At 60.3% G+C, this 57671-nt stretch carries 41 protein-coding genes and 3 pseudogenes (1 of these 44 only partly in view); 33 read left to right on the forward strand and 11 right to left on the reverse strand.

Features of this window, described 5'->3' with window-relative positions; genetic code table 11:
- Window positions 1-1477: 1477 nt before the first annotated feature.
- The 6 genes and pseudogenes from AC1RQC_RS27865 to traD form a co-directional block, all read right to left on the reverse strand.
- Window positions 1478-3205 carry an ATP-dependent helicase gene (locus AC1RQC_RS27865; protein WP_492885200.1) on the reverse strand — a complete coding sequence of 576 codons (1728 nt, stop codon included), beginning with the start codon at window positions 3203-3205 and terminating at the stop codon, window positions 1478-1480.
- A 9-nt stretch (window positions 3206-3214) separates the two neighbouring features.
- On the reverse strand, window positions 3215-4078 hold the full coding sequence (locus AC1RQC_RS27870; protein ID WP_492885202.1) for an ATPase: 864 nt from the start codon (window positions 4076-4078) through the stop codon (window positions 3215-3217).
- A gap of 61 nt (window positions 4079-4139) precedes the next feature.
- The gene (locus AC1RQC_RS27875; RefSeq protein ID WP_492812119.1) at window positions 4140-4757 is read right to left on the reverse strand and encodes an IncC plasmid conjugative DNA transfer DtrJ family protein; all 618 of its coding nucleotides are present in this window, start codon (window positions 4755-4757) and stop codon (window positions 4140-4142) included.
- Window positions 4757-5041, reverse strand: coding sequence for a hypothetical protein (locus AC1RQC_RS27880; RefSeq protein ID WP_492812121.1), 285 nt, complete (start codon window positions 5039-5041; stop codon window positions 4757-4759). Before AC1RQC_RS27880 ends, AC1RQC_RS27875 begins: the two co-directional genes overlap by 1 nt.
- A 7-nt stretch (window positions 5042-5048) precedes the next feature.
- Complete coding sequence (locus tag AC1RQC_RS27885) at window positions 5049-5555, reverse strand: hypothetical protein (protein ID WP_150984873.1); 507 nt, start codon at window positions 5553-5555, stop codon at window positions 5049-5051.
- A 9-nt stretch (window positions 5556-5564) separates the two neighbouring features.
- Window positions 5565-6791: pseudogene (traD, locus tag AC1RQC_RS27890) on the reverse strand (conjugative transfer system coupling protein TraD); the annotation flags it as partial.
- Window positions 6792-7739: 948 nt separating this feature from the next.
- Between traD and AC1RQC_RS27895 the strand changes: the two are divergent.
- The 5 genes and pseudogenes from AC1RQC_RS27895 to AC1RQC_RS27915 all read left to right on the forward strand — a co-directional run.
- Window positions 7740-7958, forward strand: a pseudogene (locus AC1RQC_RS27895) (DUF7696 family protein); the annotation flags it as partial.
- Window positions 7910-9196: a recombination directionality factor gene (locus AC1RQC_RS27900; protein ID WP_492885204.1), complete on the forward strand. Its 1287-nt coding sequence runs from the start codon at window positions 7910-7912 to the stop codon at window positions 9194-9196. The pseudogene AC1RQC_RS27895 and the gene AC1RQC_RS27900, both read left to right, overlap by 49 nt.
- Window positions 9197-9290: 94 nt before the next feature.
- Window positions 9291-10661 carry a metallophosphoesterase family protein gene (locus AC1RQC_RS27905; protein ID WP_492885206.1) on the forward strand — a complete coding sequence of 457 codons (1371 nt, stop codon included), beginning with the start codon at window positions 9291-9293 and terminating at the stop codon, window positions 10659-10661.
- A 161-nt stretch (window positions 10662-10822) separates the two neighbouring features.
- On the forward strand, window positions 10823-11350 hold the full coding sequence (locus tag AC1RQC_RS27910) for a hypothetical protein (protein ID WP_492809346.1): 528 nt from the start codon (window positions 10823-10825) through the stop codon (window positions 11348-11350).
- Window positions 11338-13659 (forward strand): AAA family ATPase, encoded by a 2322-nt coding sequence (locus tag AC1RQC_RS27915; RefSeq protein ID WP_492809347.1) that lies wholly within the window; start codon window positions 11338-11340, stop codon window positions 13657-13659. The genes AC1RQC_RS27910 and AC1RQC_RS27915 overlap by 13 nt, the downstream gene beginning before the upstream one ends.
- Before the next feature lie 1078 nt (window positions 13660-14737).
- Here AC1RQC_RS27915 and hisC read toward each other — a convergent pair.
- On the reverse strand, window positions 14738-15886 hold the full coding sequence (gene hisC / locus AC1RQC_RS27920; RefSeq protein ID WP_492885208.1) for a histidinol-phosphate transaminase: 1149 nt from the start codon (window positions 15884-15886) through the stop codon (window positions 14738-14740).
- Between the two features lie 221 nt (window positions 15887-16107).
- Between hisC and AC1RQC_RS27925 the strand changes: the two genes are divergently transcribed.
- Window positions 16108-17031, forward strand: coding sequence for a LysR family transcriptional regulator (locus tag AC1RQC_RS27925; RefSeq protein ID WP_458766323.1), 924 nt, complete (start codon window positions 16108-16110; stop codon window positions 17029-17031).
- A 23-nt stretch (window positions 17032-17054) separates the two neighbouring features.
- Here the strand turns inward: AC1RQC_RS27925 and AC1RQC_RS27930 are convergent, their stop codons facing one another.
- Entirely contained in the window at window positions 17055-17834 is a 780-nt protein-coding gene (locus AC1RQC_RS27930) for an IclR family transcriptional regulator (protein ID WP_492809348.1), read from the reverse strand.
- A 402-nt stretch (window positions 17835-18236) separates the two neighbouring features.
- Here AC1RQC_RS27930 and AC1RQC_RS27935 point away from each other — a divergent pair, with 402 nt between their 5' ends.
- From AC1RQC_RS27935 to AC1RQC_RS28030, 20 genes are all read left to right on the forward strand, one after another.
- Window positions 18237-19214, forward strand: coding sequence for a Bug family tripartite tricarboxylate transporter substrate binding protein (locus AC1RQC_RS27935; protein WP_492809349.1), 978 nt, complete (start codon window positions 18237-18239; stop codon window positions 19212-19214).
- 25 nt (window positions 19215-19239) lie between these two features.
- Window positions 19240-20238: a 2Fe-2S iron-sulfur cluster-binding protein gene (locus AC1RQC_RS27940; protein WP_492809350.1), complete on the forward strand. Its 999-nt coding sequence runs from the start codon at window positions 19240-19242 to the stop codon at window positions 20236-20238.
- Between the two features lie 56 nt (window positions 20239-20294).
- Window positions 20295-21620 carry an aromatic ring-hydroxylating oxygenase subunit alpha gene (locus AC1RQC_RS27945; RefSeq protein WP_492885210.1) on the forward strand — a complete coding sequence of 442 codons (1326 nt, stop codon included), beginning with the start codon at window positions 20295-20297 and terminating at the stop codon, window positions 21618-21620.
- A gap of 13 nt (window positions 21621-21633) precedes the next feature.
- Complete coding sequence (locus AC1RQC_RS27950) at window positions 21634-22428, forward strand: SDR family NAD(P)-dependent oxidoreductase (protein WP_492809352.1); 795 nt, start codon at window positions 21634-21636, stop codon at window positions 22426-22428.
- A 19-nt stretch (window positions 22429-22447) separates the two neighbouring features.
- Window positions 22448-23041 (forward strand): 3-phenylpropionate/cinnamic acid dioxygenase subunit beta, encoded by a 594-nt coding sequence (locus tag AC1RQC_RS27955; protein WP_458766314.1) that lies wholly within the window; start codon window positions 22448-22450, stop codon window positions 23039-23041.
- Between the two features lie 11 nt (window positions 23042-23052).
- Entirely contained in the window at window positions 23053-23244 is a 192-nt protein-coding gene (locus tag AC1RQC_RS27960) for a hypothetical protein (protein ID WP_458766313.1), read from the forward strand.
- Between the two features lie 126 nt (window positions 23245-23370).
- On the forward strand, window positions 23371-24039 hold the full coding sequence (locus AC1RQC_RS27965; protein ID WP_492809353.1) for a fumarylacetoacetate hydrolase family protein: 669 nt from the start codon (window positions 23371-23373) through the stop codon (window positions 24037-24039).
- Entirely contained in the window at window positions 24036-24803 is a 768-nt protein-coding gene (locus AC1RQC_RS27970) for a fumarylacetoacetate hydrolase family protein (protein WP_492809354.1), read from the forward strand. Before AC1RQC_RS27965 ends, AC1RQC_RS27970 begins: the two co-directional genes overlap by 4 nt.
- A gap of 9 nt (window positions 24804-24812) precedes the next feature.
- Entirely contained in the window at window positions 24813-26282 is a 1470-nt protein-coding gene (gene hpaE, locus AC1RQC_RS27975) for a 5-carboxymethyl-2-hydroxymuconate semialdehyde dehydrogenase (protein WP_492809355.1), read from the forward strand.
- Window positions 26283-26284: 2 nt separating this feature from the next.
- Complete coding sequence (hpaD, locus tag AC1RQC_RS27980) at window positions 26285-27148, forward strand: 3,4-dihydroxyphenylacetate 2,3-dioxygenase (protein ID WP_492809356.1); 864 nt, start codon at window positions 26285-26287, stop codon at window positions 27146-27148.
- 1 nt (window position 27149) lies between these two features.
- Entirely contained in the window at window positions 27150-27584 is a 435-nt protein-coding gene (locus AC1RQC_RS27985; protein WP_492809357.1) for a 5-carboxymethyl-2-hydroxymuconate isomerase, read from the forward strand.
- The gene (gene hpaH, locus AC1RQC_RS27990) at window positions 27584-28399 is read left to right on the forward strand and encodes a 2-oxo-hept-4-ene-1,7-dioate hydratase (RefSeq protein WP_492809358.1); all 816 of its coding nucleotides are present in this window, start codon (window positions 27584-27586) and stop codon (window positions 28397-28399) included. Before AC1RQC_RS27985 ends, hpaH begins: the two co-directional genes overlap by 1 nt.
- Window positions 28400-28411: 12 nt before the next feature.
- A complete protein-coding gene (hpaI, locus tag AC1RQC_RS27995) occupies window positions 28412-29218 on the forward strand; it encodes a 4-hydroxy-2-oxoheptanedioate aldolase (protein ID WP_492809359.1) in 807 nt (268 codons plus the stop codon).
- 21 nt (window positions 29219-29239) lie between these two features.
- Window positions 29240-30691 carry an NAD-dependent succinate-semialdehyde dehydrogenase gene (locus AC1RQC_RS28000; RefSeq protein WP_492809360.1) on the forward strand — a complete coding sequence of 484 codons (1452 nt, stop codon included), beginning with the start codon at window positions 29240-29242 and terminating at the stop codon, window positions 30689-30691.
- Window positions 30692-30841: 150 nt separating this feature from the next.
- Window positions 30842-32065, forward strand: a complete 1224-nt coding sequence (locus AC1RQC_RS28005; RefSeq protein WP_492809361.1) for an MFS transporter — start codon at window positions 30842-30844, stop codon at window positions 32063-32065.
- A 211-nt stretch (window positions 32066-32276) separates the two neighbouring features.
- Window positions 32277-33251, forward strand: coding sequence for a Bug family tripartite tricarboxylate transporter substrate binding protein (locus AC1RQC_RS28010; RefSeq protein WP_492809362.1), 975 nt, complete (start codon window positions 32277-32279; stop codon window positions 33249-33251).
- Between the two features lie 97 nt (window positions 33252-33348).
- Window positions 33349-34686 carry an FAD-binding oxidoreductase gene (locus tag AC1RQC_RS28015; RefSeq protein WP_492885212.1) on the forward strand — a complete coding sequence of 446 codons (1338 nt, stop codon included), beginning with the start codon at window positions 33349-33351 and terminating at the stop codon, window positions 34684-34686.
- A 33-nt stretch (window positions 34687-34719) separates the two neighbouring features.
- Window positions 34720-35691, forward strand: coding sequence for a Bug family tripartite tricarboxylate transporter substrate binding protein (locus AC1RQC_RS28020; RefSeq protein WP_492809364.1), 972 nt, complete (start codon window positions 34720-34722; stop codon window positions 35689-35691).
- A gap of 35 nt (window positions 35692-35726) precedes the next feature.
- Window positions 35727-37406 (forward strand): thiamine pyrophosphate-dependent enzyme, encoded by a 1680-nt coding sequence (locus tag AC1RQC_RS28025; RefSeq protein WP_492809365.1) that lies wholly within the window; start codon window positions 35727-35729, stop codon window positions 37404-37406.
- On the forward strand, window positions 37406-38824 hold the full coding sequence (locus AC1RQC_RS28030; protein WP_492809366.1) for an aldehyde dehydrogenase family protein: 1419 nt from the start codon (window positions 37406-37408) through the stop codon (window positions 38822-38824). The genes AC1RQC_RS28025 and AC1RQC_RS28030 overlap by 1 nt, the downstream gene beginning before the upstream one ends.
- 325 nt (window positions 38825-39149) lie before the next feature.
- On the opposite strand, the gene AC1RQC_RS28035 is transcribed toward AC1RQC_RS28030, so the two are convergent.
- On the reverse strand, window positions 39150-40226 hold the full coding sequence (locus AC1RQC_RS28035) for a porin (RefSeq protein ID WP_492809525.1): 1077 nt from the start codon (window positions 40224-40226) through the stop codon (window positions 39150-39152).
- Between the two features lie 67 nt (window positions 40227-40293).
- Window positions 40294-41271: a Bug family tripartite tricarboxylate transporter substrate binding protein gene (locus tag AC1RQC_RS28040; RefSeq protein ID WP_492809367.1), complete on the reverse strand. Its 978-nt coding sequence runs from the start codon at window positions 41269-41271 to the stop codon at window positions 40294-40296.
- Between the two features lie 863 nt (window positions 41272-42134).
- On the opposite strand from AC1RQC_RS28040, the gene AC1RQC_RS28045 reads away from it, so the two are divergent.
- Window positions 42135-43433 carry an MFS transporter gene (locus AC1RQC_RS28045; protein WP_492809368.1) on the forward strand — a complete coding sequence of 433 codons (1299 nt, stop codon included), beginning with the start codon at window positions 42135-42137 and terminating at the stop codon, window positions 43431-43433.
- 297 nt (window positions 43434-43730) lie between these two features.
- Window positions 43731-44369: pseudogene (locus tag AC1RQC_RS28050) on the forward strand (IS3 family transposase); the annotation flags it as partial.
- Window positions 44370-44664: 295 nt separating this feature from the next.
- Here the strand turns inward: AC1RQC_RS28050 and AC1RQC_RS28055 are convergent.
- A complete protein-coding gene (locus tag AC1RQC_RS28055; protein ID WP_492809369.1) occupies window positions 44665-45084 on the reverse strand; it encodes an HU family DNA-binding protein in 420 nt (139 codons plus the stop codon).
- 1914 nt (window positions 45085-46998) lie between these two features.
- Here AC1RQC_RS28055 and AC1RQC_RS28060 point away from each other — a divergent pair.
- From AC1RQC_RS28060 to AC1RQC_RS28080, 5 genes are all read left to right on the forward strand, one after another.
- A complete protein-coding gene (locus tag AC1RQC_RS28060) occupies window positions 46999-47745 on the forward strand; it encodes a TonB family protein (protein ID WP_492885214.1) in 747 nt (248 codons plus the stop codon).
- 2 nt (window positions 47746-47747) lie between these two features.
- Window positions 47748-48263, forward strand: coding sequence for an RNA polymerase sigma factor (locus AC1RQC_RS28065; RefSeq protein ID WP_492809371.1), 516 nt, complete (start codon window positions 47748-47750; stop codon window positions 48261-48263).
- Between the two features lie 112 nt (window positions 48264-48375).
- A complete protein-coding gene (locus AC1RQC_RS28070) occupies window positions 48376-49377 on the forward strand; it encodes a FecR family protein (RefSeq protein WP_492809372.1) in 1002 nt (333 codons plus the stop codon).
- 353 nt (window positions 49378-49730) lie between these two features.
- Window positions 49731-51785: a two-partner secretion domain-containing protein gene (locus tag AC1RQC_RS28075; RefSeq protein WP_492885216.1), complete on the forward strand. Its 2055-nt coding sequence runs from the start codon at window positions 49731-49733 to the stop codon at window positions 51783-51785.
- Between the two features lie 886 nt (window positions 51786-52671).
- Window positions 52672-57671 carry the 5' portion of a filamentous hemagglutinin family protein gene (locus tag AC1RQC_RS28080; protein WP_492885218.1) on the forward strand. Its footprint extends 4366 nt past the window's final position, so the window shows 5000 of its 9366 coding nt (coding positions 1-5000); the start codon lies at window positions 52672-52674; its stop codon lies off the right edge, out of view.

A 57671-nucleotide genomic window follows, 5' to 3' on the forward strand; every position in this document is an offset into this window, starting at 1 on the left:
CGTGGCCTGCTGCCGGGCTCTCCCGCGTATGCGGCACTTATTGTTCAACGGTGTAGCGAATTGGCCCGCAAAAAATGCCGCATCATCACCACTTCCGCGAAAGCGCAATCTATTGGTCCGCAAGGAATCGACGCGGAGAACGGCTGAGCCCACCGAAGCTTCTTTCCGGCATCCAGGATCGAAAGGTGTATCCCCTTGGTCCGCAAAGCTATCCGAATTTCCAAAACACAATGGATATGTCGATAGGAAGCGCTCACTTTTTTGAGTTGCGGGTCAAAAGCGGCCCAAAACGATGCACCTTTCTCCGGCCAACTTTAATTTGCGGCCCAATCCGTTGCACCAAGCAAGCGCAATACAAAACTGCGGCCCAACTCGTTACACCACCGGGTTGTGCAGGTGCCCTTGAGCCTAACTGCGAGCTAAGGGTATTGACGGTCACTTAGGACACTGCAGAATCAATCTCGCCGGCATGTCTGGCTGGGTGTAGCTTGAGGCCCGCCCTAAGACGTCAGGAAGCGAATGGGAGGTGCTGTACAGCTCTTCCACTTTGACCTGGCCTAGGCAACCCTGCATCGTCTTCGACGGTCAGAGATCATAGAAAGGACAATCGGACTCTGTCCGGGAGCCTTAACTTGGCACTGGAGTTGCATCCGGCGCTCGCGGCGCGGTGCCACTTACCCCTGGCCGGGTGCCATGCCTGCCCCGGCGTACCAAGTCCAGGAGGGCAACGTCTGGGCATGAGCGCGCGGTGCCTCGCTCCGCTTCCTGGCGTGATCTACGACTTCTGTCCAAATCGCGCGCCGCAAGAGCCGATTGCCTTCATGGGAATAGGCAGCGAATACGGCGACGTGAGACACCGGAAGGACGCTGTGCGGCGGAGTGCATACGCCACCAATCACAGTGTGCTGCATGCCACCAGAGCCCGTGGTCGCGGGATACTTGCTCATGACGGACACAAGTTCGACGAATCGTCACGGAATCTGCCGCGTCGTGTTGCGCAGATCACTCGCCTGGAACGAGCGTTGGTCGGGAGACCCAGGGACGCGTAACCACTGTACAGACGGCCTGCATGGCCGAGACAGGAGCGCTCGCTCGTCTCCACGGGACGTGTCACGGCCAAGGGCACTAACCGCCACCCAATGCGCAGGCGGCCCCATCCAAATCGGCCCGTCGCGTAACGACATATAGACAGACGGCGCCGTCCGATATGATTTGGTTGGAGGCGATAGCGACCGGCTCGCTGAGCCAGTTGGTCATTTGGGCGAGCTTGCTGCTGGATGTTTGCTTAATGACGTCCAGTGGCGCACCGCCGCAACTCAGGGTGGAGTGGCTTTGGCTCCGGGCCACTGGCTGTCGTGGCGTGCCAAGTGTTCCTTAGACTGGTTTCTCAGCCGGCGGCTAGTGCCTGTCCTTAGGGCATTCACGAAGTCAGCCATCCCGACGGTACGCGGTTGCTCTACTAGGAGCTGTCAGACAACTAGGTTTGGAGCAACCCAGCTTCAAAGACGAAGCGTGAGGTGGGGTTCTTCTTTGCCGTGCTGATGAAGAGCGAGTCGCGTGCCCTTGTCATACCAACATAAAAGAGCCTTCTCTCTTCAGCTTCGGAAGTCCCTTTCTCGTCAGGTAGCACGGTCTCCTCAACCCGAATTAGAACCACTGCGTCCCATTCCAAGCCCTTCGCAGAGTGAAGGGTGGTAAGGACAATGGCATCGTTACAAGGCTCATTGTTCTTCCGCCGTAGGAACTCTAGTCGGTCCGAGAATGGACCGTTCAACCTAGAAAGTACGTCGTACGTTGTTCGGATAGCGCGTTTTGCCGCGTCGGCCTTCGCGTGGCGCAACATCCAATCGCTGACGCCCTCGAGGACCAGCGAGAAAAACTGCCGCTCGCACAAGGCTCGCCACTCGGAGAGCCGCTTCGAGAAATCTCTAAACGTATCGACCGAGCTATCGCTGAGGGCAAGTCCAGCGAGCTCTTTTACCTGGCGGAACTGTAGGCCCGGACCGATCTTCTCGTGGAGAGAACGAAGCTCGTGCACGCTGAGGCCGGCGAAGCCCAAGAGCGTGTCCATGCCACCGGATCGAACCCGCTGCACAAGTTCCAAAAGGCTTCCCATTAGGGCCGCCTCCGGACGATTGAGAATCGAGGTTCCGGATGCGCGGTAGTACTTGAGTCCGTGGGATCTGCATACTGCTTCGACCGGGTCCAGAATCCGGTTGGTTCGAGCCAGAATCGCCCCACTCCTACCGTCGCTGAGAAAGGGCGACAGCGCTTCTACAGCTGCTACCGCCTCGTCATATTCATCGCCGAACCGGCTAAACCCGATAGTCCCTCCCGGTCCCCGTTCTGCCGCAAGCGTCTTGGGAATCCGATCGCGATTGTTGACGATCACTCGATCCGCAGCGGCTAGGATCTCCGCGCGACACCGATAATTGCTTCCGAGTATTACCGGTTGAGCGTCGAATTGTCTGATGAAGGACTCCATGCCGCGGAAGCCGAGCGCCGAGCGAAAGCCATAGATACTCTGGTCATCGTCCCCGACAAGCGTGATCGTGGCACCGTGTAGGGCATGCTCGCACACCCATTGATACTGAAGTGGGTCAGTATCCTGAAACTCGTCCACGAGAAGATGATGAAAAGGATAGGGCTTGAGTGACCCGGATTGCATCCCACTTACGCTATGACGCAGCATGTCATGGAAGTCGAGCGCCCCATTTCGTTCAAGGGAGTCTTGATAGGCAGCCAGAAGCCGTCCTTCAGGGGTTTCTGTCGGCACGATGGCTAGGGCAGTCTTGAGGTTCACAATGACTCTTATGGCATCGTCAAGCTTCCAATCGAGCTCCGCCGCTTGCAAGGCCTGATCGACTAATGCGAGACGCTCGCCATCCATCAGGATCGTTTGGCCCTTCGATCCTTTCACGCGGATTTGCTTATAGGCCAAGGAGTGGAACGTCCCCGCAATGAGCCGCCTCTTAGCAGTTTCCCCTGCAAGCGCGAGAATGCGCTCGCGCAGTTCCACCGCCGCATCCTTGCTGAAGGTGACGGCCCCCACAACGACCTCAGGATCCGACAGCAAGTGCGCTGCCTTCGTGGCCATAGTGGAGGTCTTACCCGCACCAGGGCATGCGACCGCAACGCAGTGGCTACGCAGCAGCACGACCTCCCGTTGGGCGGCGTTGAGTTTATCGAGAGACGGGGCGGGCATCGACGAGCTCTAGATCCCGCGGATCGTCGTCATCAACTTCAAGTGCGTAGTGTAGCTACGCAACGCCAGCGGCTGGAACTTGCGCAGGAAGCTGTTCACCTGGTCATTGACGTCGGACTGATCACGGATGCCGTTCCACACCATAAAATCAAACTCGTCCATCGTCTTGTCGAAATTGACCAGAACCTGCAGCCCGCGCAGCGAGAAGCGTGAGTACGCTTGGATCTCCATCTCCAGCGATGGCCGGGTAACCGTGGGCCTGAAGATGATGTCGTTCTTTGCCTTCATTTCCGCCTCCCGCATCTCGCAGTAGGCCTTCGCCACGCGCAACTGCTCGTCGACGTAGTCCTCAAGTTTGGCCAGCTCACGTTCGAGGAAGTCGTTGACGGTAGCCAGCTCGCTTCGGCTGAACGTCTCGGCACCGAAGCGCTGCAGGTTCAGGCTCATCCGGTTCAGGTAGGGCCACGACTGGAGGAACAGCGGGCGGAGCCGCGTGTGGTTCAGCTTCAGGCCGACTGCCACCACCGCGGCACCGGCTAGCTCGCGGTTCAGGATCTGCAGACCCAGGTCGCGGCGACGCTTGACGATGGCCGCGCGTTGCTCGGGCGGCAGCTCGCGGAACAGCTTGCGAGTCTTCTCCACTTCGGCCTTCTTCTTCTCGGCGTCAGCGGCGGTGATCACACCGTCCTTGCGTAGGGAGTCCGCCGCATCGACCATCTCTTGAAGCTCATGCTCGACCGAACCCGGCTCAAGCGGGCCCGCATCAGTAAACCCCGAAGTTCCGGCTGTGGAGGGATGGTCGCCGGAGAGGGCGACCTCGGCCGGTAGGGTCATTGCATCGTCGATCATGTCGATATGTTCTGCGGTGCTCATGTAGGTTCTCCGTTGGTGCGGTATAGGGTCCGCGAATTGAATGCAAAAAATGCGAAGCAAGCTAGCGATTGACGTGGAATGAGGCTGCAAGACGCCAGCCAAGCACCCCGACCAGAAGTGCCGCAGCCGACCAGCAGTAAGCAAGCAGCGGCACGGGAACCAGAAGCGCCGACGCCCCGATGCCGAACGTAACCAGCAAGCCGTGCGCGGCGAGGTGAAAGGAGAGTGGACTCGCAAATCCGGCGGCAGAAGCTTTGATGCGCCTGGCAACGGCGCCATCGTTGAGCATCGCGATCAGAAAGACGATGGCGCCGAATGCCCAGGTGTGTGCGACGGCTGCCCGATACAGCGCGCGATAGATGGTCATCCAGAAATTGCGCACCCACCGTCTCCCGAGGTCTGACGCCCCAGCGTCCGAGAGGGCGGAGCTGGATGCTGAACCGGATAGCGAGGAGCGCAACAGCCCAGAGTCAACGAACCACGCACGAAACCGCTCATTCGCGGCACCTGTGGCGCCAGAGGCGCGCATTTCGCCCAGGACTGCCTCGACAGAGGTTTGCTCGTCGGCGCCAATCTCGAAGCGCTCGCTCTCCGGCAGCATGGGTGCGAGCACGCAGAGCATCAGCGGTGCGGCGAGCAACCAGACGCGGATATGCCCGGCAAATCGGCTTCCTGCCATCACAGCACCCACTGACGAAGAAGGAGAATGGGCAGAACGGCCAACGAACCAACGGCACCCCAAAAATGCCTGGGCTTCACGAGCGAAAGGCGTATGAGCGAAAAGCAGAATGCTGCGCGGCCGTAGCGGAACTCTTCCGGAATGGCGCCACGCTTCTCGGCCGCCATGTCCTGACGAATCCACGCTTGCATGCCTGCAGCGTCGTCCCACGCCACGCCGGACAAGCGGCCTGCGAGCTTGACCGGGAACATCCGGACGCTCTCCACGGCGTAGCGGATGGACACACCCATCTCACTGAGCATAGAACTTTGCGACATCGTATTCCTCGAAGTAGCGGCGGAAGGTGTGACCAGTCAGCACGCGGGCGGCGAGCTGAAAGGCAGCGCTGCGCTGCGTCACGACGCCCGGGCAGGGTTCGTCGACAACGCGGCATACATAGCCTGGTTCCTGCCTTGCCTCGAACACAGGGATCGGTTCGTTGTACGGATACCAGACGTTGTACTTCTCACCTTTGAAGGCGGCGTATCGCTTCTCGTAGAGCTCGTGCGAGCGCGAAAACAGTCCTTGCATGAAGGCGATGTTCGCGTCGCCGGCCTTACGCGCGGCCCGGTACGACTGGATGGCATCGACCAGCATTTCCTTGACCAACGGCTCTTCCCGGATGCAGAAGTTGAGGCCGATGTAGTCGACAACACGGCTGCACGCGTCGATCAGTTCGGGGGACACCGTGAACGCCGGCGAGAGCTTCGGCGACAGCTTGTATTGCTTGACCACTGCGCGGAACAGACTTGATTGCATGTCGGCGTACTATCCTTCGATGATGGGAATCCGGCCTTGGTAGACGGATCCACCAGAGATGCGCAGAAAATATTGCAGGTTGGGCAGCATAGTGATCAGCTGAGTCGGGATAAGCGGCGCCTTTTCCAGTTGCGTCGACCGCGAAACCGACCCGTTGAACTCGCCGATATGTGCCTCGGATCCAGTGCTCGTGCTGCTGGTGGTGGTGATGTTCTGAATCGCCGTTTCCCCAACTTTGTCCGAGAACCACTGGGCCGTGTCCGTGTCTTCCAATCGTAAGATGATCTGGTTGTTGAGATTCCCCAAAACCTGCATCATTTTTGCTGCGTCTCCCAGTTTCGCCTCCAAATCGGAGCGGCTTTGGAAGGCGACCAGGGCATTGAAGCCCGCGCCGCGGCCCTTGTTGAGGATCTGGATCACCTGCTCATTGATCGCTTCTGCCACCTCATCGATGACCAGCACAACCTTAGGCGGCTTCGCGTAGAAGTTGTAGATGGCCCCAGCCACCGACGCGACGTCGGACAGGATCATCGAGGCGATGGCCTTCGCGACGATGCTGCTGGAGAGGGAGTCCAGGCCGACGAACAGCACGGCCTTTTGCTTGATCACCTTGTCGATGTCCCAAATCTCGCGGTCATCGGTGAAATCGTCCGCCTTGGGGGCGAGCATGAGCCCCGTCTCCCCAGTGGCAAGCATCTGCAAGAGCGGAAGGACTGAGGCGATGATCCGCATGTAATGGTCGCGGTCATGGACAAAGGTGCCGACCAGGCCGTCGATGGATTCGTGGCCGCGGCCGACGTTGAAGTACCGCTCGGTGTACAAACGAACCATGGCCTCGATCAGCGTCCCGCCAGGCCGCTGCCCGACCTGCTGCATGTACGATCCCGCCTCGTCCTCCCAGGCGGTGAAGCCCATTTCCGCGAAGAAGCGCCGCAGAGCGCGGTCCAGCAGGTTGTTGATGCCGCTCTGCGCGTAATTCAGGATGGAACGCAGGTTCGGCTTGTCACCGACGTAAAGCTCGCCCTTGACGGCACGGTCAATGAAGAGGAATGCGAAGTCCCGGAACGGACCCTCTTCTAGCAGTTGCGCAATTCGGCTGGCGATTTCCGACGGCTGCGACCAGTTTTCTAGCGGGTTGAGGCGGATCGACTCGGATGGCGCCGCCTGCTTCCAATACAGGAACTTTCGGCCGGCGCGGGCGCATTCGCGTTCGACGCGCTCCTTCCATTCGCGCGGAGCAGAAGGAATAGTCCGCCCGAACGAAGTCCCGCACGAACGTGGTGGAGAACGACAACTGCATGGTTGTCTGGGTCTCCGGCACAATGCGGGACAGGCGATCCTCGCTGATCAATCGCTTGATCGGCTTCAACCCAGAATCGGGTTGCTGGCCTGCGGCCTGCGTTATTCTGATGGTGGCATCGGTGGCGATGTCTTCCGGTTCGGCTTCCATATTCATGTCTCGGCGTATCTCTCTCGCCTGCCATTGTCGGGCCGCGGGATTCGCAGTGTTCGGAGAAAGCGATGTGATATTCGCGAGCTTTCCACTTTTCGCATTTGCGATAGTTGTGACAGAATTCAATTACACCTCGCGTCACCGACGCATCGACCTCCGACTCCCTAGCGAGTCCATCTCTTCGTACCAAGTCGTGCCTTGCGCATGCTCCGACCAGTTGGCTACTGGTGTGGAATCTCTTTCTGAATCGTGTTTTCGCCGAGCACTTCCCATGTCAGCTTGTAAAACGCGCCTCGCAGCGTGCCACTTCAGTGTGCACAGCGGGCACCGTTCGAGCCTGGGACCATGTGGCGTCTCTCTCCAGGCCCCTCCTAGGCAGAACGGCCGTCGTAGGCTGATCCGTGAACCTGCGGTGGACTATGTCCGAAATGGGTATTTGTGCAGCGTGACCCTGCTGCACGAGGACGGCTTCACGTCCTCGCATCGAGCTGCGCGCATCCGCGCGTCTGCTCCCTGTAAGCCACGCTCCCGGAAGGGGCGTGGCTGCAGGTTTCTCGCAAGCAAGCTCGCTTCCGCATGTCGGAGCGAGCTTTTTTTGTTTGTGAGACACCTTCGAACGGGAGCCCATGATGACGATCAATTCCGAAGTTGATTTCAAGATTCCTGCCGCAATCGCGGCAACGCTGGCTCGCCGGCGGTCCCAGTACACGGACTAGCCGCAAGCATGGCGCACCCTTTGTGAGGCGGCATTTGTCGCCGGACTTCCCGAACCCGCTCGCGCGGCGTTCCTTTCCAACGTAACGACCCAGCGCGGGGCCGACATAGCCCTGCGCCTTCGGGAGCATGCTGCGTCGATCCGCGCCGCCGTCGTTCAGCACCTTGAGCGAAGGAGTACCAATCCATGCATGCACCCATCACCTACAGCGAGTTCGGGGCAGTCCGAAGCCTGATCGAGGAGCGGCCCGCGCGGCCGCCCATCATCGGCAAGATTCGCCCAGGCATCAAAGTCCTGACGAAGAAGGCCCGCGAGAGTGAACGCGCGGTCAAGCTCCACGATTCGCTGCTCGCCCAGGGCAAATCCTTCGAGACGATCGAGAAAGAAATAGAGCGCGCGACGGGCATCCGGAATTCAATGGCCCCCAAGAATGTCGGCTGGTTCACGTGCCGGCGTTCCGACTTCACCAATCCGGCCATTGCCGACGAGATCCTGGCGCGGCACGGCGAGGATCGCGGGGATGGCCTGAAACTCTGGCGCTTCCCTGTGCTATTCGCCTTCGACGACTGGCTGAGCAATATGCCCAACCAGCTCGCCGCGTGGGGAGCCAGCGGTCGCCAGTTCTTCTCCGAATACGGACCTGACGGACGGCGCTACTGCAAGACCTATGCGCCACCGGAGAAAGACCCCCGCGCCAGCCGCGTCAAGCGCAATTTTGGTGGCAGGACGATCATCCTGCGTCAGGACGACGATATCCCGGATGGCATCTGCGACCCCGCGCAATGCCCGCAGTACCAGGCTCGGACATGCAACATGTCCGCATCGCTGTTCTTCAGCATCGTCGGTATCAAAGGGCTTGGTTTGATTGAGCTGCCGACCAACTCCATTTATGTTCTCCAGAAGGCCTATGCTGCCATGCAGACCGTCTCGCTCGCGCGAGGTGGGCGGCTGGTGGGTGTGCACTTCTGGCTGAGCAAGCTGGAGGCCGAGATCAGTCGTATCGATGAGAACGGCCGCCCTGTTCGACAAAACCAGATGCTCACCATGCTAGATGCCGAAATCGACCTCGGTGCCCTGCTGGACGGCGGAGATCAGGTGCCCCACGCCATTGAGACGGCTAGGCAGGTTGTCGGTGCATTGGAGGCGTCGCCCGCGGCGGCTTCAGAGGCTGTCGATACTGCAGGTGATTCCAACTCGCCGCAAGCACCTTCTTCCGGCCCTGGCCCTGTCGAAGGGGATCCCGAAGACAAGGCGCATCAGTTGGAGGATTTGATTGCGCGCTTGGGTCTTGCGAGTGGTGAGGATCGGCAAGACCTCAGGGTCTACGCGCACATTCACTATGGCAAGGGTTGGTTCAAGCGTGCCAACGATCTGAGCAGCTTGATCGAAGTGATGCGGGCTTCTCTGGCCGATCCGGCATCGTTCCGGGCACGTGTGCATGCCGCAGCCAGTGAGGCGCGTGCCGCCGCCTGATTGATGTTGCTGCCCTTTCATGGTCACCCCGTTGGGGTGGCCATTTTCTATTTGGTGCCCGCGCGGCGCCACTTCCCATTCCTGGAGGTCTCTCATGCAACACGAAGGCGCGCGCCTGCGCATGGCGCATTTCTCTGATCTGCACTACTCGCCCGGGCACTTAGCCGAGGCGGAACGTTGTTTTGGCTTTGCCGTGGAGGACGCCATCGCAGCGGAGTGTGGCGTGGGGGTGGTGTCGGGAGATTCGACCGACCACCGCCTGGACGCGCACACGCCCGCACTGGGTGCGTTAGCCCGCCGCATTCACCAACTCTCGGCGAACATGCCACTCCTGATGTTGCAGGGCACGTTCAGCCATGAGCCAGCCGGTACACTAGACCTGTTTCGCCTAATCGGGGCGCGGTATCCGGTCTACGTCGCGGATCGCATCCACCAGGTCGCGCTGCGAGCGGGCGTCTTCATTCCGTCCGAGGGGCCACTGTTCACCCGGCCCGAACTGGACCGGCTGGTGGCCGGCGGACTGCCGGATGTGGTCTTTACCTGCGTGCCGACGGTCAACAAAGCCGTGCTGGCGTCAGTGGCCGGTGTGGCCGCGGCCGCTACGGCGCTTGGGGACCACCTGTCTACGTTCCTGGTCGCCGCCGGCGCCGTAAATCAACAGCTGCGGGGCTTCAGCGTCCGGACTGTCGGTGTTTCCCATGGCACGGTGAATGGCTGTCTCACTGAGCACGGCGTGCCAATGGCGGGCTTCGATCACGAGTTCACGATCGGGGCGCTGTTCGCTGCGCAGTGCGATGCCTTCATGCTTGGCCACATCCACCGCTGCCAGCAATGGGAGCGGGACGGGCGAGTCGTCGCGTATCCGGGATCGATCGGACGCTTTCACTACGGAGAGGAAGGCGAGAAGTCCTACCTCCAATGGTCGGTGGCACCAGGCAACGCGGTGGCCACGCCGGTCGTGACGCCAGCTCGGGAAACCGTCTGCATCGACTTCAACGGTCCCCCCGATATGGATCAGCTTGCCTTGGCGGCTGCAACTGCCAACGACAAGTTCTTCCGCATCCGATGGACGATCGATGAAGAGCACCGCCAACTGGTGGATCGTGACGCAATCTGCGCGCTGTTTGGTGCAGCCGCCGAGCTGAAGCTGGAAGGCCGGGTCTTGCCGGCGGTGCGAAGCCGTGCCGAGGGCATCAGCCGGGCCGCGACGCTGGCCGAGAAGGTGGAACGCTGGGGCGAGCTCGCCGCGGTCGATACCTTCCGTCTGGTGGAGTATCTGCCTGTGCTGGAGAGCCTGGACGCACAGGCCATTGTCGATCTCGAGCTTGCCGAACTGGTTGACGCTGTTGTGCCTGTGGTGAGCGCATTGCCTCCTCCCGCCGCGCTAGCGCCAGCACCTACGCCTGCTACCGCGCCAGCGCTGGATTGGCTAACCGATGATCTGTTTGCTGGCGAGACGGCCTAACTCTTGAGCATGCGAGCCATGTTCCGATAGCCCCATGGGGGTTATCGAAACCAGGTTTTCCCCGCGTCTTTGACGCATCGACCCGCTGTATCCATCTTCTTCCCTTGACCCTGACGGGTGCTTCCCGTCCGGGGCGCACTCCGTCCCATTTGGAGTGCATCATGATTCTCTATCCTGCCGGCCCGGAATGGACCCATACGTTTGACGCAGCCATGGCCGCGTCGGAAATGGCCGCGCGTGTCACAAACGGCCACGGCTTCACACGCAGCACGCTGTTCCAGCCTTTCGGCGCGGGACGGGGTGCCGTGATTGCGCAGCGGGACCACATCCTGCTCATGGCATTGCATACTGAGGGTGGCCACGGCTGGTTCTCTGTGGCACCGTCACTGGCGCTGCAGCAGCTGCTCTGGTCCCTGTCCAACGGGCTGACAAGCCAGTGGAGCGAGCGCGAGCTGAAGATCCTGACCGGCTGCCGCACGTGGCCGGAAGTAGCCAACCTGGCCGGCAAGCAGTACGCCGCTGCGGTACGTTCGGTTGAGCGTGCATTGCAGGGGCTGCCGGAAGCGGAAACGCCCCCGCTGTCCGTTCTGTTTCCGGAAATGCCCGTGGATGAGTCCGGGTTGCTGGAATTGCCTGGCAACTACATGTCCTACATGCAGACCGATGAGGAGCTGTCATGCGCCCGCTGAAGTTGACCCTCTCGGGATTCCATGGGGTGCGTGACGGCATGCGCCGCGAAAGCGTTACCCTGGACCTCAGTGACTTGCCAACCGGCTTGATCGCGTTGGTGGGCCCGAACGGGGCCGGCAAGACGACGCTGATGGACAACCTCCATCCGTACCCGATCATGCCTAGCCATGCCGCCAAGATGTCTGCGGATGCGTTTTCCTACTGGGACCATCTCTGCGCCCCGCGCGCTGAGAAGGAACTGGTCTGGGAACACGGAGGCAAGACTTACCGGTCTGCATTCTCTTTCCGCAATTCCGGCAAGACGCGCAAGGCTGAGTACTACCTGTTCGAGCGCGACGCTGCAGGCAACGATGTGCCGCTCCGCTTGCCGGACGGGACTGTCTCCGATGGGAAGGCCGATACCTACAACCGTTGTCTGGAAGGGGTCATGGGTTCGCCCGAAGCGTTCTTCACGAGCGTGTTTTCTGCGCAGAACCGGCGTCCGCTGGCCAGCTACCAGACTGGCGAGATCAAGAAGCTGCTGGCCGAGTTGCTGGGCATCGAGCACCTTCGGGAGCTGTCGGCGAAAGCCGGCGAGGTGGCCAAGCTGCTCGGCCGCAATCTCGATGCGCTGCATGGCGATGTGGTTGCCCTCATGGGCAAGCGCGATCGCGGTTCCGTGCTGGCCGGCGAGATTCGGCAGATCAGCGAACGGCTGGGTGCTGAGCGGGAAGCGCGGGAGAGCGAGACTGCCAACGGCGCCAAGTTGCTGCAGGAGCGGGCCACGCTGGCGGCCAAGCAGTCCGCCGGCGCCGCTGTGGAAGCCCGCCTGCGGGAGTTGACTCAGCGCCAAAGCGAACTGACGTCGCGTAGCCGCCAGCTGGTGGCCGATGACAAGGCTGCCGGCAGTCGCGCAGCCCTGCGCCGGCGCGAGCTGGAGAGCCAACTCGGCGCCCGCAAGGCGACGCTTGCCGATGGCGATGCGATCACTGCGGCGGTAGCGCAGCGCGATGCCGTGCAGATGGAGATCGGCCGCAGTCAGGCCGAACTCGCGAAACTGCACAAGTCGGTCACGGAGCTGGAAGCCGTGCGACTGGCGCATGCATCCCTTACCACTGAGTTGGCTGGCCTGGAAGCCCGCGGCGCCACCGAGGCGCAGCTGGCGAAGGGCCTCAAGGGGCAAGCTGATGTCATTGAGACCGTACCGTGTGCGGACCATCCCATGCATGCAGCTTGCCCATTGCTGGGCCAGGCCCGCGACGCGAAAGCGAAGCTGGACCGTCAGGTGGTGCTGGTCACTGACCTTCGGGGCAGCTACCGCACCAAGCTGGAGGTTAAGAAGCCAATGGATCTTGCGTTGGCCACCCTGGCTAGCGCCCGTGCTGCCCACACCACGCTGCAGGCCGGCCTGGTGCAACAGGAGCGAGAGCTGCAGCGCCTGACGGCGCTGGCCGCCAAACTGCCATTGCTGGAGGCCGCCCGGGAGGGCTCGGCCCAGGCCACACGTGAGTCTGCGACGCTGGCTGAAGAGGAAGCGGCGCGCCAGACCCGGCATGCCCGGGATCTGGCCGACGCGGAATCGCAGTCCACTGCCGTGCAGCGGGAGTTGGCGACGCTGGCCACGGAAGACGTGACCGGCAAGATGGCCCAGTTGGATCGCCAGGTGACTGCCAGCCGGGAGACTGTTGCGGCCCTGGACGCCCGTATCGAGGCGCTCATCCGCCAGCAAAGTACGCTGGCGGCGGAAGTGGAGCGGCTTGAGGCGGAGTTGGCAGGTCTGCCGGCGGCGCAGGGCAGGGCGCAAGCGCTGTCCGATCGCATTTCCGTATGGAAGCTGTTGGCGAAAGCCCTCGGCAATGATGGCGTCATCGCGCTATCCATCGATGACGCGGGTCCCGAGCTGACACGGACCGTGAATGACCTGTTGCTGGCTTGTTACGGACCGCGATTCACCATCGCGATCCAGACACAGACAGCGCTAGCCAATGGCGAGAAGCGCGAGGGGTTCGAGATCGCTGTGCAGGATGGCGATAGCGGCGAATCGAAGAGCTTCACGGTCATGTCTGGCGGTCAAAAGATCTGGATCAACGAGTGCCTGACCCGCGGCATCGCGCTCTACCGAGCGCGAGACACGGGGCAGGCCTTCCAGACCCTTTTTACCGACGAGGCAGACGGGCCGTTGGACCCGGATCGTAAGCGCGCCTTTATGCAGATGAAGCGCGAAGTGCTTCGCCAGGGTGGGTATGAGCGTGAGTTCTTTATCTCGCACACCCCCAACTCGGTCGACGAGGCCGATGCAGTCATCGACGTGGCGGCCCTTGCGGCCTAAGCGATTGTTTAACCCGATGGGGCATGCCCCATCGGGGCTGCGCTGTCCTCTCCTTCTTCTCATGAAATTCCCGATCCTTCTTCTTGTGTTTTTCATTGCCCTGCGAGCGGCTGCAGCAGTGTTTCCGCCGATGCACGCGAGACCGGCCAAGTCACTCAAGTCCTCGTCCGCGCGTCTGGTTGTTGAGTGCCACACGAAACAGCCGACAGCACCCAGCCTGCTTTAGGCTCGATCCCGTTCAACCGCATGGCGCTCTTTCGGGGGCGCCTTTTTTTTGCCCAATTTCCATATGAATCGCGACCTTTCTCCTACCTTTCAGGACCCTCAGCCACGCTCTCGCCCGATGTGCGCAGCGGTGCCACTTGCCATGCTGAACGCCGCGGCACTGGTGGCTGATCTAGACGCCGCCTTGCGGCCGCTGATGGCTGCGGCCGGCGTCACCGATGGCGCCTTCGGCCCGGATGCCTGATCCAGGCTTGCGCTTCGCTTGCGTGGGCCCTGCGCCAACTGCGGCCGGGGTTGGCTGTCCAGCCGTTTTCTTTCGCTCATCACCTCGTCCGCGACTGTTGCCCGCAGCCGTGCGCCGTCAACGCGTGCCGGGCCGTGTCCTCGGCTGCGCCTGCGGGACGCACCAACCCGGCGCTAGTTTCCTTGACGGCGCACGCCCGCAGGCTCCTGTCCGAGCCGACATGGGGCGACTTGTGGCCCTCACACAAGACGCGGATCGACCGTCTTCCGCTGGCGATCGGGTGATGCGCGTGTCCAGTGGGGACGCCATGCGCGTAACTTGGTAGTCGTCCACCGGACTCCAACTGCAGTCAGCCGCCCCTTATGGGGGCGGCATTGTTCATCGCCGAATTGCGGGACGGGAGAGCCGAGGCGGGGTGGGTACAGTTCATGAATCGGCCCGACGGCTGAGTTCGGCTGTGGAATCAACCGTTCGATGCAACATACTAGGAGCTGCGCGAGCAGTGAAAAGTGTTGCATGGACCGGTTGATTCGCACTCCAGCCTCTGCACGATTAGCGCATAGCGGTGCCGGTACCTGGTCTTGTTCCTTCCGGGGAAACGCGCATCAACTACGCCAGCTCTTTCCCTAAGGCTGCAATCACCTGCTCATTCTCAGAGGATGAGCCGACTGAGATGCGAAGCCATTCAGTCAAGCCATAGGACTTCAGGGGGCGTACGATGACACCGCGGCGATTGAGACGCTGGCTCATCTTGACTCCATCCCCCACCTTCACGAGTACGAAGTTCGCGTGAGACCGGATGTACTCGAGGCCCAGCTTGTCCAACGATTCATACAGGTACGTGAGCCCTGTGGCGTTGCATCCGGCCGTCTTGCCAAGGAACTCGGTGTCGTTGAGCGCTGCCACCGCAGCAATCTGAGCCATGCAGGTCACAGAAAACGGCGCTCGTACCCGCCTGAGCATGTCCGCCACCTTCGGTTGTGCGATGCCGTAGCCAACGCGAAGACCTGCCAGCCCATAGGCTTTGGAGAACGTGCGGGTGAGAAGGAGATTGGGATAGTCTCGCACCCACTCCACTGAACGCGAGCGCTCGTGTTCAGGCAGGTATTCGTAGTAAGCCTCATCAAGCAGGACCACTACGTTCTTCGGAACGTGCTTCAGAAAGCCTTCAATTTTCTCGTTTTCGATATACGTGCCCGTGGGATTCCCAGGGTTGGCGATATAGACGAGGGCAGTATGTTCATTAATCTTGCCTAGCAGACCGTCCAGGTCGACGCGGAAGTCTGGCGACGGCACGACAACGGCAGTCGCACCGACACGCTGTGCCGCGCTTGCGAATGCCTGAAAGGAGTACTGCGAGTACACGGTCTGGCGGCCGTGCGTGAGAAGCGACACCGCGGCCATGCTCAGCACTGCTTCAGAACCGCTGCCTACTACAATCCACTCAGGTGGCACGTTGTGGAAAGTTGCAATCGCGGCAGTGAGTTCCACAGAGTCGTTGTCCGGGTAGAGCGCGATTTCCGGTGGCGTCTCAGCGAGAGCCATCTTGGCCAGCACGCTAGGACCCAGTGGGTTCTCATTGGAAGCGACCTTGACAATATCGTCAGGACTGATGCCCAATTCACTCGCTAGCGCGTTGATGGCGAGTCCTGGTACATATGGTTGCAGTTTTTGAATGTGTTCCGGGAAATCAGGCATATGGTAAAGGATGGCGTCGAGTTTGTCGGTGGCACGTCTGCAACCTGTTGTTGCACGCAATGGCGGTGTCCATGGACGCATCCATGGAGGTCGGTGCCAGTTGCAACAATGTTGGTGCCAATGCCGCATATCTGCCATCGTTTGAGGTACATCGCGATTCCGGATTGGAATCACAAGGAGACAACCCCCCTTGTTGCAACAACGGGGGTGCACAAGAAGCGAGCCATATCTCGAGCACGAACCTTGCTAGGAGATAGGTCGTCGCATAGGGTCCTAAAGTCATGACAATTCAACAGCTCCGAGCACTGGTCGCAGTAGTAGCTCACGGCGGATTTCGTGCTGCTGCACGGGCACTCAATGTTTCTCAAGGGGGACTGACCAAGAACATCTCGGCACTTGAGGAAGAATACGGAATCACATTCATTGACCGGAGTGCCAAGGGAGTGCTTCTCAGCCCCCAAGGGGAAGCGTTCCTGCACTTTGCAAAGTCCATCTTGGAGGAAGCGGACCGGGCGGAAGACTGGCTGAAGAAGGTTTCCGAGAACGCCTCGACCAGCGTATCCCTCGGCGTTTCGGTGGAACCGTCGATACGGCTGGTGCCGGCGGTGCTCCAAGATTTCAGGCGGACTCTGCCGAACGTCATGATTCGCCTAACGCAAAGCGTCTCCCTTGAATTGCTGAGAGCCTTACGAGAGAACCGGATTGAACTGGCAGTGATGCGGCTGCCACGAAATTTCGATGCAAGCGACCTGAGAGTGGAGCGCCTGTATCAGTCGGAGCCAGTGATTGTCGGGAGGGCAGGTCACCCGTGTGCAAGCGGCGCGACGATTCGTGACCTTGTTAAGTACGATTGGGTGGTCATTGGGGACACCTCGCAATCTGGTGCCGAAGCCGATGACAGTACTTGGGAGCTTTTTGACCAAAGCGGCGAGAGCAGACCTCGTTTCGCCGCCGTGTGCAATTCCGTTTTCAGTCTTCTATCGATGCTGTTGGAATCGGACGCACTAGCGCGTGTACCACGCTCGGTTCTTGAACACCCACTGGTGAGCCGCCGCGTGGTCGCGATTCCGACAACTCTGCCCAAGCATCCATATTGGGTTGCAGTGGTGTCGAAATCATCCCGGCGGCTCTCACCCGAGGCGCAGACGCTGAGCGCGATGCTCACTTCTTATGCGCGCATCACTACCGCAATGGGCAGAGAGTAGTGCTCAGCAGGCGGTCGCGAACGTCAGGCTTGGCGGTGGCTCGAAGTGCTGCCAAGGAGCGCCGATAGACTTGCGGTGTGCTCTCGGAGCGTTGCGGCGAGTTCCTTGATGCGGTCGTTGTCGAGGCGGACGCTCGGCCCAAAAATGGCAACTGACCCTGCCAAGCTTTCCTTCTGGTCAAAGAACGGAGCAGCGATTGCGACTGCTCCAGCGATAAGCTCATCATGACTCTCCGCGTAGCCATCCTTGCGTACAGCATCGAGTTGACTGCGGAGCTCTGAAAGGTCGAGCTTCATCCCATCACTGTATTTGCGCAGTTGCTCGGCAGACGGGTCCATCCAGGCAAGCAAAGCGCGTCCGCTCGCGCCGCGGAAAATCTTCTCGCTGTAGCCAACACCCCGCTTGAAACTAAGCGGTTGTGGACTGGGAATCTCAGCGATGCAGAGTCGAGTCGCGCCATGTGGCACAAAGAGTGCCACCGTTTCCCCAGTCTCTTCCCACAATTTGCGCATGACTGGTTGAGCGATTTCCGCCAAGTCGAAGCTAGAGGTCCATGCCCAGGCCAAGCGGCCGACGGATGGGCCAAGACGAAAGCGCTGAGGGTCTCCGCTAGCCGTCAAAAAACCATTCTGCTCGAGCGTGTAGAGCAGCCGGTAAAGCGTCGGACGGCTTAAGTCGACACGTTTGAGCAGTTCAGCAACTGTGAGTTCACGGTCGCCGGCACCAAAGGCGAGCAGGATGTCTAGTGCACGGTCTACTGCGCGAACACCTTCGCCGCCCTTCTCTTTCTCAACCTCTGCCATTGCTCTCTCGTAAGCCTTCATGTTTGCGACCCGCGCGCCCTCGTCACTACCGGAACGTGGGGCTCTCGGGAGCTGGTTGTTGGGAATTCTACATGGAGTTTGCACCCTGACCTCGCCCCGCACGGACGCGGACCGGTGCCCACAAGTTGCGTTTACTTCTAGCATCCATGCCACTTGTCGATACCCCGGCGGCTACATGGACTGGGTCCGGTCGCCGTTCGAGTCACCCCAAAAAGGCGTCGTCGTGAGTGGCCGGTCATCGCCCACACACTGATCTCCCCGCCTTGACAATCTCTCGCTAGTTCGTACAATGGACTCAAATATCACTAGACGGACAGAATAACTCAACCCGCAACACGGAGACAAATAAGTATGTTCCCCCGCATATTGGCCAATTGGTCCATGTCCACTCGTCTTTGGGGCGCTGCATTAGGCGCATTTCTCTGCGCTGCGACTGTCCCGAGCTATGCCCAGAGCACAGAGCGGTATCCAGAGCGACCGGTCAAAATCGTGGTCGGATTTGCTCCTGGTGGCACCAATGACATCCTTGCGCGAGTGTTGTCCCAGAAGCTTCAGCAGCGCCTGAAGCAGGCATTCGTGGTGGAAAACAAGCCGGGTGCGAACTCCGCGATTGGCACCGATTTCGTGGCAAAGGCGCCGGCTGACGGTTACACGCTTCTCGTTTCGTCTAGCGGCGGCTTGACGACCAATCCCGTCACGATGGCGAATCTGGCCTACGACCCGGTCAAGGACTTCGAGCCCGTTGCGTTGCTCGGCTCATACCCTCTTGTCGTTGCGGTGAACGCTGCGCTGCCGGTCAAGACCTTCCCAGAACTAGTCTCCTTCGCGAAAACACGCCCAGACGACACTCTGAATCACGGCGCAATCTCTTCATCGTTCCAACTGGCGTCTGAGCTTCTCGCAAGCAAGTCCGGATTCAAGTTCAACCAGGTCAACTACCGCGGGTCGGGCCCAGCACTGGTTGCATTGATGGCGGGCGAGGTGGATGTCGAGTGTGTGGATAGCGCCGCCATCCTGCCGCAAATTAAGTCCGGAAGAATCCGTGCTCTCGCCGTCACAACCGCCAAGCGGTCGGCGGCATGGCCGGGCGTACCCACCGTCGCGGAATCGGGCGTACCAGGGTTCGATGTCCCCATTTGGACCGCCCTGATGGCACCGAAAGGAACCCCGAAGCCCATTCTCGAAAAACTGCGCATCAGTCTGAAAGAAATCCTGGCTGAGAAGGATACGGTCGACCGGTTCGTCGCGCTCGGTATGGAGCCCGGAAATACCGATGTGCAGTCCCTGACCGAACGCATCAGCACAGATATCAAGCGTTGGGCCGCTGTCGCCAAGGCGGCCAACATCAAGCCCCAGTAACTGAATCACTTGCAGGACCACAAGCATGGAAACGATTCCGGTAACTCTTCTGTTCGCTGATGGCGTTACACACCATCTCCAAGCGAAGAAGGGCGAAAAACTTCTCGATGTTGCAGCAGGCGCCGGATTGACGCTCCTCACCGACTGTTCGAATGGGCAGTGCGGTACATGCGCGGCGAACTGCGTGTCCGGTTCCCTCGAACTGGACGACTACGACCCGAGCGTCTTGCCTGACGACGAGCGGGAAGACGGTGCAGTGCTGTGCTGTGTGTCCCGCGTGCTGGAACCAGCGGTGATTGAGTTGCCCTACGACTCCAGTGAAGCGAGTGCAGAAGAAGCACCGACCCAGCGCGGCCGTGTGAACGCAATCGAACGCATTGCTGAAGAGACCGTTCGACTCGAGGTCGATGTGGCCGAGCCGGTGCACTTCTTGCCAGGTCAGTACGTGCGCATGCTTCTTCCGGGGCAGACGCAATGGCGCTCGTACTCGATGGCCAATGAGTCGGGACAAACGCGGCTGGTGTTCTACGTGCGCATTGTGCCGGGCGGCATGTTCTCGAACTGGCTCACAAGTGAAGCCGCTCCTGGGGCAGAGATTGAGGTAAGCGCTCCGCGTGGAAGTTTCTTTCTTCGCAATGACGACCGCCCACGACTGTTTGTCGCCGGCGGTACTGGGCTTGCACCCTTTCTCGCGATGCTTCGCGCTGTCGGTAACGGCTCCTACTCGACCACGCCGATACGACTTCTTGTTGGTGTTCGAACGGGCCAACACCTGTTTGCTACCGAAGAAATCGAAGCCATTAAGCGTGAGAACCCACAGCTCCAGGTGCAGTACGCTGCCGAGAGCGCCGTAGTTCAGGGATGTCACGAAGGCTACGCGACTGACCTGATAGCCCAAATTGAAGTCGACCCGCGGACCCAGGTCTATCTGTGCGGCCCGCCTCCGATGGTGGAGGCAGGACGTGATGCAGCAGCCAAAGCAGGTCTTCGCCGTGGCGACGTGCTTTGCGAGCGATTTGCCTGACTTGCAGGCGTAACCACCATTCGTACTTAGAGCGAGGACACATGAAATACAACGCAATGATTGACACCGACCACGGCATGATTAGCCGTGAAATCTTCTCGGAAAAAGCGGTGTTCGACGACGAACTCGAGAAGGTCTTTACGCGCGCATGGCTGTTTGTTGGTCACGAAAGCCAGATTCCCAATCCGGGAGACTATTTCACTTCGCGGATGGGAGCAGAGTCCGTCATCCTGGCCCGCGACAAGAAGAACCAGATTCACGTCTTCTTGAACTCATGCCGTCACCGCGGCATGAAGGTCTGCCAGTATGACCATGGAAACACCCAGCTCTTCACGTGTCCCTATCACAGCTGGAGCTACACGACCGAAGGCAAGCTGTTCGGCGTGCCGCAGTTCAAGAATCTGTATGAAGGTTGCCTGCAGAAGGAAGACTGGTCGCTGATTGAAGTGGCCAAGCTCTACAACTACAAGGGCACCATCTGGGCAACTTGGGACAAGGACGCTCCGGACTTCCTGACATACCTCGGTGATGCGCGCACGCACCTCGACCTGGCGCTCGATGGCCGTGATGGCAGCGAAGGCGGTTCGGAAGTGCTGATGGGTGTCCACAAGTGGATTATTCCCTGCAACTGGAAGTTCGCTGCGGAGAACTTCCTGGGCGATACGTACCACAACGTCAGCCACCGCTCGGTGGACCTCATCGGTATCGGCCCGAGCGCGGAGGCTGGTGTGAAGGGTCGTCGCGACAATGAGCTGGAACACGCCAAGCACGTGTGGGTGAACTTCCCGTCGGGTCACGGTGTGCATAGCGCAATCATGCCGGAGAACACCCCGTTCGTGAACACGTTCCAGAACGACCCGATTGTGGCTGAGTACTTCCGCCACTGCCACGAGGAGCGCCAACGCCGCTTGGGCAACCAAGCTCGATTGGTTCCTTTCGTCGGCACGATTTTCCCGAACGCGTCGTTTCATGGCAAGCAGCCTCGCTCGATTTGCGTCTGGCATCCGCACGGGCCGGAGGCCACCGAGGCGTGGCGCTTCTTCCTGGTCGACAAGAGCGCGCCGCAAGAGGTGAAGGATTTCCTGCGCAAGTACTACATGCGCTATTCGGGCCCTGCCGGCATGACCGAGCAGGATGACATGGAGAACTGGAACTACGCCACCGCCGGCAGCCGCGGCGTGATTGCGAAGCGTTACCCGTACAACTACCAGCAATCCCTGGGCGCAGTGCAGTCAAACGACCCGGTTAAAGGCAACGTAAGCCTGCAGGTGAGCGAAGAGAATCCGCGTCAGTTCTACCGCCGTTGGCGCGATTACATGAACGGCGCCGATTGGGAAACCCTGCTCGGCAAGAACGATGCACCGCGCGCCGCTGCAGCCTGAACAGGTGAATGAAATGCCAGTAACTATCGTAACAGGCGGAACCTTCGGCTTGGGCAAGGCAATCACGCTGCTACTCGCGCAACGAGGCCACAGCGTGGTGGCTTTCGGCTTGCGCAAAGCGCAGGTTTCGAGCACGGCGCAGGGCTTCGAAGAGCTGGAGGCAGAAATCGCACATCTCGGTCTGTCCGACCGAGTTCTTCTTCGCGAAGCCGATGTCTCAAATCCCGAGGACGTGGCCCGTGTGACGGAGGAAACTCTGAGGCGCTTTGGACGTATCGATGGGCTTGTCAACAACGCCGCCATCGGTCCACTGGGAACGGTACTCGACACTGACCCTATGCTGTTCGACAGCATCTTCGCAGTGAACGTCCGCGGAACCTACCTGACCAGCCGTGCGGTGATACCGCAGATGGCGAGCCAGGGAGGCGGTTCGATTGTGAACATTGGTTCTGGGGCTGGATACGGCAAGCCGAACATGGCCGCATACGCTTCCAGCAAGGGTGCCATTGTCGCGCTGACGATGGCCATGGCGTATGACCACTTTCACGACCATATCCGTGTGAATGTCGCAATTCCCGGTGGCGGCGGAATCGTCTCAGGGATGAGTGTTGGCCGTGTCGGCGGCGACGTTGACGTGTTCAAGAGCAGGAAGGTGGCGGGCACAGTCGCGGGGCGCACCGCCACGGGCGAAGACCTGGCGCGCGCAGTGGCTTTCCTCTTGTCCGACGACGCCACCACTATCTCAGGCACCGTGGTTGACGTTGGATGCTTCGCGCATCAAGGCGGCCCTGTCCCGTCGAAACAATAGAAATCTGGAAGGACAAATCATGAGTGAGATTGCCGAAGTTCAGGCAGAAGCGGCACCTGCAGCAGTGCCCGCCATCGTCCGCGACGCGAAGTACTACGACCTGAAGCGCGAGATGGAAGAGTTCCTCTACGACGAGGCGGAGTTGCTTGATGAGCGTCGCTTCAAGGAATGGCTGGAGACGCTCGCGGAAGACCTCGTGTACTTCATGCCGATGACCTACAACGTCAAGTTCGGCGAGCACGAGAAACGTGAAAAGACCCGCTACGAAAAAGACATGAGCTGGTTCAACGAGGGGAAATGGACTCTCACCAAACGGGCTGAGCAGATTCTGACCGGCGTGCACTGGGCAGAGGAACCTCTTTCCCGTCTTTGCCGCCTCGTAACCAATGTCCAGGTTACGGATGTGCGTCGCAATGCGGCTGGTGAGGACGAAGTCTCGGTTCGCAGCCGGTTCGTGATGTACCAGAACCGCTGCGAATACGAAGAGTACTACTTCGTCGGCAAGCGTAACGACGTTGTGCGTCGCGTGAATGGCCAGTGGAAGCTCGCGCGGCGCGAAATCAGTCTCGGTCAGACCGTGCTGCTGGCCAAGAACCTGACGATGTTCTTCTGAGGAGTGCAACCATGATTAATTTTATGGAACTGAAGGCTGGCCAACAGTTGGTCCTGAAGAACAATGCCGTGGCCGAGGTCATCGACAACATTGGCGATGGAATCTGGGTGCAGGTCCGGTATATCGACTCTCCGCAAGACCCGTCAATGGTCGGGGCCGAAGAGCTGTGCCATTGCGAGGAAGCCGTACGCATCGTCGAATAAGTCGATGCGCCTGGTAGCGGCCGCCCCTTGGCGAGCAATCGCTATCAGCGGCCCCTTCCGGGCTTGGGTGTGCGCGCCCAAGCCAATCAGATACCGAGGCAAAGCACTAGTTGATGGAGCGAAATAGTGACACTGTCCAACCTCACAGTTGGCGTACCGCCATACAGGCTCACCGGTACGGTCTACGGCACGCTGGCGAATGACCGTGCCTTGCTTGAAAAGCTTGGTGACAGCATTGAGAAACCGCCGTACAAGGCCGCGCCCAAGGCGCCTGTCCTGTACGTAAAACCGCGCAATACGCTCTCCACCACGGGGGCGTCGATGGCGATGCCTGCTGACGTGAACGAAATGGACATTGGAGCGACTATCGGCCTGGTTATTGGGCGAGTCGCCTCACGTCTGAAGGAAGAAGATGCCCTTGACTACGTCAGTGGCGTGACGCTGGTTGCGGATTTGCGCGTCCCGCACGATAGCTTTTATCGCCCTTCCGTTCGGTTCAACGCCCGCGACGGCTCGTGCTTCATCGGACCAGAAGTAGTCGGACTGACGGATTTGCCGAAACCTGACGAGATTGCTCTGACGGTCTTCGTTGATGGGCAGGAACAACCTTCGGTGCGCCCGCAGCGGATTCGCTCCGCAGCGAAGCTGCTGGCCGACGTCACGGATTTCATGACGCTGGTGCCAGGCGATGTCCTGTTGCTCGGGATTCCTGTATCCATGCCGCGCGTACGTGCGGGGCAAAATTTCGCCATTGCTGCGACAGGCATTGGACGTCTCGAAGGAGTGGTCGTATGAAGACTGCGCGTGTGGCCTACGGCGGCGCGATTCATGTGGGGACGGAACATCCCGACGGCGTACGCCTAGCGGATGGCCGCGTGGTGGCCGAGGAAGACGTCGTGTGGCTGCCTCCGTTCGAGGTGGGTACCATCATCGCCCTGGGCCTGAACTATGCGGACCACGTCAAAGAGCTGGCAAAGGAGCTGACAGTTACCACAAAGGACGAGCCCTTGGTGTTCTTAAAGGGGCCGGGAGCTCTCGTTGGGCACCGTGCGCAGAGTCGCCGTCCCAAGGACGCCACCTTCATGCACTACGAGTGCGAGCTTGCCGTCGTGATTGGCAAGCCAGCGAAGGATGTGAAGACTGCCGATGCGATGGACCACGTCGCCGGCTACACGGTCTGCAACGACTATGCTATCCGCGACTACCTAGAGAACTGGTATCGCCCCAACCTGCGGGTGAAGAACAGGGATACCTGCACGGTACTCGGGCCATGGTTCGTCGACGCTGCGGACATCCCAAATCCGCACGCACTGGGACTTCGCACCCTCGTCAATGGAGTGGTGACTCAGCAGGGTTCGACGGCGGACATGATTAATGAAATTCCCGCGCTGATTGAGTATCTGAGCAGCTTCATGACACTCATGCCAGGCGACGTCATCCTGACCGGCACGCCGGATGGGGTGGTCAATGTCAATGATGGGGATGAGGTGGTGTGCGAAATCGAAGGGATTGGTTCCCTCCAGAACACCATCGTAGGCGATGCGGTATTTGGGCGATAAGGATTCATTGTGCGTATTCATCATCTGATTGACGGCAAGGCCGTCGAAAGCAAAGACTACTTCGAAACGGTCAATCCGGCCACGCAAGAAGTTCTGGCCGAGGTGGCTTCGGGCGGCGAAGCGGAAGTCAATGCGGCAGTCGCAGCAGCCAAGGCGGCATTCCCGAAGTGGGCAGGAATGGCTGCGGCTGACCGGGCACGTCGCGTTCGCAAGCTCGGTGACCTGATTGCACAGCACGTACCTGAGCTGTCGCAGACCGAGACCAACGACTGCGGTCAAACCATTTCGCAGACTGGCAAGCAGTTGGTACCGCGGGCTGCCGATAACTTCTACTACTTCGCAGAGATGTGCACTCGTGTCGACGGTCACACCTACCCGACGCCGACGCATCTGAACTACACCCTGTTCCACCCGGTGGGCGTGTGCGCCCTGATTAGCCCCTGGAACGTGCCTTTCATGACGGCAACCTGGAAGGTGGCTCCGTGCCTCGCGTTCGGCAATACCGCAGTGCTCAAGATGAGCGAGCTGTCGCCGATGAGCGCGGCGCGCCTGGGTGAATTGGCGCTGGAGGCGGGCATTCCAGCTGGCGTCCTGAATTTGGTGCACGGTTACGGCAAGGACGCGGGGGAGCCGCTGGTCGCTCATCCGGATGTGCGTGCTATCTCCTTCACCGGTTCGACAGTGACGGGGAACCGCATTGTAAAGTCAGCCGGCCTCAAGAAGTTCAGCATGGAACTAGGCGGAAAAAGCCCGTTCGTCCTCTTCGAGGATGCGGACCTCGAACGCGCACTGGACGCAGCCGTGTTCATGATTTTCTCGAACAATGGTGAGCGCTGCACCGCCGGCAGCCGAATTCTGGTTCAGCAAAGCATCTACAAGGACTTCGCAGAGAAGTTTGCCGAGCGTGCGCGACGCATCGTGGTTGGCGACCCCCTCGACGAAAGGACAATCGTCGGTCCGATGATTAGCCAAGCCCACCTTGCCAAGGTACGCAGCTACATCGAGCTTGGCCCGAAGGAGGGCGCGACGATGCTGTGTGGTGGCCTGGACCGCCCGTCGTACGCTCCGGAGCTGGGTGACCGCGTGAAAGGCGGCAACTTCGTGTGGCCGACGGTGTTCGCAGACGTCGACAACCGCATGCGCATCGCCCAGGAAGAAATCTTCGGCCCGGTGGCGTGCCTGATTCCGTTCCGCGACGAAGCGCACGCTATCGAGCTCGCCAACGATATCGAGTACGGGCTGTCGAGCTACGTTTGGACCGAAAACATCGGTAAGGCTCACCGTGTCGCTGCGGCAGTTGAGGCCGGGATGTGCTTCGTCAACAGCCAGAACGTACGTGACCTGCGCCAGCCGTTCGGCGGCACCAAGGCTTCAGGCACCGGCCGCGAGGGTGGCACTTGGAGCTACGAAGTGTTCTGTGAACCCAAGAACGTCGCGGTGTCGATGGGCGACCATCACATTCCGCACTGGGGAGTATAAGCATGGGCAAGCTGGCACTGGCGGCCAAAATCACGCATGTACCGTCGATGTACCTGAGTGAGCTGGATGGGCCGAACAAGGGCTGCCGCCAGGCGGCCATCGACGGGCACGTAGAGATTGGCCGACGGTGCCGCGAACTCGGCGTGGACACAATCGTTGTATTTGACGTCCATTGGTTGGTGAACAGCGAGTATCACATCAACTGTGGGCCGGAGTTCTCAGGTGTCTACACCAGCAACGAGTTGCCCCACTTTATCAAGAACATGCCCTATGCATACCCCGGCAATCCGGAGCTGGGGCATCTGATTGCTGATGTCGCCAACGAGATGGGCGTGGCCAGCCGCGCTCACAGCGACACAACACTGGAACTGGAGTACGGCACCCTCGTGCCAATGCGCTACATGAACGCTGACCAGCATTTCAAGGTGGTCAGCGTGTCGGGCTGGTGCGTCTGGCATGACCTGGCCACGAGTGCCAAGTTCGGCCTTGCGGTACGCCAAGCCATCGAGGAGCGTTACGACGGTACGGTGGCTATTCTGGCCAGCGGCTCTATGAGCCATCACTTCGCCGAGAACGGCACGGCCCCTGAGTTCATGCACAAGGTCTGGGACCCGTTCCTCGAGCAAGTGGACCGACGCGTGGTGGAGCTATGGGAAAAGGGTGACTTCAAAACCTTCTGCCCGATGTTGCCTCTGTACAACGAAAAGTGCTGGGGTGAGGGCGGTATGCATGACACGGCGATGCTGCTCGGTGCGCTGGGCTGGACCGACTACGACCAGCCTGTGGAGGTCGTCACGCCGTACTTCGGCAGCTCGGGTACCGGGCAGATTAACGCCGTGTTTCCGGTGACAGCGCTAAAGGTGTGACATGCCTCATCTCGTTATTCTGTACTCCAGGAATCTGGAACAAGACGTCGACATGACCGCTGTGTGCGATGGTTTGGCCGAAGCCATGCTGACGGTGAAAGACGACGACGGAAAGGCTGTGTTCCCTACGGGCGGCGTAAGAGTGCTGGCATTCCCGGCGCCGCATTTTGCGGTGGCCGATGGCGGCACCGCCGGCCGCCTGGCCGGCGAGTCCGGTGAATATGGCTTCGTCTACCTCAACCTACGAATGGGGCGCGGGCGCAGTGAAGCCATCCAGCAGCGGGCCGGCGAAACGATTGCCCTCGTGGCAAAGACACTATTCAGCCCGTTGCTCGAGAAGCGCCGCGTTGGTCTGACGTTCCAAATCGATGTCGGTCCGGAGGTCTTCGATGCCAAGTTCGGCAATCTCCATCCTCTATTCCAAAAGGTCATGTGATGTTTAATGAATCGCTCATTCAACAGCTTGCTGCCGAACTCCACGAGTCCGAGAAAACCGGGGTGCAAGTGGAGCACTTTTCGAAGCGGTACCAGGGAATTACGCTGGAAGACGGCTACCGGATTAGTCGCGCCTGGGTCGCGTTGCAGCTCGAGCAAGGCCGTAAGGTCATCGGTCACAAAATCGGGCTGACTTCCCGCGCGATGCAGCAAGCGAGCCAGATTACGGAGCCGGACTACGGAACACTGCTGGATAGCATGCTGTTCACCTGCCGGGGCGGCGAGACGCTGGAGATTCCTGCCTCACGCTTCATCGCACCGCGTGTGGAGGTGGAACTTGCCTTCATCTTGAAGGCCCCCCTGAAGGGGCCCTACGTGACAATGGCCGATGTACTGGAGGCGACCGAGTACGTGACGCCTGCCATCGAAATCATTGACTCTCGCATTGAGCAGTTCGACAGGAATACCAAGGCCATGCGCAAGGTCTTCGATACGATTAGTGACAACGCGGCGAATGCCGGCATTGTGATTGGCGGCAAGAAAGTTGCGCCGGATGAGTTGGACTTGCCCTGGTGCGGCGCGATTTTGCGCCAGAACAGCGTCGTCGAGGAAACGGGTCTTGCGGCCGGCGTCCAGGGTCATCCGGCCGTCGGCGTGGCTTGGCTAGCTAACAAACTCGCACCGTGGGGTGAGCGGCTCGAAGTCGGTCAAATTGTGCTGGCCGGTTCGTTCACTCGCCCGGTCGCAGCCAAGGCTGGCGACACCTTTGAGGCCGACTATGGACAACTGGGTGTGCTGAACTTCCGGTTCGTTTGAGGAGCCATTGCCATGGAGATTCCGCGCAATGCGTTCAAAGCTGCTCTCAAGGAAGGGCGCGTTCAGATTGGTCTCTGGGTTGGCTTGGCTGACCCGTACGCCGCGGAGGCGCTGGCCGGGACGGGTTACGACTGGCTTCTGATAGACGGTGAGCACGCGCCGAACGACGTTCGGCAAATACTCGCCCAACTGCAGGCAGTGGCAGCTTACCCGGTGCATCCGGTTGTTCGACCGGTCATCGGGGATGTACCGCTGATTAAGCAGATTCTTGATGTCGGAGCACAGACACTCCTCGTGCCGGTAGTGGAAACCGCTGACCAGGCAGCCGAGATGGTAGCGGCCACACGATATCCGCCGCGAGGTATCCGCGGCGTGGGCAGTGCGCTGGCTAGGTCGTCGCGGTGGAACCAGGTCGACAGCTACCTTCACAAGGCCGATGAAGAGATGTGTGTGCTGGTGCAAGTCGAAACCACGAAGGGCTTGTTGAATCTCGAGGCTATCGCCGCCACAAAAGGCGTGGACGGTGTGTTCTTCGGGCCCGCCGACCTCTCCGCGTCGATGGGACACCTTGGCAACCCAGGACACCCTGACGTTCAGTGCGCCATCCTCGACGGTATTGAGGCGGTGCGACGTTCCGGAAAGGCGCCGGGCATTCTGACTGCGGATACAGCGTTGGCGCAACGTTACATCGAGGCCGGCGCATTGTTCGTCGCAGTCGGCGTTGACACCACCCTATTGGTAAGGACCGCCAAAGACCTCGCCGCGAAGTTCAAGGGAGGCACCAACGCGGGCGCCTCTTCGAACGGCGCCGTGTATTGACGTTCAATCTGGAAGCAAATAATGATGGTACTGAACGACCCCAATCTGCTCAAATCCGCATGTCTGCTCGACGGCGTCTGGCTCCAGGCCGACGACGAGAGTTGTGTCGACGTTCTTGACCCTGCCACCGAGGTGCGGATTGGGGCGGTTCCAATGATGGGTGGCTCAGAAGCTGACAGAGCCATTCAGTCGGCATCTGCCGCCTTCATCGCGTGGCGTGCACAAACGGCAGAACACCGTGCCAGTGTTTTGCGTGCATGGTTTGACCTCCTGATTCAGCATCAGGAGGACCTGGCAGTCATCATGTCCAGCGAGCAAGGTAAGCCACTGGCGGAAGCCCGCGGGGAGATTACCTACGCAGCCTCGTATGTCCAGTGGTTCGCAGAAGAGGCGCGCCGCATTTACGGCACAACGATTCCTTCGCCCTGGCAAGACAAGAGAATTGTCGTAACCAAAGAGCCGGTTGGCGTTTGCGCTGCAATCACCCCGTGGAACTTCCCGGCGGCCATGATTACGCGAAAAGTTGCACCGGCCCTTGCTGCGGGCTGTACGATTATCGTCAAGCCAGCTCTCGAGACGCCACTCACAGCACTTGCCATGGCAGAGCTCGCCACTCGGGCAGGCGTTCCTCGCGGAGTACTCAACGTGATAACTGGTGACGCGCGTGCAATTGGCGGCGTGCTGACCTCCAGTGCAGAAGTGAGGAAGCTGACGTTCACGGGCTCGACTGAGGTCGGCCGGATACTTGCCGCCCAGTGTGCTCCGACGCTTAAAAAGATGTCACTGGAGCTCGGTGGAAATGCCCCGTTCTTGGTCTTTGAGGATGCAGACCTCGACGCGGCAGTCGAAGGCGCCATGGTCTCGAAGTACCGCAATAGCGGTCAAACGTGTGTCTGCACGAATCGCCTGCTAGTTCATGACGCGGTGTACGACGCCTTCGTTGCGAAGCTTATTGTTGCCGTTAGCAAGTTGCGTGTGGGGCGCGGGTTGGAGCCCCACGTGCAGCAGGGACCGCTGATTGACAAGGCCGCGCTACAGAAGGTCCAGGAGCTAGTCGCCGATGCGCTCGAGAACGGGGCGAACGTTGCCGTGGGCGGAAATGTTCACAAGCTCGGTGGGACATTCTTCGAGCCAACCGTTCTGGTCAACGTCTCGTCTGATATGCGAGTGGCCAAGGAAGAAGTCTTCGGCCCGGTAGCACCTGTAATCCGCTTTCACACGGAAGAAGAAGCTATCCAGATGGCGAACGACACTGAGTTTGGACTTGCCGCTTACTTCTACACAGAGAGCGCCAGCCGGGTGTGGCGCGTCTCGTCGGCGCTGGAATATGGCATGGTTGGCATCAACAGCGGGCTCATTAGCACCGCCGTAGCCCCATTTGGCGGTGTCAAGCAATCGGGAATGGGCCGAGAAGGGTCCTACTTAGGAATCGAGGAGTACGTCGATACCAAGTACCTATGTATGGGCGGCTAGGAACACGAAGGAGCAATCCTTCTCGACTTCCGCAATGGCCGTCGCGCAACGGTATGCAACGGTCATAGAAAAGTAGTAGGAATAAAAAAGGTTGACGCACGCCCGCCAGAGGCGCGCGAGCGAAGGCGGGTGACAAGGAGACAAGTTGTGATGAAAATAGCCGTATTTCAATCGGCGCGCCCCATACCTGAGGCGGAGAATCCCTTACGCCGGTATCGCTGGCTGGTTCTCTTCGTGGTTTGGGGTGCCTTCCTAATGAGCTACGTAGACCGAGTGGCATGGAGTTCGGTCGCAGCGCCGGTGGGACATTCCCTTGGCATCTCCGTTGCTCTTCTGGGCGCCTTCGTCACGGCCTTCTACGTTGGGTATGTCATCGCCAACGTGGTCGGCGGCATCCTTACCGATACCTTTGGCGGTCGAGTAACTCTGACCTTCGCACTTATTCCGCTCGGCCTTGCAACCTTCTGTTTTAGCTATACCAGTTCGTTGTCGATGGGAATCGGCATCCAGCTTGCAATGGGCCTCTTCGCCGGGGCGGACTACTCAGCTGGCGTGAAACTCATTAGCGCTTGGTTCGGGAAGGAGAAAGGAAAGGCGATGGGGCTCTACACGACGGCGACTTCGCTTGCTGTGGTTATCGCAAACGCGGCGGTACCCCGCGCGTCCCAGGCCTTTGGCTGGGGAAACGCATTTCGGATTCTCGGCATCATCACCTGTGCGTGGGCCGTTCTAGCGTTCTTGCTGATTCGCAATGCTCCGATTGGGCGCGCGCAGACAAGAGCCTCCGGGCGCGACTTTCTGAGACTTCTTCGTAATCGAGACCTGATTCTTCTCGCGATAGTGGGCTGCTGTGCACTGTGGGGAACCGTCGGTTTTGGTGCATGGGGTAACGCGCTTATGACGCGTGAATATGGCATCTCTCCTGTCACGGCCGGCGCAATTGCAGCATGGTTTGGGCTTGGCGCTGTTATTGCCAAGCCCATCCTCGGCTGGTTGTCGGACGTTCGGAAAGGTGCTCGCCGCTGGCTTTCCATCGCATGCCTCGCTGGATTTGGCGGAATGCTGATGCTCTTTGGGCAAGCATCAACTGTTGCTGAGTTCTATCTCATCGCTCCCGTTCTCGGGGCCACCGCTTTCGGCTACACGCCCCTTCTTGTTGCCCAAGTGACCGAAGTTTCTGGTGAGCAGCTTGCCGGGGCAGCAGCGGGTATGACCAATGCAGTTTGGCAGCTTGGCAGCGCGCTGTCTCCGCTCCTCGTCGGCCAAATCTATGGCGGCTTTCACTCCTTCAGTCTTGCACTAGCAGCACTGGCCGCAGGCCCTTTTATCGGGGCAGCGGTAATGATGCTGACGCCACGTACTGCAAGAACCTAGTTCTCTCCTCGCGCTCACCTAAGCCATAGGTGAGCCTTTTTTTGAGTTCAAGCGACACACGAGCGAGGGCGCGCCGCTCGTGCGACGCCGCGCGCCCTCGTCACGGGAGCGGCGGCGCGTCCACTTTAATGCTGGTGATTCGAATCAGCAGATGCGGTCTCACCATCGGCATTGACGCCGCTGCGTGGTACCCAACAAAAGGAGACTACAAGTGAAGAATCGGCGTATTGCTTTTTGTCTTTTGGGTGCTCTTGCCCTGGTACCGTGGTCAGCTTCCGCGCAGAGCGATTGGTCCCCATCCAAGCCCGTGCGAATGGTCGTTCCGGTTGCGGGCACGACAAATGATGTAATTGCCCGTGAAGTTGCTTCGAAACTCGGGCCGGCGCTTGGGCAACCCGTGGTAGTGGAGAATCGCCCTGGTGCGGGTGGGAATATTGGTGCGGACCTGGTAGCAAAGTCTCCAGCCGACGGCCAAACAATCCTTGTCGGATACAACGGGCCGATAGCCATAAACCGCTCGCTGTTCGACAAAATGCCTTTCGATTCACTGAAGGACTTCGCGCCAATCTCTCTGGCCGTTACAGCGCCTCAATATCTTGTCGTCAGTCCTACGTTGCGCGTCAACTCGGTTCGTGAGCTGGTTGACTACGCCAACAGACATCCTGGCCAGTTGTCCTATGGCTCTATTGGGCCGGGGAGCGCCTCTCATCTCACCATGGAGATGTTCAAGGCTGCAGCGCACGTCGACATGGTGCACGTACCGTACAAAGGGTCCGGCGCAGTTATTACGGACCTTGTCGCTGGGCACATCAAAATTGCATTCCTTGTTCCTGGCAATGTGCAGCAGTTTGTCAAGGATGGTCGCCTGAAAGTGGTTGCGACAAGTGGCTCTCGGCGGTTCCGTAGCGCACCTGAAGTACCGACACTGCAAGAATCGGGTTTCCCGGGCTTTATCGCCACATCTTGGGTTGGCTTCCTTGCGCCAGCAAAAACGCCGAAGGCTGTCATCAGTCGCTATCACGCCGAAATCTCGCGGATTCTCAATACCCCCGAAGTGAAGCAAAAGCTGCAAGAAATGGAGTTCGAAGTCGTTGCGAGCACTCCGGAGCAATTTCGGGAGTGGATTCGAGCGGATGCCGCACGATGGGAAAAGGTCGTACGAGACGCCAAAGTGAAGGTGGAATAGCACTCTTTGTGCAGCGCCGGCTGCGGTGATTGCCTCCGGCGCTCACGATTACGGAATCGCAGCTGACAGGAACGTGCAAGGACAAATAGAGTGAGCTATGACCGATGACATTGACGAAAAATACCTGCACGACTGGTCTGGCACCCGCTACGGGGTACCAGCGGGCTTGGAGCGCCCACGGTCGACCCATGAGCTCGCATCGCTATTGCGCGATGCAAATCAAGCACGAACCCCTTGCGCAATACAGGGGGGAAGGACCGGCGTCTCCGGTGGGGCTTCGCCCTCGAACGGAGAATTGATTCTATCGCTCGAGCGCTTGAACCAGATTGAAGAAATCGATATTGGTTCTGGCATTGCTGTGGTTGGTGCCGGCGTTGTTCTCGAAACGCTTCAGTCGGAGACCGAGAAGCTCGGTTGGACATTTCCGATTGACCTTGCTTCGAGGGGCTCATGTCAGCTGGGAGGAAATGCATCGACGAATGCTGGCGGCTGTCGTGTCATCAAGTACGGGACAACACGGCAATCGGTTCTGGGTCTCGAAGTTGTGCTGGCGAATGGCACAGTACTCAGTCCACCTAACCGTCTGCTGAAGAACAACGCCGGCTATTCCCTGTCTTCGCTCTTCATCGGTAGTGAAGGAACGCTTGGGGTCATCTCTCGGCTTGCGCTGCGTCTTACGCCGGTGCCGCCAGTGCGTCGGACGCTCCTCGTGGCGTTGAGCGAGAACACTGGTGTCAATGAAGTCCTGCGAACAGCAAAGATTGCCCTGCGCGACGCGTTGTCCGCCTTCGAAGTTATGTGGGAAGACTTCATGGAGAGCGCACTGGCAATACGAGCTCGGGGGAGGGAGCTGCCCGCCTCATTCAAGGGCCGACGCGCGGCGCTAGTCGAAGTGGAGGGCACTGACGAGCAATCCGTAGAGGCGATGCTGGAGCGGTTCGTCACGGAGCTGATGGAGTGCGGGTCGGTGGTCGACGCGGTGCTATCGATGTCTGCTCAGGATGCGCACGACCTCTGGGCCATCCGGGATTCTGTGGCGGAGATACAGGCAGGAATGCGTCCCTATGTTGGCTTCGACCTAGGTGTCTCGCCTTCGAAGCACGACGCGGTTGTTAGGACCACGAAGATGGCACTCACCCGCGCACTTCCTCACTGCAGGAGCGTCTTCTTCGGGCACGTTGGTGACGGCAACCTGCACGCCGTCGTTGGACCGTGCGCCAATGCGGACGAGCGCGGCGAAGTCGACCGAATTGTGTATGGCCATTTGCCCGCGCTTGATAGCTCCATCACCGCAGAACACGGCGTAGGTAGAAAGCGTAAGGGCTACCTCTTGCAGTCTCGTATCCAGGAGGACATACGGACGATGAAAGTGCTCAAGACCGCCATGGACCCAAACAACATTCTCAATCCGGGACGCATTTTTGATATGCCGTGACGGGATATACAACTACACATAGGAGACAACCCAATGATTCGCCTCATCAGCCGAGCCGGCCTTGCCGTCCTCTGTTTTACCTTTTGCAAGGTCGTAAGTGCTCAGAGCTATCCAAACAAGCCAATCACGTTGATTGTCCCGTTCCCTCCGGGGGCGTCCGCAGATGGCGTGGCGCGAATTCTTTCCAGGAAGCTATCGGCGTCGTTGGGTAAGCCCGTTGTCGTCGACAACCGTCCGGGTGCAGGCGGCACGGCAGGATTGATGACTTTGGCCCACGCGCCGGCTGATGGGTACACGTTTGGCGTCGGCGCGACAGGTGCTATCGCCGTCAACCATCATCTCCCCGATGCCGCCCCGCTAAATCCGGACAAGCAGTTGCAGCCAGTGGCGAAGATTGCTGACATCCCGTTGGTCTTTGTCGCCAGCCAGAACTCCGGAATCCACACGATTCAGGAACTCGGCAAGGTTGCGCGCGATGGTAGCGGCCTGAGCTATGGGACTGCGGGACAGTTTACTTCCCAGCATCTGGCTGGAGAGTTGTTTTCCTCCACGGCGAACCTGCGCATGACCGCCGTGCCATACCGCGGCAGCACTCCTGCATTGACTGATGTCATTGCAGGACAGATTCCCTTGGGCGTTGTCGACCTCACATCTGCGTATCCGCATATCAAGAGCGGCCGCGTTATTGCCTTGGCCGTAACCGGCGCTACGCGAGCGAAAGCGGCACCTGACATCCCGACCGTGGCTGAGCGTGGATATGAGGGTTACGTAGCGAGCGCCTGGCTGGGGATATTTGCGCCGGTGGGTACCTCGGCAGAGATTGTGCAGAAGGTGTCTGGCGAAGTCAGAACTGCGCTTGCTGACCCGGCGGTTGTCAAGGAAATGGCGTTGCTCGCCGCCGAGCCGGCTTACCAGGATTCTGCAGATTTCAAGCGTTATGTGAACGCGGAATCGAAGAAATGGGCTGGCGTCGTGGCTGGTATCGGCAAGGGAAAAACAAAGTAGTTTGCAGTGAACCCATTTCAGTGGAGAAAATCGACATGCAACAAGTAAGCACCGGTGGTGAGCTTCTCGCCGAAGGCCTAATCAGGAACGAGGTCAAAGACCTCTTCTTCATTCCTGGCATCCAGCTCGACTGGGCGGTAGAAGCGCTGCGCAAGCGCAAGAACGAGATGAACCTCTTCATACCGCGTCATGAGCAAACCACGACCTATATGGCGGACGGTTACTACCGTGCCACGGGCAAGGTAGGTACCGCGATGGTCGTCCCCGGCCCCGGTGCGCTGAATGCGGGTGCAGGCCTGGCAACAGCCTATGCCTCCAATTCCAAAGTCGTCTTCATTACGCCGCAAATTCACTCGAGTGGCGTCGGCAAGGGTTACGGCCTTCTGCACGAAATCAAAGACCAGACAGGGTTCGTCAAGGGGCTGACGAAGTGGCACACGTTTGTGGATTCCCCGGAATCCATTAGCGGAGCACTGGATGCAGCTTATCAACAGGTGAACTCGGGACGACCGCGGCCTGTGGGTATCGAGGTTCCGCATAACTATCTGCAGGCGAAGGTTGAGTGTGCCGGCGAAGTCTCGCTGCGGGCTGTGCCCGAGCGTGCGCCGTTGCCGCAAGAGGAATTGGTCGACCTGGCTGCGGAAATGATTAACAATGCGCGACTGCCCGTCCTCTACGTTGGTGGTGGAATCTTTACTTCCAACGCCACGGAAAAGCTGAAGGAAGTGGCAGAAAAGATTGGGGCCCCCGTCGTAATGAGCGACAACGGCCGCGGGGCACTGTCGGACCATCATACGCTGGCGATGAACTCCCTTGCTGGCCGCGCTGTTTTCCAGCATGCCGACGTGGTCGTTGTCATCGGCAGCCGCTTTGCCGACGTGCTGGTGCCGGCCGCCTCTTGGCCAAAAGGCGCGACGAAGTTCATCCACATCAATATTGACGCGGCGGACATGACGCCGCCTCGCACTCCAGATGTGGCCATCGTCGCAGATGCTGCCGAGACACTCCAGCACCTGAAGGACCGGCTGGCGAAGCGTTCGGCTCTGTCGGAGGCCCAGTGTCTCGCCGTCAAAGAATGGGCCCAGAGCCAAATCGACAAGATTCAACCTCAGGCTGCGTACGTCAAGGCAATGCGCGATGCATTGCCTGAGGACGGAATCTTCGTGAACGAGCTGACTCAAGTCGGCTATCTTTCCCGAATCGCGTTTCCGGTCTACAGTCCGCGAACTTATATCGGACCCGGCTATCAGGGGACGTTGGGCTACGGCTTCCCCGTTGGTCTCGGTGCGGCGGTCGGCGGCCAAGGCAAGCGTGTGCTTTCTATCACCGGCGACGGCGGCTTCGGCTGGAACATGCAGGAGCTTGCTACAGCTCGCCGCTATAACCTCCCGATTACGCTGGTCATCTTCAACGATGGCCACTACGGCAACGTGCGTGCCATCCAGAAGCGCGAATTCGGTGCGGAGGTTGCCGTGGATTTGTGCAACCCTGATTTCCAGCTTCTCGCGAAGGCATTTGGCATTCCATCCGTCCAAGTCGATTCTCCTGAGGGGCTCGGCGCCGCCATCAAAGAATCGGCGCAAGGTAGCGGTCCTGTCGTCGTTGAAGTGAAGATTGGTGAAGTACCGAGCCCTTGGCACCTGTTGCGCCTGCAGCCGATGGCCGGAATGGCGGGCCAGGCGGCGCCGGCGAACCCGCTTGATGGGGCCTTCTGATGCTGTACGACAGGTTCTATTCGCGAGGAGAATTCCAGTATTGCACCGGGCCAACGCAATTCCCTGTCTATAACCCCACTACCGAGACGCAGGAGTCCGTTGTCAAGACGTGCTCCGACGAGGATTTGGAAGCGGCAATTGCGAGTGCGATGGCCGGTTTCGGAGCGTGGAGTTGCTCCTCGATTGAAGAGCGGCACCGCGTCTTGGTGAACCTCGAAGAGGGGCTAGCACAGCGAGCGACTAGGATTGCTGACAGTCTCGCTAGGGAAATCGGTTGCCCGGTCTGGCTGGGCGCGTTGATGCAAGTACCAATGGCGCTCAAGGGGATTCAATTTGCCAGGGAGGGCCTCTTCGAGCTGAAGTGGACGGAGAAAATTGGTAATGGCTTGGTCGAGAGGGTCCCTGTAGGTGTCATCGCTGCAATTACACCTTGGAATTTCCCTCTCCACCAAATCGTTGCCAAAGTGGTGCCGGCAATCGCGGCCGGCTGTTCCGTTGTGCTCAAGCCCAGCGAACTAGCCCCAGGCGCCGCGCAACTGTTCATGGAAGCAGTACACGAATCGGGGCTCCCCTCGGGTGTTGTCAACATGGTGTGGGGCGGTCCAGAGCTTGGAGAACAACTTGTTTCCCACCCCGCCATCCAACAGGTTAGCTTCACGGGAAGTACCGCGGTCGGCAAGAAAATCATGACGGCCGCTGCTAAGCAACTCAAGCGCACCACGCTAGAACTTGGCGGCAAGTCCGCCGCCGTCGTCCTGCCTGATGCGGATTTGGACACGGCGCTCCCCGTTGTATTGCGCATGAGTTCCGTCAATTCCGGTCAGGCATGCGTGAGCCAATCGCGCCTGTTGGTGCCGGAATCGCTGCTTTCCGAAGTGGAGGCCAAATTGACAAGCCTGGTTGCCACGTGGCCATTGGGAGACCCACTCGACCCTGCAACACGCCTTGGACCAGTTGCAAATGCTCGCCAACACGAACGCGTGACCACAATGGTTGAGGCTGCGTTGTCGCAAGGGGCGCGCTTGTTGACAGGTGGGCCAGGACGGCCGGAGGGGAAGGAGAGAGGCTGGTTTTGCCCCATCACGATTCTGTCGGATGTTCAGCCTGATATGGAAATCGCTCAGGAAGAGGTCTTCGGTCCAGTGCTGGTGATTCTCCGGTACAAGTCTGAGGCAGAGGCAATCGCGCTGGCCAATGGCACGAAGTACGGCTTGTCTGGCGCAGTCTGGGCGGGTAGCCCAGAGACAGCGACTTCCTTTGCGCGGAACTTGAAGACTGGTCAGGTAATCATCAATGGGGCCGCCCAGAATCTGGCGACCCCCTTCGGCGGTTGGGGTGAATCTGGTGCGGGGCGCGAGAATGGCCGTTTCGGCATAGAGGAGTGCCTGTCATACCGTTCTTTACACGGCGCACACTAGGTTTCAGGACGGCACCGGTAGCTACCTTGGCCCCGCGCGTTAGCATGTGTGGGGCCGTTTTGTTATGCAGTGACACTCAGCGACGTATAACGCTTCATCTTGCTGCCCTCGCCAGAGGCCACAAAGAGGGTCGCCGAAAACTGTTGCCGCCAAGTCTAGGACCATCTGGTAGTCAGGGAGCCGCTGATGCTTCGCAGATGAAAAGAGACCGCGTCTCCGTGTATGAGGTACGCGGTCTCAAGGGCAGCACCATTCGAGCCGAAACCCGTAAGTCTAACTAAGCGCCTACGTCCAGCGCAGTGTCGGCGAGGCCTGTGGCGGGCATTTAGAAGATATGACGCACGCCCCCAGCGATGCCGAGCTGATTGCTTTTTCCGGGAAGTTCGGTCGTAGCGCCACCAGATACCTTGTTGAAGTCAACGGTCCCATAAATCTGGGTTCGCTTCGACAGAGAGTACTCCAACAGTGCGACAGCCGTATAGCGCTTACCGCTGTTGTCGGCGATACCGTTCTTGTTCCCAATGCTATCGAAGTAGAACGCCCCTGTTAGCGCCAACGCTGGGGTGGCCCTGTAAGTAACACCAGCGTACCCAATGCGGTCTTCTCGCGGGTTGGCGACAGCGGCACTCGTTGACACAACGATATTGCGTGAGGATGCGTTCATGTAGTTGTTGTCAATCGCTCCTGTGCGGTCCTTTCCTCCGATGTACCCCAGGAAGAGCTTCGCACTGCCGACGGAGTACTTGGTGCCGAGGCTCCACATCTGCTGACGATTGCCGCTGGAATCCCGGAATTCCTGGTAGAGAGCGCCAACGCCGACCGAGCCAAAGTCATAGGTGGTACGACCGCCCCAATATTGATTGGAAGTCAGGCTCCCGGGCGTCTCGCCAAAGCCGTAGCTCGCGCCCACCCCTAGCGCGCCAAACTTCGCGTCATAACTGGCAACGTTGTTGCTACGGATACGGGTGAGGAAAAACGGCCAGGAATTCAGGTTGTAGTTGCCGATGGTCAGTGGGTCATACTCAACGAAGAAGTTGAACCCTTCGGTATTCTGCCGACCCAGCTTAAGCGTTCCAACGGAACTTGAAAGGCCGACAAAAGCCTTGCGTCCAAACAGACTGCCGTTTTGGTTTGCCGTGCCTGTGTCAGGGTCGAAGCCGTTTTCGAGCTGAAACAGGGCCTTCAGGCCGCCCCCTAGGTCTTCAGTTCCGCGAAGACCCCAGCGGCTGTTCGTGATTGCACCGTTGGTCAGCTCCAGTTTGCCGTTGTTAGCTGCATTGGCGTTCGTCGTGTACCTGACGCTCTGGTCCACGATGCCATAGAGCGTGACGTTCGACTGAGCGAAGGCGGCAGCAGGAATCAAGGCGAGTTGGGACGCAAGAATGAGGGCAGCATTACATATATTTCGCTTCATGGCTCGTGTCTATTGATGTCTTTGTAGTAGGAGGTGTTGAGGTAGTGAGGTCAGCTCATTCCGGCTTGAAGCCGGAGGCCCTCAGCACGGGAGCCCATTGCGCGAGGTCGTCGGCTTGGGTCTTGCGGAACGCCGAACTGGACTGGTACGCGGCCTGAATCATCTGGGAGTTAAGTTTCTCGACAAGTGCAGGGTCAGCCATCACCTTGCCCGCGGCACGGTCGATTTGGTCGACAATGCTCGACGGCACTTTTGAGGAGACATACAGTCCGGTCCAGCCTTCGAGATTGACGCCCTTAACGCCTTGTTCGCCAAGCGACGGAATATCGGAGGCCAGCCCATATCGGGTGCTTGTCAGCGTCGCCAGAATGCGAATCTTTCCACCCCGATGATGAGGAATCTGGTCGACGATGGTGTCGATGCCTGCGGCAACGTGTCCGCCAGCAAGGTCATTGACTAGCGGCGCCCCTCCTTTGTATGCGACATGGACCCACGCTATGCCCATCGCCTTGCCGAGTACAAGGCCAGAGAAGTGACCGAAGCCGCCAGCACCGGAGCTGCCATAGGTCGCCTCGTTCGGATGGTCCTTCATCCAAGTCCTGAGGTCTGCCAAGCTCTTGACTGCCGAGCTCCCCGGGACGGCGATGGTGAACGGGTAGGAAATAAGCCGGGAGACGGGTGTGAAATCCTCGCTCACCCTGTAGGTCAGGGAGTCAGCGTAAATGAGCGATTGCAGTGTCGTCAACGCGTTGGGCGCGACAAGAATTACGCTTCCGTCGTTTGGCGCTGCCTTGAGGTACGCGGCTCCAATTCGGCCGCCCGCGCCAGGTCTGTTCTCGACTATCACTGTTGTCTTGAGCAGCTTCTGCAGAGGCTCTGCGATAGAGCGTGCAACGTAGTCAACGCTTCCACCTGGAGGATATCCAACGACGAGGCGAACGACTGGGGGAAGCTTTTCTTCGGCTGCGACCGAGAAGCTCAGCAGACAAAGGGCTGCCACCGCTGAGATACTTGAAATGCGCTTTATAGCCATAATCACCGTTACTCCGTAGTCAATAGAGGATTCAGACTGCGGCGTTAGTGTGTGTTGGGCTAGAAGGCATCACCATGCGTCGATGGTAATCGCGATTGCAATCCTCAATCAAATCGATCTGTCGTTGCAGCGACGGTAAGCCGCGCCACTCAAAAAATGCACCCGGCTCGTGCATGGCGCTCGCAAAGCATGCTGCTTGGCATTAATTTAGTGCGCATATAGATTAGACCGTAGTCACGATGTTATAAGCAATCTATACGTGAAAAATAATTATAGTAAGAAGTAATCTGCGTCGGTAGCGGAATTCTATGAAATCTTTGACACGAGAGAAGCGCGCGGTTCGTGCTGCGCTACATGATGAGGCGCCGAAAGCGGGTCGGTGAATCGCGCCTGGAGGGAGCTGAGCGCCACGGGTGCCACGTGTCTCAAGATAGGAATTCGCATTCGAATTGCGTGTGGCAACACACCAACACTAGGGGATACTTCCAATTTCCAACCGACGGGACACGAACATGGCGGTTAGCAATTCGACAACGTCGTTGTCAAGCCGGGGGCAGAGGTGACGGCGTACACACCGGTCCGCGAAGCATCCACCTGGTTAAGTTTCCATGCAAAGTGAGGGGTCGGCCAGCCGTCGCTCGAGCACGATTGCCTAAGGTAATCGCGATTTCTTTCATGCGGTATGAATATGAGGACCGGCGTAACAAACTTGTGTGGCGCCACAACGCAATTTCGGTGCCCCGGAAGGGAAGCCACGCGATGGTCAATATCATCGACGTATTCCAATTCACAGCGTGCTGGAAACGCGCGCGCGGGGCAGCTGGTCCCTAACGAAACATTCATGAGCTGAAGAAATGAGAAGTATGGAAGGTAGAGCAAAGGTGGAGGTCAAGCCATGGAAGCTCATTCTGGCGGCGACTATTGGTAATGCCCTTGAGTGGTACGACTTTATCGTTTACGGATTTCTCGCGGCCACGCTGAGTCGCCTATTCTTCCCGGAGAGTGAACCAAAGGCGGCGCTTCTTCTGGGTACCCTGAGCATTGGCATCGGCTTCATTGCGCGGCCCCTGGGGGCCGTCGTATTAGGCGTCTATGCCGACAAGGTGGGTCGCAAGCCCGCGATGACGCTGGTTATCCTGCTGATGTTCATTTCGACGGCGATGATTGCCTTTGCGCCAACGTATCCCCAGGTTGGAATCTGGGCCACGGTACTTATCGCCTGTGCCAGGTTGTTGCAAGGCTTTTCGGCAGGCGGTGAGTTCGGGAGCGCCACGTCTTACCTTATCGAGTTCGCCCCAGCTAACCGGAAAGGCTTCTATGGAAGCTGGCAAATGTTCGCGCAAGCATCCGGCGCGCTGCTCTCCACGCTCGTTGGCGCGCTGCTGTTTGAGGTCTATACCCAGACGGAGATTGACAACTGGGCGTGGCGACTTCCGTTCCTGCTTGGGTTGCTCATAGGGCCTGTGGGACTCTACATTCGCCGCCATCTGGACGAGCCAACTGAATTCTCCGCCGCAAAGCGTGAGTCGGTGGGATTCAGCGTGTTGTGGCGTTCGTACTCCCCGCAGCTGATTGCCGGCACCGCTGTAAGTGCTGCCATCAATGTGATGTCCTACGTGATCGTGACATACCTTCCTCTCTATGCTAAGCAGTCGCTTGGAATGAAGGAAGGCGATGCATTCGTAGTGCTTCTCGTGGCTGTCGCACTCCGGATGGCGTTGATTCCGGTGTTTGGCATCATGTCCGACAGGGTAGGGCGTAGGGCGGTTCTCATCACTTCGCTGTTGGCGTTCTCGGCCACTATCTATCCAGCCTACAGTTATGTCATTGCACATCCAAGCGTTACGGCATTGCTGTTTGTCGAATGCTGGTTTGCTGTGTTGATTGCGGCAGCGTACGCGCCGTGTCCGACGTACTTGTCGGAGCTTTTTCCGGTCAAGGTCCGGGCAACGGGCCTATCGATCGCCTATAATATCGCCGCGACGGTGTTTGGAGGTTTTTCAATTTTCGTCGTTATGTACATTCATCAACAGACCGGCAGCCAACTGGCGCCCGCGCACTATGCCGTTGCGTTCTTTGTTCTGGCGCTTGTTGCTGTGTTATTTGTCGGTGCCACAGAGGCAGAGAGTGAGATAGCGGGGGCGAGCGGCCAAACATCATAGCGGCCACTTGTGGCGTCGGGTCTCAATCTCTGAGCATCGAAGCATTGCGCAGGCGAAGTGCAATTGGCTTCCGTGAGCTCCACGCCGCTGCTTCCTGTCGGCCCGACCGCGAAGTGCTCGTAACTCAGATGTGATGCGTAGAAGGGAGTGCTTTGAAGTGTGTACTGGGCTAGGTCTTTCCGGAGTCAACCTGCGCTTGCCCCCGTGAAACGAATCCCTTGCTGAGTGTGTAAACTCGAACAAGGGGAGAAGCGATGACGGTTAAAAAATCGGGCGCAGTACACGCTCGAATTCAAACTGGAAGCGGTGCGATTGGTGAAGAGGGGTCAAAGCCAAGCGACGGTGTCGGCGACGCTGTGTGGTACAGCGGACCCTTCACAACTGGGTCAAAGCGGACCGGGAAGGCAAACTGGTCGGGGCTGGGTCGAAGCCGGTCTGTCCAGAACAGATGGAACTGGCGAGGTTGAGTGTGGAGGTGGCTCGCTTGAAGATGGAGCGCGATATTTTAAAAAAGCGACTTGGCGAAGGAGTCGATTTGAAGTGCGCGGTCATTGACCGGAACCGACACCACTGGCCAGTCGCAGTCCTGTGTGAAGCGCTGGAAATCAGCCCGAGTGGATATCGGCAGTGCAGCGGCGGCGACAAGGCGCCCAGAGCTTGTATTAGCAACGATGCTCTGTTTGCACACATCAAGGCGATTTACGCGCAGGTCAACGGCGAATACGGCTGGCCGCGCGTGTGGATGGAACTCGCCGCCGTGTGCGCGTAGGCACGGAGCGTGTTCGCAAGCTGATGGCGCAGCATAGCATCCGTGCGAAGCACAAGCGCAAGTACATCGCGACGACGAACTCGAATCACAATCTGCCGGTAGCGCCGAACCTGCCGGAGCGCAACTTCGCGGCAACGGCACCGAACCAAGTCTGGACGAGCGACATTATCGAACGAGACCAGGCGCATTGCCGTGGCGGTGACGATCCACAGCATGTCGGTGGCATTCTGCCAATAGTCCAGATAGGCTCGATCGGAAGATCCGCTGATGGGAAACGGCACTCGTTACGCAGTTCGTGCATGTTTGCTTCCTGCCGCTACTGCGACGCTCCAATGATGGCGGCTTCCGCGGCGATACGGCAGTCGGAGTTGCGGGAAAGCGGCTCGCGGCGATGGGTCGGCGTGGATTCGTTCAGCGCCGCCGAGGGACCATGCCAAGGCATCCGGCGGCGCTACGTGTAGCTTAAAGCGCGGCGTCCTTGAGCTTCTTCAGCGGGCGAACCTTTACCTTGACGGTTGCCGGCTTGGCTGCGAACCACTGATCTTCGCCGGTGAACGGGTTCTTGCCGAAGCGCTTTTTAGTCGCCGGGACCTGGGTGGCCACGACCTTGAGCAGGCCGGGGAGGGTGAACTCGCCCGCGCCCTTCTTGTGCACGGCGCTCAGGACCGTGTTCTCCAGATGAGTCAATACGGTCTTCACGGTCTTGGCATCCAGCTCGGTCTTTGCGACCAGGTGGGCAAGCAGGCTGGATTTGTTGAATTTCTCCGCCAGTGGCTTGGCGACTGGCGCGGCGGCCGCTGCGGCGGCGGTTTTCTTGGCCGGTGCTACCTTCTTGGCCACAGGCGTGGCGCTCTTCGCGACAGGTTTTGCTTTGGTTGCCATATGGATGGGTGCTCGTTGTCTGTTAAGTGAGGCGCCAGCATGCCGACGGCATTGGCGCAGCGTGAAGGATAGCAAAGTCCTTGCAAGCTGTGACCCACTGTCGCATTTCCAACACTTCTGCAGGTTCGATCACGCGCTGGCGGCTATTCGATCATGGCAGCGATTCGGTCGCAGGTCCTTAAACTCACCAAGCCCAGCGGTTTGCTGACATCCTTGCTCGAGCGTCCCGCATGCAGCCGGCTACCGGCTGAATGGACTACGCAGGATCCGCGAGGCATGTAGGCCGCTTCGGACTCATTAGCCTTAAGCGCTGCGCACACGATTCTGCCGAGGCTGGCCTCCGTGATCGGCGTGCCACTGGTCAGCGAGAACACCAGATTCACGGAGAAGGGCGGGAGACACGGCATTCGAGCCATGCCGAAAGGATGGGCACGTCGAACGAGTCCAGATGCGTATGCGGGTGACACGCGTGCCATGCGCAGGATCACGCAGATCGGGCGGCGCGGCCACGGGCTGCAGGTCGGTCACCTGCGCAGCAGCTAGGCCCTCTGCTACCGTGACGCCAGTGCCGAAAAGGAAGCCGACGATGGCCGTGCTGCGGAGCGTTGCGAGATTGTCGCCGGCGTGCGGCTGCCGATGGGCCTGCAGCTGGGCATCTGCGTCTTCCGGGATGAAAGATCGGCGGGGGATCGTCTTGTGACCATTCTCCATGGCGCTCCAGATTCTCGGCAGGGTCGCTGTGTCGCACACTGATGGCCACCAACTTGCTGCACAGCATGTCGAGCAGTTTCAACTTTCGCATGCGGGTGGCGGAGGTGTAGTTGGCCTTTGGTTCCAGTCAGAAGGCACCGATGTGGCCCGAGCCGAAGGTGCGAGGGTCGCGTCGATCGCGATGCTGTCATTGCGAAAAGGACAGAGCCAATCTGACGCAACTCCCAAATCCAATCGGCTATTTTGTTTTCAGAGTAACCAGGCATAACCACCCATATCTGGTGACTTATCTCAGATAAGAATCCATATTTGGAGGATTACGGACGACCGCAATCTTGACGAAGCGAGCCGGTGCACAGGTGGCCAATTCGCGATCCGATGCGCCCACGCTTCGATGCACGAGAAGGAACGAGACTTGCCTCCTCCCTATTCAGTCGAGTATCTATCTTGGGCCGACGGACGATGTCTCTCGCGTCGGCGCCTTCCTCCATTGGAGGAGCCGACAAGGTGCGGCGCGCGGCCCCGGGCGCTGGAAGATGGTACTGAGAGGACCCAAGGCCTCCCGTATTTGACTGGGTGCACGTGGCTCGCGCCGCGGAAGATCTACCAAGCGATTCACCGCCAGAACATGTTGGGTGTTTGCGGGAGCGCTGTCGAAGCGTGAGAACTGAAATGGCGGTCACCTTGCCTATGTCCTCCAAGCTCTAGCGGGAATGGACTTGACAATGCTGGTCGTCCCAAAGGATCACGTGCCTCCTCTTGAGCGCGCCGTATTTCATGCTGCGCGTGAGTCTCAGGCGTACGAAGTGGCGGCCCAGGGATCCGGAATGGGACTTCAAATTCCGCCAGCCATCGTAAACGGGCGAGCAGATCCGATTGAGGAGCTTTGGTGATGGCACCCGATGCCCCGGGCTATGCAATGGAGTGTGCCTGCCAGGCATACGTGAGCCGGCATAGGAAGGCCGTACGTGGCCGCCGGGTGCGATTGGGGCCAATCCTGCAAGCGCTGCGCTATTCAATGTCTTGGGTCGGACAAAGGGCAGGTGGGGGCCAGAGCTTGCGAGGGCCGTACCAGGAGCGCGGGACTCACGCATGGCTGATCGCACGTCACGAACTTGTCACTTCGTATGCGTATTCTCCAACTTATTCCGACGATTTATGCTGTAGAAATCACCTGAAGTTCAAGCGATCGCGCAATAGAAGATGACAGGCAACCCGGCATCGGTCAGTGTGCTTGCGCTGGCGGGATGCCTGATCGGTTTGGGCGCTCTGACCGCGATGGAATCGGCGCGCGCGCAGTCGACCGTGTCGTCGGGTACACGGCCTACGGTGCCTGTCGCCGGGGAGAGCACAAAGCTCTTCGATTTCGATATTCCGGTGCAGCCCCTCGATGCAGCGCTGAACCGATATGCCGATGTCACCGGGCACCCGGCTCTCTTTCCCAGCGATATTGTTGAGGGGCGCATGTCGTCGGCAGTGCGGGGCCGCTATTCTGCCGAAGCATCGATGCGCCTTCTGCTGGATGGCACGGGGCTGGTTGCCGACAAGCGCAATTCGGGCCTGGGCCAGACCTTCGTGCTTAAGAAGGCGGACGAAAAGGCCGGCGGGCAACGGGGCGGCATGGCTGCCCTGTTCAGCGCGCAGGGCTACGCTGGACTGGCGCAGGCGCGCATCTGGCAGGCTTTGTGTTCCAATACGCGAACCGCGCCGGGCAGTTACAGCGCGTTGTTGCGCTTCCATTTGGACGCGGACGGCAGCATCCAGGGGGCGCGCCTGCTTGGCTCTAGCGGCGACGCTCGCCGTGATTCCGCATTGCTGGATACCTTGCGACGTGTGCATATCGAGCGGTCTGCGCCGCCGGCAATCGCGCATCAGCCCCTGACTATGGTGATTCGACCGACCGATCCGGCAGCCGGGCCGCAATGCGGCCAGGATATTAGCGAGTTCTGACCATGTCCGAAGACTCACAACTCATGCTGCTGGACTATCTGGGCAAGAGCTACGGTAATCTCAAGGCACGCCTGACCAGGCTGCTTGGCAATGACGACGCGGCCGGCGATGCGCTACATGACACCTGGTTGCGTCTGAAGGGAAAGGAGAACTACGGTCCGATCCAGAATCCGGGCGCCTACCTGCTGCGCATGGCGGTCAACGCAGCGGTGGACGTCCAGCGCAGGCAGAGCCGTTCGTTGTCGGGCGACGAGGTTGACGGGCTGTTGGAAGAGATGGCCGACCCGGCTCCCAACCCTGCGGAAGTCGCCGAGGCTCGCTCCGACCTGGATGCGCTGATGAGGCTGCTGGATCGCATGCCGGAGCGTCGCCGGGCGTTGGCGTTGCTGGTGCATTCAGAGGGCGTCACCCAGAAGGAAGCTGCCCAGCGTTTGGGTGTGTCTCTACGGACGGTGGAATATGAACTGAAGCGCATTCACGAATCCCTGGATGCGTGCATGACTGTCGGGAAGAAATAATGCGGGTTTTACGTACCGCCATTCGTCATCAATTATGAGAACAGAAGAAATAGGGAACCCTGCCCGCAGACTGCGCTACGGGTGCCGCTAAAGTCTGGACGTCGGACATGACATGACGAAGACATCGACGCACATGGAAGGCCACACTGTGTCGCTTGCCGAACTGGAAGCGCAGGCGTGGAGCTGGCTGCGCCTGCTGACCTCGGGCGATGCGAAGGCCTTGGACGCCCAGAGATTCCGTCGCTGGGTGCAGGCCAGCCCGGCGCACCAGGCGGCCTATAGCACGGTCAAGCTCCGCTGGGACGCGATCGAGGCGCCAGCCCGAGAACTGCAACGGCTCAAACCGGAAGCGGCCGTGTTGCACAAACGCGTTCCAGGCGCACCTCAATGGAGCCGCCGGGCTTTCCTGGGTGCGGCCGCGAGTGCGGCTGCTGCTGGCGGCGTCGCCGTGGTGTACCCACCGCTCGGCCTGTGGCCAGCGCTGGCGGAATGGGATGCCGACGACCAGACACGCGCGGGCGAGCAGCGTACGCTCATGCTGGCTGCCAGCGTGAGCGTCACGCTCAATACGCGGACCAGCGTGCGCCGTCAGATGAATGGTGGGGAAACGGTCGGGCTGGACCTGATCAATGGCGAGGCTGCCGTTGACCTGAATGGTGCGGGGCGCGTCTTTGCGGTGGCCGCTGGTGCCGGGAACAGTCTGGCCGAATCTGGGCAGTTCGAGGTAAGGAATCTGGACGGCAGGGTTTGCGTGACGTGCATCGAAGGGTCAGTGCGCGTGGAGCATCCCACCGGCAGCCGGACGCTGAAAGCCGGGCAGCAGACGATCTATGACGCTAAGGCGCTCAGTGGGGTGGGCAATGTCAACCTGGCGGATGTGTCGGCGTGGCGCAATGGCTTGCTCGTGTTCAACCAGACTAGGCTGTCCGACGTGCTGGAAGAGATCAATCGCTATCGGCCGGGCCGGGTGCTGCTGGTGAACGACAGCGTGCGCAACAAGCCGGTCAGCGGGCGTTTCGTCATCGCCTCGCTGGACGTGGCGCTGTGGCAGTTGCAGGAGGTGTTTGGGCTCAATGCCCGCGTCCTGCCGGGTGGGCTGCTGGTGTTGAGCTGAGGTCGGTTTTACGACGCAGAGACTTTCCGCCTGATTGTGCAATGTGCCCAGGCAACGTGTCGCGCGTTGCCTGTGTGCGGGGTGCCGGGACCGATCCCGAAGAAATCCGATCCGAAAAAAGTTTGCGGTTTTTGAGTGACGCTGTTCGTCCCTTAGACAGGGGGGCGTTTTGTCGCCGGCGCGAGTCGGTGGGCATGTGATGGCCCCAATGGACGTGAGCTACCCGACGCGAGGCGGGCAGGCGATTGGCATCGACTCAAACTTTCGGGCAGGAATTTCACATGAGCACAGGCGGACACAGAGGCGCGACGACGGCACCATCGCCGGGAATGCAAGAGGGACGGGCGTTCCGCATGGCACCGATCGCCGTGGCGCTGGTAGCCAGCGGGCTCGTCGCCGATGTGCATGCGCAGCAGGCTTTCAGCGGTGCCTGGTTCGCGGCCAAGGGCGCCGCGCAAAGCACGGCGGCGCAGACCGGCAGGCTACCCAACGGGACGCTGGCCTCGTCGTTGACCGGCCCGCAGGGACAGCAAGAACAGGCCAACGCGCAATTGCAGCGCTCCATCGCCAACCTCGGCGCGGCGGCGCAGGCCATCGCCGCCCAGCAGTCTGCGCAAGCCGCAGCCCGGCTGGCCGCCCTCAATGAGGCTTCGGTTCCGGATGGTCTCGCCGACGGCGGCCTCAAGGTCGACAGCAACAGCCTGACCGCCAGTTGGCTCAACGCCAAGGCCCCGGTGCAGACCGTCGCGGATGGCAGGACCACGGTGGCCATCCAGCAAACGGCCGACAAGGCGATCCTGAGCTGGGAGACCTTCAACGTCGGCAAAAGCACCACGGTGGCCTTCGCGCAGCAAAAGGACTGGGCTGTGCTCAACCGGGTCAACGACCCGCAGGCGCGGCCCAGCCAGATCCAGGGGCAGATCCAGGGCGACGGCACGGTGATGGTCGTCAACCGTAACGGCATCATCTTCAACGGCAGCAGCCAGGTCGACACCCGCAACCTGGTGGCCGCCGCAGCCAATATCAGCAACGACCAGTTCCAGAAGAACGGCATCTATGGACCCAACGCAACCACGCCGAGCTTTACCGACGCGCTGGGCAAGGTGCAGGTGCAGGCGGGGGCGCGGATTTCGGCGCGTGAGCCGTCGCGCGTCACCGATGGCGGTGGCTACGTTATGCTGCTGGGCAGCGAAGTGAACAACGCCGGCGCGATCACCACACACCGGGGCCAGACCCAGTTGGCCGCCGGCGACAGCTTCATCATCCGCAAGGGCGCGGGGACCGAGGGCAACACCGCCTCGACCACGCGCGGCAATGAAATCGCACCGCAGTTCGCCGCCGATAGCACGGCCGGCAAGGTGGGCAACACCGGCTTGATCCTGGCCCGCGAAGGCGACATCACGCTGGCCGGGCGCGAGGTGCGGCAAGACGGCGTGGCCGTGGCCAGCACCACCGTGAACGCGCGCGGCACGATCCACCTGCTGAACTCGGCCAGCGATAAGCAGGGCAAGGTCACGCTGGGCCAGGGTGCCACCACCGCGATCCTGATCGAGGACGACGGCATGGCCCGTGCCTTGGACAGCCAGCGCGATGCGCTGATCAAGGATTCGGCGGATCAGGACAAGATACGTGCCCAGATGGCCGCCGGCGCCTTCGATAATCTCGCGCGCCTGCCCGATCGGCGCGACCAGTCGCGCATCGAGATCGTTTCAGGCGGCGACGTACTCCTCGACGGTAATTCGCTGACGCTCGCCACCGGTGGCCAGATCGCGGTCAGCGCGGCCAGGCGCAGCTTCGTGGCGGACAGGGCCCAGCTCGATGTCTCCGGCGCGGTGGGTGTGAGCCTGGCGATGGAAGCGAACAACGTCAAGATCAACGTGCAGGGCAACGAGCAGCGCGATGCGCCGGGTAACCGCGACAGCGGCAACCTGCTCAACGCGAACGTCTGGATCGACCGTCGCAGGTTGACCTACGTGCCTGCCGGCACCGGGGGATACGCGGGCGAGCGTTGGTACACGGCGGGCGGCCTGCTGGAAGTCGGGGGGTATCTGAACAACCAGGGCCACGGCATCGGGGAGTGGGCCGCGCAAGGCGGCACCATCGTGTTGGGCGGCAAGGAGGTCGTCACCCAGGCCGGCTCCAGCGTGAACCTGTCTGGCGGAAGCCTGAACGTGCAGACCGGGTACCTGAACCAGACCTGGCTCAAAGGCAGCGACGGGCGGCTGTACAACGTCAACAGTGCGCCGGCGGACATCGTGTTCACCGGCGTGTACAAGGGTTTCGAGAGCGAGCATGCGCGCTGGGGCAAGAATACGACGGAGTATTACTACACACCGCTGATCGCCGCCGCAGCGGCTGCTGGAGAACGGCTATACGGTGGGCCGGGATGCGGGCCAGCTGATCGTTAGCGCGCCGACGGCGGTGCTCGAAGGCGACATCGTCGCCACCGTCTTCAATGGCGCGCAGCAGACGCGTGCCGCCTCGGCCGGCGTGACGGATGCTTACAAGCAGAGCCAGAGCGCGGTGGCCCGCGCGGGCAGCCTGGCGCTGGGGCAGTATGGCGCGTTGGGGCGCACCAATGCATTCAGCAGCGATGTGAAGATTGGCAATATCGACAGCATCACGTCGAATATGGCGGTGACCGATGCGCTGGAAGCGACACGATTGAGTACGGTGTGGCTGGACGCAGCTCGTCTCAACGGGCAACAGCTCGGCGGGCTGGACCTCGCAACCCGCGGCCAGGTCGCGGTAGATGCCCCGCTCGTCCTCGCCAATGGCGGACGGCTCTCAATCACCTCTCCCGTCACCAGCATCAATGCGGATATCACCGCGCGTGGCGGCCAGGTGGCCGTCGGCAACCTCTTCCAGGCCAGTAGCCCCGAAGTACTGCTGACGCCGGACGGCCACGCGGGCGTGACGCTGGCTGCCGGAAGAACCATCGATGCGCGGGGACTGTGGACCAATGCGCAGCAAGGCCCGGCTGATCTGTCCCGCCTGGCTTACCTGGACGGCGGCAGCGTTACGCTTGGCTCGACGCAGGACGTAACGCTCAGCGCGGGCAGCCTGATCGATGTGTCGTCGGGTGCGGCGATTCTGGCCAACGGCAAGATCAAGGGCGGCAAGGGCGGCGATGTGAAACTGAGTGCCGATGACGGGGGCAACGGGGCGGGCACGCTGACGCTGAGTGGGGACATCAGAGGCTATGGCGTCAATGGCGGCGGCACGCTCACCATCGGCGCCGGGCCAGCCATCGCCATTGGCGGCACGGTGCTTGAGACCAACGGCACGCTCGGGGTGGGCGAGGCGGCCGTGGTTAATCTCGTCACTACCGAGGCGTTCACCGTCAAGGCTGGCGATGTCCTGCCGATCACTTATCAATACGCCAAGACCGTTTCGCTGCCGGGCGAGGCTGTTGGCGGAGCTCCCAATTTCTCCGAAAGCCATCCGGTTGTGCTGGCACAGGACTGGACTCCACCGCCCGCGACCAGTAACTTCTATGGTTTGATGGTCGACGGGGTCTATACGCCGGTATATCCCTGGTCGCAGCCGTCATTTGGCGCCGGCTCGGTCATCACCGCGATCTATTCTCCAAGTGAGTTTCCGGCCAGCTATGTTGTTCCTGCCAGCATATTTCCGAATGGCATACCCATTCAGCCTGTTCAGGTGGTGATAGCTGCCGGAAAAATCGCGCCGAAAGACGCCACGTTTGCCGCTGGAACGCAACTCGCGGCGGGGACGAGACTGCCGCAGGCGGTCAAGGTCCAGCCTGTTCAGTATCTGGACACATCTCTCTTTCAGAAAGGCTTTTCCAGCTACTCAATCGACGGTCATCAAAGCCTTGCCGTCACGGCAGGCACGAAGATCGATGCAGCGATGCCAGTCTATCGACTGTCGGCGGCGGCATCCGGTGTGGCTACGGGGGCTGATCCGTCCGCCGTTTTCGAACTCTGGACGCCGCCGCAGTATCAGGAAGACCCCGTTGCCGGCAAACTGACTCAGCGCGCGGGCGCCGATGTTGCGCTCAAGTCGAATGCCGCCATGGTCGGTGGCGTAGGCAGCGTCAACATCGGCACGGGTGCGTCGATCACCGTTGACCCCGGCCGTCGCATCGTGGTCGAAAGCCCGGGTCAGATCACGATCGACGGCAGGCTGCAAGCGGGTGGCGGCGCGATCGATGTCATCCAGGCAAATACGGCCGCGGGGGAAAGTGCTCCGGCCGGTTCGACGCCGGGACAGCGCTCGATCCTTATCGGTGATCATGCGGTGCTGGATGTGGCCGCGCGCGCCGTGACGGCAACGGACCGCGAGGGCTTGCGTTACGGCATCGCGCCCGATGGCGGCAGCATCACCATTGGCGCGCCGACTAGGCGCGAGAATGGGGGCGGCATCGCCCAGGCGGCCGAGGCCTTCATTGTGATCCGGCCGGGCGCGGTGCTCGACGCCAGCGGCACGAGCGCCATGATCGATCTGCCCATCGGATCGACCCCGGGAAGTCAGTCCCACCCGCTCGCGCTGGCCAGCAACGGTGGTACCATCGCGCTCAATTCGTTCAATGGCCTATACCTCGACGGCACGATGAAGGCGGCTGTCGGCGGCGCAGGCGCCCGGGGCGGCACGCTGATTCTGACGCTGGAAACGGCGCGTTATAAGTCCAGCGATACCGTTCCGCTGATACCCGACGATGTGCGCTTCGTGCGCGAACTGGTCATCGGGCAGGACCACGTCGCCAGCGGCTCCGACCATCCGCTGCAGATTGGCACCGCGCGTATCAGCGCGGAACAGATCAAGTCCGGCGGCTTCGACAGTCTCTCGGCCTATGCCGACATCGTGCGCTTCGATGGCAATGTCGATCTGGCGCTTGGCCGCAATATCGAGCTCTACCACTCGGCGCTGGTCACGGACGGCTCCGCGGTGTCCGTTCGGCTTGCCGCGCCGCACGTCGCATTTCGGGAAGCGCCGGGCAAACCGATCACCGGGAGCTCGGTCTATCCGAAGGCGCAGGGCAATCTGCCCGCCATCACGCCCTCCACTCGGGTGGGCAGCGCAAAGCTGCTGGTCGATGCCGACCTGATCGACATCCATGCGCTGCAGCTCGGCGGTGCCATGGGCTCCGTGCCATTGCTGGGCGGCTCGCGCACCTTCGACTACGCCGGCTTTGACGGCGCAACATTGAACAGCCGGGGCGATATCCGGGTGATCGGCAATCTCGTCGGCAGCCGCACGCTGGATCTCAACGCCGCGCAGATCTATCCGATCAGCAGCGCCAATGGCACGATCTCCTCTCCGGGCTCGATCATCATGGCCCGGGATGCTGTGCGTATTGGCCGTACCGGTGACGCGCTGCCGGCCCTACCCGGGTCGGTATTCGGCGGCCTTACTATTTACGCGAAGGAAATCGAGCAGGGTGGCGTGCTGCGTGCCCCGCTGGGTTCGATCACGCTCGGCACGACGTCAAGCAGCGGTACGCTCAAACCGCCGGTTACCGAGAAGATCGACCTGCTGCCCGGCAGTATCACCTCGGTCAGCGCCAACGGTCTGGTGCTGCCCTATGGCGGTACCGTGGACGGCATCACCTATTCGCACAGCGGCAATGCGCTGAGCGGATCGCTGAATTTCAACGCCGGCGTCACACTGGCAGGCAAGGCGTTCGACGTGCGGCAAGGCGCTACGATCGACCTGTCCGGCGGTGGCGAATTGCTGGGTTCGGGATTCGTCAGTGGACGCGGCGGCTCGGTCGACGTGCTGACTACGCCGCTGGCCAATGCCGGGCCGGGCTATGGGTTCAGTGCGGCCGGAAACAAGGTCTATGCCATCGTGCCGGGGGCACAGCCGGGCGTCGCCCCGATCGACGCCTCTGCGGGCGCCGCGCCCGGCGTCGGGCGGCAGATCACCGTGCCCGCTGGCGTACCAGGCTTGCCGGCGGGCACCTATACGCTGATGCCGGCGCGCTATGCGCTGCTACCCGGCGCTTATCGCGTGGAGGTCGGCGGGCAAGCGGTGTTGTCGACAGCGGGCGTTGCCACCATGTCCGCCGGCAACGGTTCCTGGCTTGTGTCGGGCTATCAGGGCATCGCCAATACCAGTTACCGTGATGCGCAGCCGACGCAGCTGATGGTGACGCCCGGCCAGACGGTGCGAGCCCATTCGCAATACAACGAGACCAGCTATGCCAACTTCCTGATCGCCGATGCGGCTCGATCGGGAGCATTGCGCCCGATACTGCCGGTGGATGCCAAGTCGTTGATCCTGTCATATGCCGAGCAGCCGGGTGCCGGGCCAGCACTCAGTTTCAAGGGCCATGCCCTGTATACTCCGGGCCGGGGTGGCTACGGTGGCATGCTAAGCGTTGCGACGACTGGAAGCGGAAGTATTGAAATCAAGTCTTCGGGAGCCCCTTCTGCCGCGGATCGCATTTCGTTATCGGCAGACGACCTCAACGCCGTCGGTGCGGATCGCATGATGATTGGCAACGTCGTCCAATTTCAAAATACGATTACGTTGTTCGGCGGCGCCAAAGGCATCGTCGTTCGCAATGGCGTTGTGCTTGAGGCCCCCGAGATATTCTTGGCTGCGGGCGTTGATGGCGTGACCGTGGAAGACGGCGCGCGGATCAGTACCCTTGGACGAGGGAGTGCGACTCCTTTTCCTACGGCGGATGGCTACCGCTATTTTGCCAATCGCGCGACCGGCGCCCTGATCTTGTCGAATGGCTTTGTCGACCTGGTGTCGCAAGCCAGCGATACCTCGTCTAGCATCACGGTGGGCAAGGCCGAGTTGTATACGGAAGGCACGTTGGGCTTTGTGGTCAGTGCGGCCGGCAAGCTGGTGCTCGATCCGGAGGCGCGCTACGGCGCCAGGTATTTGTCTGTGGCGGCCCCCAGCATCAATATCGGACAGCAGGCAGCAATCGATGCCGCCGCCGCCGCCCACGTGCTGCCCGACGGCCTGACCCTCAACCAGCAGGTGTTCGACGGCCTGCTCAGAGGCAATGCGGGGATCGGCATCCCAAAACTCGAAACCCTGATTCTGTCGGCGGGCGGTTCGGTCAACTTTCTCGGACCCGCCTCCTTCAACACCATCGATCCGGCTACCGGCAGGTCGAGCCTTGCCGAACTGGTGCTTAGCACGCCGGCCATCTATGGCCTGGGTGCCGTCGGCGACAAGGCGACGCTGACTACGGGAACGCTGTTCTGGAACGGCGTCAGCGATGGCAAGGCGCGGGACTCCATGTCTCAACCCGGCAGCCTGCCGCCGCCCAAGGTGGTAGCCGGCGGTCCTAGTACCGGTGCCGGCACGCTAGACCTCGTGGCCGACGAAATTGTCTTTGGCTATCCCAGGTTCACGCAGCCCGATACGCAGCTCACGCTGGACCGGCTGGCGCTGGGCTTCGCTACGGTCAACCTGAATGCCCGCCAGCGCATTACCGCCAACAATCGCAACACCCTGGCGGTGTACCAGAGCGGCACCGATGCGGCCTCCTACGCGGGAGGCAACCTCAATCTGGTCACGCCGCTGCTGACCGGCGCTGCCGCGTCGATCAACCGCTACACGGCGGGCGGTGCCCTGACGGTGTCTGCGCCCGCGGGTACTGCCGCGGCGAGTACTGGCGTGCTGGGTGCGGAGATCGGCCTCAAGGGGCGGACGGTGACGCTCGACAGCGTGGTGTCGCTGCCCAGCGGCAAGCTTACCGTCGAGGCCGACGGCGATATCCGGTTGGGGGACACCGCGCACATCGATCTGGCGGGACGCGAGGTCAGCTTCTTCGACGTCCGCAAGTACAGCTGGGGCGGCGACCTGATCCTCTCCAGCGCGCATGGCAATATCGCCCAGGCATCCGGATCGGTGATCGACCTCTCGGCGAAGAACAATCGTGGCGGCTCGCTGTCCGCGGCTGCAACCGATGCGGCCGCGGGGGATGTGACGCTGGCCGGCGCCATCCTCGGCGCCGCCAGCGGCACCCATGACGCCGGCGGCACGCTGGTGCCGTATCCGGGTGCGACGATCGACGTGCGGGCCCAGGCTATTGGCGATTTCGCGGGGCTCAACCAGCGCCTCAACGGTAACGGTGTGCTCGGTGGCCGCAGCTTCCAGCTGAAGAGGGAGGGGCTCAACCTCGTCGTCGGCGATGAGATCAAGGCCAACAGCATCAATGTGTCGGTCGATGGCGGTAGCCTGACGGTCAACGGCCGGGTCGATGCGAGCGGACCGCAGGTGGGCACGATCCGGCTGGCTGCGCGCGACGGCCTGACCCTGACGTCCAACGCCGTGCTCGATGCGCATGGCACTCAGTTGCG

The sequence above is a fragment of the Cupriavidus sp. GW822-FHT03E04 genome (genome assembly GCF_058801495.1).

What these genes read in the sequence shown, in the direction of transcription:
- AC1RQC_RS27865 (WP_492885200.1), bottom strand. Translation starts at nt 3,205, where the DNA reads ATGCCCGCCCCGTCTCTCGATAAACTCAACGCCGCCCAACGGGAGGTC.
- AC1RQC_RS27870 (WP_492885202.1), bottom strand. Translation starts at nt 4,078, where the DNA reads ATGAGCACCGCAGAACATATCGACATGATCGACGATGCAATGACCCTA.
- AC1RQC_RS27875 (WP_492812119.1), bottom strand. Translation starts at nt 4,757, where the DNA reads ATGGCAGGAAGCCGATTTGCCGGGCATATCCGCGTCTGGTTGCTCGCC.
- AC1RQC_RS27885 (WP_150984873.1), bottom strand. Translation starts at nt 5,555, where the DNA reads ATGCAATCAAGTCTGTTCCGCGCAGTGGTCAAGCAATACAAGCTGTCG.
- AC1RQC_RS27900 (WP_492885204.1), top strand. Translation starts at nt 7,910, where the DNA reads ATGCATGCACCCATCACCTACAGCGAGTTCGGGGCAGTCCGAAGCCTG.
- AC1RQC_RS27905 (WP_492885206.1), top strand. Translation starts at nt 9,291, where the DNA reads ATGCAACACGAAGGCGCGCGCCTGCGCATGGCGCATTTCTCTGATCTG.
- AC1RQC_RS27910 (WP_492809346.1), top strand. Translation starts at nt 10,823, where the DNA reads ATGATTCTCTATCCTGCCGGCCCGGAATGGACCCATACGTTTGACGCA.
- AC1RQC_RS27915 (WP_492809347.1), top strand. Translation starts at nt 11,338, where the DNA reads ATGCGCCCGCTGAAGTTGACCCTCTCGGGATTCCATGGGGTGCGTGAC.
- AC1RQC_RS27925 (WP_458766323.1), top strand. Translation starts at nt 16,108, where the DNA reads ATGACAATTCAACAGCTCCGAGCACTGGTCGCAGTAGTAGCTCACGGC.
- AC1RQC_RS27930 (WP_492809348.1), bottom strand. Translation starts at nt 17,834, where the DNA reads ATGGCAGAGGTTGAGAAAGAGAAGGGCGGCGAAGGTGTTCGCGCAGTA.
- AC1RQC_RS27935 (WP_492809349.1), top strand. Translation starts at nt 18,237, where the DNA reads ATGTCCACTCGTCTTTGGGGCGCTGCATTAGGCGCATTTCTCTGCGCT.
- AC1RQC_RS27940 (WP_492809350.1), top strand. Translation starts at nt 19,240, where the DNA reads ATGGAAACGATTCCGGTAACTCTTCTGTTCGCTGATGGCGTTACACAC.
- AC1RQC_RS27945 (WP_492885210.1), top strand. Translation starts at nt 20,295, where the DNA reads ATGATTGACACCGACCACGGCATGATTAGCCGTGAAATCTTCTCGGAA.
- AC1RQC_RS27950 (WP_492809352.1), top strand. Translation starts at nt 21,634, where the DNA reads ATGCCAGTAACTATCGTAACAGGCGGAACCTTCGGCTTGGGCAAGGCA.
- AC1RQC_RS27955 (WP_458766314.1), top strand. Translation starts at nt 22,448, where the DNA reads ATGAGTGAGATTGCCGAAGTTCAGGCAGAAGCGGCACCTGCAGCAGTG.
- AC1RQC_RS27960 (WP_458766313.1), top strand. Translation starts at nt 23,053, where the DNA reads ATGATTAATTTTATGGAACTGAAGGCTGGCCAACAGTTGGTCCTGAAG.
- AC1RQC_RS27970 (WP_492809354.1), top strand. Translation starts at nt 24,036, where the DNA reads ATGAAGACTGCGCGTGTGGCCTACGGCGGCGCGATTCATGTGGGGACG.
- hpaD (WP_492809356.1), top strand. Translation starts at nt 26,285, where the DNA reads ATGGGCAAGCTGGCACTGGCGGCCAAAATCACGCATGTACCGTCGATG.
- AC1RQC_RS27985 (WP_492809357.1), top strand. Translation starts at nt 27,150, where the DNA reads ATGCCTCATCTCGTTATTCTGTACTCCAGGAATCTGGAACAAGACGTC.
- hpaH (WP_492809358.1), top strand. Translation starts at nt 27,584, where the DNA reads ATGTTTAATGAATCGCTCATTCAACAGCTTGCTGCCGAACTCCACGAG.
- hpaI (WP_492809359.1), top strand. Translation starts at nt 28,412, where the DNA reads ATGGAGATTCCGCGCAATGCGTTCAAAGCTGCTCTCAAGGAAGGGCGC.
- AC1RQC_RS28000 (WP_492809360.1), top strand. Translation starts at nt 29,240, where the DNA reads ATGATGGTACTGAACGACCCCAATCTGCTCAAATCCGCATGTCTGCTC.
- AC1RQC_RS28005 (WP_492809361.1), top strand. Translation starts at nt 30,842, where the DNA reads ATGAAAATAGCCGTATTTCAATCGGCGCGCCCCATACCTGAGGCGGAG.
- AC1RQC_RS28015 (WP_492885212.1), top strand. Translation starts at nt 33,349, where the DNA reads ATGACCGATGACATTGACGAAAAATACCTGCACGACTGGTCTGGCACC.
- AC1RQC_RS28020 (WP_492809364.1), top strand. Translation starts at nt 34,720, where the DNA reads ATGATTCGCCTCATCAGCCGAGCCGGCCTTGCCGTCCTCTGTTTTACC.
- AC1RQC_RS28025 (WP_492809365.1), top strand. Translation starts at nt 35,727, where the DNA reads ATGCAACAAGTAAGCACCGGTGGTGAGCTTCTCGCCGAAGGCCTAATC.
- AC1RQC_RS28030 (WP_492809366.1), top strand. Translation starts at nt 37,406, where the DNA reads ATGCTGTACGACAGGTTCTATTCGCGAGGAGAATTCCAGTATTGCACC.
- AC1RQC_RS28040 (WP_492809367.1), bottom strand. Translation starts at nt 41,271, where the DNA reads ATGGCTATAAAGCGCATTTCAAGTATCTCAGCGGTGGCAGCCCTTTGT.
- AC1RQC_RS28045 (WP_492809368.1), top strand. Translation starts at nt 42,135, where the DNA reads ATGGAAGGTAGAGCAAAGGTGGAGGTCAAGCCATGGAAGCTCATTCTG.
- AC1RQC_RS28055 (WP_492809369.1), bottom strand. Translation starts at nt 45,084, where the DNA reads ATGGCAACCAAAGCAAAACCTGTCGCGAAGAGCGCCACGCCTGTGGCC.
- AC1RQC_RS28060 (WP_492885214.1), top strand. Translation starts at nt 46,999, where the DNA reads ATGACAGGCAACCCGGCATCGGTCAGTGTGCTTGCGCTGGCGGGATGC.
- AC1RQC_RS28065 (WP_492809371.1), top strand. Translation starts at nt 47,748, where the DNA reads ATGTCCGAAGACTCACAACTCATGCTGCTGGACTATCTGGGCAAGAGC.
- AC1RQC_RS28070 (WP_492809372.1), top strand. Translation starts at nt 48,376, where the DNA reads ATGACGAAGACATCGACGCACATGGAAGGCCACACTGTGTCGCTTGCC.
- AC1RQC_RS28075 (WP_492885216.1), top strand. Translation starts at nt 49,731, where the DNA reads ATGGCACCGATCGCCGTGGCGCTGGTAGCCAGCGGGCTCGTCGCCGAT.